This window comes from Streptomyces sp. NBRC 110028, from assembly GCF_001417735.1.
GTDB lineage: Bacteria > Actinomycetota > Actinomycetes > Streptomycetales > Streptomycetaceae > Streptomyces.
Genome location: NZ_BBUZ01000036.1, coordinates 55,915 through 111,697, shown reverse-complemented (window position 1 = coordinate 111,697; position 55,783 = coordinate 55,915). Strand labels below are relative to the sequence as shown.

The 55,783-nt window shown below is 71.3% G+C and carries 54 protein-coding genes (2 of these 54 running past the window's edge); 19 read left to right on the top strand and 35 right to left on the bottom strand.

Translation table 11 applies throughout. From position 1 onward, the window contains the following. The 3 genes in view from ASC60_RS28845 to ASC60_RS28835 are tightly spaced (each overlapping or abutting the next) and all read right to left on the bottom strand, a layout consistent with a single transcriptional unit that may run on beyond the window. Positions 1–69 carry the 5' end (the start) of an NADH-quinone oxidoreductase subunit C gene (locus ASC60_RS28845; protein ID WP_055556013.1) on the bottom strand. It extends 1,422 nt beyond the left edge of the window, so only the first 69 of its 1,491 coding nucleotides appear in the window; the start codon lies at positions 67–69; the stop codon falls past the left edge of the window. Continuing rightward, positions 66–671, bottom strand: coding sequence for an NADH-quinone oxidoreductase subunit B (locus tag ASC60_RS28840; RefSeq protein WP_055556011.1), 606 nt, complete (start codon positions 669–671; stop codon positions 66–68). Before ASC60_RS28840 ends, ASC60_RS28845 begins: the two co-directional genes overlap by 4 nt. Beyond that, complete coding sequence (locus tag ASC60_RS28835; protein WP_055556009.1) at positions 662–1,078, bottom strand: NADH-quinone oxidoreductase subunit A; 417 nt, start codon at positions 1,076–1,078, stop codon at positions 662–664. The genes ASC60_RS28840 and ASC60_RS28835 overlap by 10 nt, the downstream gene beginning before the upstream one ends. 205 nt (positions 1,079–1,283) lie before the next feature. On the opposite strand from ASC60_RS28835, the gene ASC60_RS28830 reads away from it, so the two are divergent. The 5 genes from ASC60_RS28830 (at position 1,284) to ASC60_RS28810 (ending at position 8,096) form a co-directional block, all read left to right on the top strand. After that, entirely contained in the window at positions 1,284–2,534 is a 1,251-nt protein-coding gene (locus ASC60_RS28830; RefSeq protein ID WP_055556007.1) for a sensor histidine kinase, read from the top strand. A 170-nt stretch (positions 2,535–2,704) separates the two neighbouring features. Beyond that, positions 2,705–4,042 (top strand): sensor histidine kinase, encoded by a 1,338-nt coding sequence (locus ASC60_RS28825; protein ID WP_055556179.1) that lies wholly within the window; start codon positions 2,705–2,707, stop codon positions 4,040–4,042. 105 nt (positions 4,043–4,147) lie between these two features. Beyond that, entirely contained in the window at positions 4,148–4,819 is a 672-nt protein-coding gene (locus ASC60_RS28820) for a response regulator transcription factor (protein ID WP_304956824.1), read from the top strand. 234 nt (positions 4,820–5,053) lie between these two features. Further along, entirely contained in the window at positions 5,054–7,006 is a 1,953-nt protein-coding gene (locus ASC60_RS28815) for a 2-oxoacid:acceptor oxidoreductase subunit alpha (RefSeq protein ID WP_055556003.1), read from the top strand. Continuing rightward, positions 6,999–8,096, top strand: coding sequence for a 2-oxoacid:ferredoxin oxidoreductase subunit beta (locus ASC60_RS28810; protein ID WP_055556001.1), 1,098 nt, complete (start codon positions 6,999–7,001; stop codon positions 8,094–8,096). The genes ASC60_RS28815 and ASC60_RS28810 overlap by 8 nt, the downstream gene beginning before the upstream one ends. A gap of 42 nt (positions 8,097–8,138) precedes the next feature. On the opposite strand, the gene ASC60_RS28805 is transcribed toward ASC60_RS28810, so the two are convergent. Further along, positions 8,139–8,450 (bottom strand): helix-turn-helix domain-containing protein, encoded by a 312-nt coding sequence (locus ASC60_RS28805; protein ID WP_234357191.1) that lies wholly within the window; start codon positions 8,448–8,450, stop codon positions 8,139–8,141. 202 nt (positions 8,451–8,652) lie between these two features. On the opposite strand from ASC60_RS28805, the gene ASC60_RS28800 reads away from it, so the two are divergent. The 4 genes from ASC60_RS28800 (at position 8,653) to ASC60_RS28785 (ending at position 13,036) form a co-directional block, all read left to right on the top strand. Beyond that, the gene (locus ASC60_RS28800; protein WP_055555999.1) at positions 8,653–9,510 is read left to right on the top strand and encodes an SDR family oxidoreductase; all 858 of its coding nucleotides are present in this window, start codon (positions 8,653–8,655) and stop codon (positions 9,508–9,510) included. 99 nt (positions 9,511–9,609) lie between these two features. Further along, positions 9,610–10,689 (top strand): methyltransferase, encoded by a 1,080-nt coding sequence (locus ASC60_RS28795; RefSeq protein ID WP_234357186.1) that lies wholly within the window; start codon positions 9,610–9,612, stop codon positions 10,687–10,689. Between the two features lie 141 nt (positions 10,690–10,830). Next, the gene (gene rarD, locus ASC60_RS28790; RefSeq protein ID WP_055555997.1) at positions 10,831–11,862 is read left to right on the top strand and encodes an EamA family transporter RarD; all 1,032 of its coding nucleotides are present in this window, start codon (positions 10,831–10,833) and stop codon (positions 11,860–11,862) included. A 169-nt stretch (positions 11,863–12,031) separates the two neighbouring features. Beyond that, a complete protein-coding gene (locus ASC60_RS28785) occupies positions 12,032–13,036 on the top strand; it encodes a M28 family metallopeptidase (protein WP_055555996.1) in 1,005 nt (334 codons plus the stop codon). Between the two features lie 49 nt (positions 13,037–13,085). Here the strand turns inward: ASC60_RS28785 and ASC60_RS28780 are convergent, their stop codons facing one another. The 4 genes from ASC60_RS28780 to ASC60_RS28765 all read right to left on the bottom strand — a co-directional run bounded on the left by ASC60_RS28780 (position 13,086) and on the right by ASC60_RS28765 (position 17,614). Beyond that, entirely contained in the window at positions 13,086–14,084 is a 999-nt protein-coding gene (locus tag ASC60_RS28780; RefSeq protein WP_079038695.1) for an ABC transporter permease, read from the bottom strand. After that, on the bottom strand, positions 14,071–15,024 hold the full coding sequence (locus ASC60_RS28775) for an ABC transporter ATP-binding protein (protein WP_055555994.1): 954 nt from the start codon (positions 15,022–15,024) through the stop codon (positions 14,071–14,073). Before ASC60_RS28775 ends, ASC60_RS28780 begins: the two co-directional genes overlap by 14 nt. Positions 15,025–15,091: 67 nt before the next feature. Next, complete coding sequence (locus tag ASC60_RS28770) at positions 15,092–16,369, bottom strand: outer membrane lipoprotein carrier protein LolA (protein WP_199831078.1); 1,278 nt, start codon at positions 16,367–16,369, stop codon at positions 15,092–15,094. Between the two features lie 237 nt (positions 16,370–16,606). Continuing rightward, positions 16,607–17,614: a polyprenyl synthetase family protein gene (locus tag ASC60_RS28765; protein WP_055555992.1), complete on the bottom strand. Its 1,008-nt coding sequence runs from the start codon at positions 17,612–17,614 to the stop codon at positions 16,607–16,609. Between the two features lie 392 nt (positions 17,615–18,006). On the opposite strand from ASC60_RS28765, the gene fahA reads away from it, so the two are divergent. Together fahA and ASC60_RS28755 are read left to right on the top strand one after the other, a co-directional pair. Next, positions 18,007–19,257, top strand: a complete 1,251-nt coding sequence (fahA, locus tag ASC60_RS28760) for a fumarylacetoacetase (protein WP_055555990.1) — start codon at positions 18,007–18,009, stop codon at positions 19,255–19,257. A 67-nt stretch (positions 19,258–19,324) separates the two neighbouring features. Then, complete coding sequence (locus ASC60_RS28755) at positions 19,325–19,828, top strand: hypothetical protein (RefSeq protein WP_063787228.1); 504 nt, start codon at positions 19,325–19,327, stop codon at positions 19,826–19,828. A gap of 88 nt (positions 19,829–19,916) precedes the next feature. On the opposite strand, the gene nuoN is transcribed toward ASC60_RS28755, so the two are convergent. From nuoN to ASC60_RS28685, 14 genes are read right to left on the bottom strand one after another with little or no spacing between them, the layout of a single operon-like run. After that, positions 19,917–21,569, bottom strand: coding sequence for an NADH-quinone oxidoreductase subunit NuoN (gene nuoN, locus ASC60_RS28750; protein WP_055555988.1), 1,653 nt, complete (start codon positions 21,567–21,569; stop codon positions 19,917–19,919). After that, positions 21,566–23,230 carry an NADH-quinone oxidoreductase subunit M gene (locus ASC60_RS28745; RefSeq protein WP_055555986.1) on the bottom strand — a complete coding sequence of 555 codons (1,665 nt, stop codon included), beginning with the start codon at positions 23,228–23,230 and terminating at the stop codon, positions 21,566–21,568. Before ASC60_RS28745 ends, nuoN begins: the two co-directional genes overlap by 4 nt. A gap of 3 nt (positions 23,231–23,233) precedes the next feature. Beyond that, complete coding sequence (gene nuoL, locus ASC60_RS28740) at positions 23,234–25,174, bottom strand: NADH-quinone oxidoreductase subunit L (protein WP_055555984.1); 1,941 nt, start codon at positions 25,172–25,174, stop codon at positions 23,234–23,236. Positions 25,175–25,190: 16 nt separating this feature from the next. Then, positions 25,191–25,490, bottom strand: a complete 300-nt coding sequence (nuoK, locus tag ASC60_RS28735) for an NADH-quinone oxidoreductase subunit NuoK (protein WP_009715954.1) — start codon at positions 25,488–25,490, stop codon at positions 25,191–25,193. Continuing rightward, positions 25,487–26,368 carry an NADH-quinone oxidoreductase subunit J gene (locus ASC60_RS28730; RefSeq protein WP_055555983.1) on the bottom strand — a complete coding sequence of 294 codons (882 nt, stop codon included), beginning with the start codon at positions 26,366–26,368 and terminating at the stop codon, positions 25,487–25,489. Before ASC60_RS28730 ends, nuoK begins: the two co-directional genes overlap by 4 nt. After that, complete coding sequence (nuoI, locus tag ASC60_RS28725) at positions 26,365–26,985, bottom strand: NADH-quinone oxidoreductase subunit NuoI (RefSeq protein ID WP_079038694.1); 621 nt, start codon at positions 26,983–26,985, stop codon at positions 26,365–26,367. Before nuoI ends, ASC60_RS28730 begins: the two co-directional genes overlap by 4 nt. After that, the gene (gene nuoH / locus ASC60_RS28720; protein ID WP_055555981.1) at positions 26,975–28,339 is read right to left on the bottom strand and encodes an NADH-quinone oxidoreductase subunit NuoH; all 1,365 of its coding nucleotides are present in this window, start codon (positions 28,337–28,339) and stop codon (positions 26,975–26,977) included. The genes nuoI and nuoH overlap by 11 nt, the downstream gene beginning before the upstream one ends. Further along, on the bottom strand, positions 28,336–30,831 hold the full coding sequence (locus ASC60_RS28715; protein WP_055555980.1) for an NADH-quinone oxidoreductase subunit G: 2,496 nt from the start codon (positions 30,829–30,831) through the stop codon (positions 28,336–28,338). Before ASC60_RS28715 ends, nuoH begins: the two co-directional genes overlap by 4 nt. Beyond that, entirely contained in the window at positions 30,828–32,207 is a 1,380-nt protein-coding gene (gene nuoF / locus ASC60_RS28710) for an NADH-quinone oxidoreductase subunit NuoF (RefSeq protein WP_055555979.1), read from the bottom strand. Before nuoF ends, ASC60_RS28715 begins: the two co-directional genes overlap by 4 nt. After that, on the bottom strand, positions 32,207–33,016 hold the full coding sequence (gene nuoE, locus ASC60_RS28705; RefSeq protein ID WP_055556166.1) for an NADH-quinone oxidoreductase subunit NuoE: 810 nt from the start codon (positions 33,014–33,016) through the stop codon (positions 32,207–32,209). The genes nuoF and nuoE overlap by 1 nt, the downstream gene beginning before the upstream one ends. Before the next feature lie 17 nt (positions 33,017–33,033). Then, a complete protein-coding gene (locus tag ASC60_RS28700; RefSeq protein ID WP_055555978.1) occupies positions 33,034–34,377 on the bottom strand; it encodes an NADH-quinone oxidoreductase subunit D in 1,344 nt (447 codons plus the stop codon). After that, positions 34,377–35,114 (bottom strand): NADH-quinone oxidoreductase subunit C, encoded by a 738-nt coding sequence (locus ASC60_RS28695; RefSeq protein WP_055555977.1) that lies wholly within the window; start codon positions 35,112–35,114, stop codon positions 34,377–34,379. Before ASC60_RS28695 ends, ASC60_RS28700 begins: the two co-directional genes overlap by 1 nt. Continuing rightward, a complete protein-coding gene (locus tag ASC60_RS28690; protein WP_055555975.1) occupies positions 35,111–35,665 on the bottom strand; it encodes an NADH-quinone oxidoreductase subunit B family protein in 555 nt (184 codons plus the stop codon). Before ASC60_RS28690 ends, ASC60_RS28695 begins: the two co-directional genes overlap by 4 nt. A gap of 32 nt (positions 35,666–35,697) precedes the next feature. Further along, on the bottom strand, positions 35,698–36,057 hold the full coding sequence (locus ASC60_RS28685) for an NADH-quinone oxidoreductase subunit A (protein ID WP_055555973.1): 360 nt from the start codon (positions 36,055–36,057) through the stop codon (positions 35,698–35,700). 732 nt (positions 36,058–36,789) lie between these two features. Here ASC60_RS28685 and ASC60_RS28680 point away from each other — a divergent pair. Beyond that, on the top strand, positions 36,790–37,599 hold the full coding sequence (locus ASC60_RS28680; protein WP_055555971.1) for a C40 family peptidase: 810 nt from the start codon (positions 36,790–36,792) through the stop codon (positions 37,597–37,599). Between the two features lie 87 nt (positions 37,600–37,686). On the opposite strand, the gene ASC60_RS28675 is transcribed toward ASC60_RS28680, so the two are convergent. Then, a complete protein-coding gene (locus ASC60_RS28675; protein WP_055555969.1) occupies positions 37,687–38,106 on the bottom strand; it encodes a CBS domain-containing protein in 420 nt (139 codons plus the stop codon). Between the two features lie 204 nt (positions 38,107–38,310). Between ASC60_RS28675 and ASC60_RS28670 the strand changes: the two genes are divergently transcribed. Beyond that, positions 38,311–39,096: a VOC family protein gene (locus ASC60_RS28670; RefSeq protein ID WP_055555967.1), complete on the top strand. Its 786-nt coding sequence runs from the start codon at positions 38,311–38,313 to the stop codon at positions 39,094–39,096. 13 nt (positions 39,097–39,109) lie between these two features. On the opposite strand, the gene ASC60_RS28665 is transcribed toward ASC60_RS28670, so the two are convergent. The 6 genes from ASC60_RS28665 to ASC60_RS28640 all read right to left on the bottom strand — a co-directional run bounded on the left by ASC60_RS28665 (position 39,110) and on the right by ASC60_RS28640 (position 46,038). Next, positions 39,110–40,432, bottom strand: coding sequence for a geranylgeranyl reductase family protein (locus ASC60_RS28665; RefSeq protein WP_370592975.1), 1,323 nt, complete (start codon positions 40,430–40,432; stop codon positions 39,110–39,112). Positions 40,433–40,589: 157 nt separating this feature from the next. Continuing rightward, on the bottom strand, positions 40,590–41,282 hold the full coding sequence (locus ASC60_RS28660; protein ID WP_055555964.1) for a demethylmenaquinone methyltransferase: 693 nt from the start codon (positions 41,280–41,282) through the stop codon (positions 40,590–40,592). A 204-nt stretch (positions 41,283–41,486) separates the two neighbouring features. Further along, complete coding sequence (locus tag ASC60_RS28655; RefSeq protein ID WP_055555963.1) at positions 41,487–41,942, bottom strand: hypothetical protein; 456 nt, start codon at positions 41,940–41,942, stop codon at positions 41,487–41,489. Further along, positions 41,942–43,141: a cyclic dehypoxanthinyl futalosine synthase gene (gene mqnC / locus ASC60_RS28650; RefSeq protein WP_055555961.1), complete on the bottom strand. Its 1,200-nt coding sequence runs from the start codon at positions 43,139–43,141 to the stop codon at positions 41,942–41,944. Before mqnC ends, ASC60_RS28655 begins: the two co-directional genes overlap by 1 nt. 57 nt (positions 43,142–43,198) lie before the next feature. After that, complete coding sequence (locus ASC60_RS28645) at positions 43,199–44,932, bottom strand: serine/threonine-protein kinase (protein WP_055555959.1); 1,734 nt, start codon at positions 44,930–44,932, stop codon at positions 43,199–43,201. A gap of 233 nt (positions 44,933–45,165) precedes the next feature. After that, entirely contained in the window at positions 45,166–46,038 is an 873-nt protein-coding gene (locus ASC60_RS28640) for a menaquinone biosynthetic enzyme MqnA/MqnD family protein (protein ID WP_055556162.1), read from the bottom strand. 362 nt (positions 46,039–46,400) lie between these two features. Here ASC60_RS28640 and ASC60_RS28635 point away from each other — a divergent pair, with 362 nt between their 5' ends. The 5 genes from ASC60_RS28635 to ASC60_RS28615 all read left to right on the top strand — a co-directional run bounded on the left by ASC60_RS28635 (position 46,401) and on the right by ASC60_RS28615 (position 50,428). Continuing rightward, positions 46,401–46,604: a cold-shock protein gene (locus ASC60_RS28635; RefSeq protein WP_009715975.1), complete on the top strand. Its 204-nt coding sequence runs from the start codon at positions 46,401–46,403 to the stop codon at positions 46,602–46,604. A 187-nt stretch (positions 46,605–46,791) separates the two neighbouring features. Beyond that, positions 46,792–47,880 carry an AraC family transcriptional regulator gene (locus tag ASC60_RS28630; RefSeq protein ID WP_055555958.1) on the top strand — a complete coding sequence of 363 codons (1,089 nt, stop codon included), beginning with the start codon at positions 46,792–46,794 and terminating at the stop codon, positions 47,878–47,880. A 104-nt stretch (positions 47,881–47,984) separates the two neighbouring features. After that, positions 47,985–49,163: a lipase family protein gene (locus ASC60_RS28625; RefSeq protein ID WP_055555956.1), complete on the top strand. Its 1,179-nt coding sequence runs from the start codon at positions 47,985–47,987 to the stop codon at positions 49,161–49,163. Between the two features lie 168 nt (positions 49,164–49,331). Continuing rightward, positions 49,332–49,832, top strand: coding sequence for a hypothetical protein (locus ASC60_RS28620; RefSeq protein WP_234357185.1), 501 nt, complete (start codon positions 49,332–49,334; stop codon positions 49,830–49,832). Beyond that, the gene (locus tag ASC60_RS28615; RefSeq protein WP_234357184.1) at positions 49,829–50,428 is read left to right on the top strand and encodes a hypothetical protein; all 600 of its coding nucleotides are present in this window, start codon (positions 49,829–49,831) and stop codon (positions 50,426–50,428) included. The genes ASC60_RS28620 and ASC60_RS28615 overlap by 4 nt, the downstream gene beginning before the upstream one ends. A gap of 266 nt (positions 50,429–50,694) precedes the next feature. Here ASC60_RS28615 and ASC60_RS28610 read toward each other — a convergent pair whose 3' ends face one another. Beyond that, positions 50,695–51,291: a TetR/AcrR family transcriptional regulator gene (locus ASC60_RS28610; protein WP_079038704.1), complete on the bottom strand. Its 597-nt coding sequence runs from the start codon at positions 51,289–51,291 to the stop codon at positions 50,695–50,697. A gap of 243 nt (positions 51,292–51,534) precedes the next feature. Here ASC60_RS28610 and ASC60_RS28605 point away from each other — a divergent pair, with 243 nt between their 5' ends. Next, positions 51,535–52,536: an alpha/beta hydrolase family protein gene (locus ASC60_RS28605; protein WP_055555951.1), complete on the top strand. Its 1,002-nt coding sequence runs from the start codon at positions 51,535–51,537 to the stop codon at positions 52,534–52,536. On the opposite strand, the gene ASC60_RS28600 is transcribed toward ASC60_RS28605, so the two are convergent. The 5 genes from ASC60_RS28600 to ASC60_RS28580 all read right to left on the bottom strand — a co-directional run. Further along, a complete protein-coding gene (locus ASC60_RS28600; protein WP_055555949.1) occupies positions 52,501–53,535 on the bottom strand; it encodes an ATP-binding protein in 1,035 nt (344 codons plus the stop codon). The two genes, ASC60_RS28605 and ASC60_RS28600, sit on opposite strands and share 36 nt — an antisense overlap. Before the next feature lie 25 nt (positions 53,536–53,560). Further along, on the bottom strand, positions 53,561–54,028 hold the full coding sequence (locus tag ASC60_RS28595) for a hypothetical protein (protein ID WP_159043335.1): 468 nt from the start codon (positions 54,026–54,028) through the stop codon (positions 53,561–53,563). Then, on the bottom strand, positions 54,025–54,450 hold the full coding sequence (locus ASC60_RS28590; RefSeq protein WP_159043334.1) for a hypothetical protein: 426 nt from the start codon (positions 54,448–54,450) through the stop codon (positions 54,025–54,027). The genes ASC60_RS28595 and ASC60_RS28590 overlap by 4 nt, the downstream gene beginning before the upstream one ends. Before the next feature lie 26 nt (positions 54,451–54,476). Next, positions 54,477–55,058: a hypothetical protein gene (locus tag ASC60_RS28585; protein WP_055555943.1), complete on the bottom strand. Its 582-nt coding sequence runs from the start codon at positions 55,056–55,058 to the stop codon at positions 54,477–54,479. A gap of 161 nt (positions 55,059–55,219) precedes the next feature. Next, on the bottom strand, positions 55,220–55,783 hold the end of the coding sequence (locus tag ASC60_RS28580) for a dicarboxylate/amino acid:cation symporter (protein ID WP_055555940.1). 780 nt of this gene lie beyond the right edge of the window; 564 of the gene's 1,344 nt are visible here — the last part of the coding sequence; its start codon lies off the right edge, out of view; the stop codon is at positions 55,220–55,222.

Below are 55,783 nucleotides of genomic sequence, written 5' to 3'. Positions count from 1 at the left end.
CAGTTCGGCGGCGGGACGCGGCAGCCAGCCCACCACGTCCGGCTCGGCGGCCTCGTTCGGCTCGGTCATGGCGTGTCCTCCCCGGCCGCCGGGGGCGTGACCAGGCCGCTGCGCAGCGCGGCCGTGGACGGGCGGCCGCCCGTCGCGTACCGCTCCCCCAGCGACTCGCGGGCGATCTTCTCCTGGAGCTTGAGGATGCCCTGGAGCAGCGCCTCGGGCCGGGGCGGGCAGCCGGGGACGTACACATCGACCGGGATGATCTGGTCGACGCCCTTGGTCACGGCGTACGAGTCCCAGTAGGGCCCGCCGCAGTTCGAGCAGGCGCCGAAGGAGATCACGTACTTCGGTTCCGGCATCTGCTCGTAGAGACGCTTGACCGCGGGCGCCATCTTGTCGGTGACGGTGCCGGAGACGACCATCAGGTCGGCCTGGCGCGGTCCGGGCGCGAAGGGGATCACGCCGAGCCGGATGAAGTCGTGGCGGGCCATCGAGGCGGCGATGAACTCGATGGCGCAGCAGGCGAGCCCGAAGTTGAAGACCCACAGGCTGTAGCGGCGGCCCCAGTTCAGGACCACCTTCATCGGTTCGGGCGCCAGCCGGGCGAGCGGGCCGAGGCGGCGCGGCTCCGGGAGATCCACGGGAGCCTGCGCGGGGGTCGGTGTCACGTCCATTCCAGGACGCCCTTCTTCCATGCGTACAGCAGACCTACGGCGAGGAACCCGAGGAAGATGAACATCTCCACCAGGGTGGCGGCGCCGAAACCGGGCGCGGCGAAGACCGTCGCCCACGGGAACAGGAAGATCGAATCCACCGCGAAAATCACGTACAAGAAAGCGTAGACGTAGTAGCGGACCTGGGTGTGTGCCCAGCTCTCGCCCACGGGGTCCACACCGCACTCGTATGTCAGCAGCTTCTCGGGCGTCGGCACCACCGGTCGCAGCAGCCGCCCGGCCCCGAAGGCCACGGCCACGAACATCACCCCGACCGCCGCGACCAGGCCCACCACCGTATAGGCGTGGAAGTAGTCGGCCGCGAGCGGGACGCCACTGGCCGCGCGCACGGTCGTCGCCTCCGGCACGTCCGCCCCTCGCTCCCTGTCCTGCCTGCTGCTCGTCGACCTCGTGTGTCCGACGATCCGTACGCACGGGAGTCTAGGCCCTACCGGCGGTGGGGCGATCCGCCCGTCCGGCATGCGGAGCCCGGGACGGGTGGGGTTAGCCCTACTCGGGCCCGGCGACGCACCCCATGGCGCCGCCTGCCGGGGCGCGGCAGTCTGTGGTGCCATGACCACCAGTTCCCCCGACGGCTCCCCCGACGGCTCCCCCCGCGAGGGCGGCGAGCGGCTGCCGCGCCCGCCCGCCTTCGCGTATCCCGCGCAGAAGTGGAAGGAGATCGCCCATCTCCTGATCAATCTGCCGATGGGCATCTTCGGCTTCGTCTACGCCCTGCTGTGGCTGACCGTGGGCGTGGGCATGGCGGTCACGATCGGGGGGCTGCCGGTGCTGGCCATGGGGCTGCTGGGCAGCCGGGCGTTCGCCCGGTTCGAGCGGCGCCGCGCCCGTGGGCTGCTGGCGCTCCACGTGGACGAGCCCAGCCGGATGCCGGGCGGGATCGACGACGGCTTCTTCAGCTGGCTGTGGCGGAGCCTGCGGGATCCGGTGGGCTGGCGGGCCACGCTTTACGCCGCCATCCGGCTGCCGTGGGGCATCCTGACCTTCGCGCTGACGCTGACCTCGTTGTTCGTCGCCTGGCCGGTGCTGCCCTGGATCGCCCGGGCGCTGACCAACGTGGACCGGGTGATGGTGCGCGGGCTGCTGTCGCCGTCGGACGAGCTGGAGCGGCGCGTGGCGGAGCTGGAGTCGGACCGGGGGACGGTGGTCGACACCGCCGCCGCCGACCTGCGCCGCATCGAACGCGACCTCCACGACGGAGCACAGGCCCGCCTCGTCGCCCTCGCCATGGACCTCGGCCTCGCCAAGGAAAAACTCGACGAAGACCCCCGAGCAGCCGCCCGCATGGTCGACGAAGCCCACGGCGAAGTGAAACTCGCCCTCCAAGAACTCCGCGACCTCGCCCGCGGCATCCACCCCGCCATCCTCACCGACCGCGGACTCGGACCCGCCCTCTCCGCACTCGCCGCCCGCTGCACCGTCCCCGTCACCGTCACCACCGACCTCCCCCAACGCCCCGCACCCGCCATCGAAGGCATCGCCTACTTCACCGTCTCCGAACTCCTCCAGAACATCAGCAAACACAGCGCCGCCAGGACCGCGTCGGTCGCGCTGTCCCGGTCGGGCGGCAGGCTGCTGATCCGGGTGCGGGACGACGGGCGCGGCGGCGCGTCGCCGGACGGCGGCAGCGGGCTGGCGGGCCTCGCGGAACGGCTCGGCTCGGTGGACGGCCGGTTCCGGGTGGACTCCCCACCCGGCGGCCCGACCTCGGTGGACGCCGAGCTGCCGTGGCGCGACCGCGACGGTACGAGCCGTACGGGCGGAGTCCCCCGCCACACGGCGGCGGCCCGCCGGACGCCGTAAGCCGTAGACCGTAGGCCGTACCGAAAGGGGTGGGGCCAGCCCCCGGATGAAGACACCGACCCGCTTCATGGCCCGGGCGGGCGGTGCCGGGGACGCTGGAGGACGACGACAGCGGGCAAGCCGGGCCCGGCTTCGGCTTCGGCTTCGGCTTCGGGAGGATGGACGACGAGATGGCCACCGCATACGGACCGTACGGGCCGGGGAGCGAACCCCGGCACCGCCTGGTGCCACCGGCGCTGCGCGCGCCGTTCGAGGCCCGCGTCTGGCGCGAGTTCCTGTACCTGGTGATCAGCTTGCCGGTGTCGATCCTGACCTTCACGTACGCGGTCGTCATGCTCTCCCTCGGCGCGGGGCTCCTGATCACCTTCCTCGGCGTTCCGGTGCTCGGCGCCGCCCTGGCGGGCTGCCGGGGCATCGGGGTCGTGGAGCGGGCCCGCGCCCGTGCGCTGCTGGGTCTTGAGGTGGCCGAGCCGGAGCCGGTCCGCGCGCCCGGCGGCAAGCGGGGGCCGGTGTCGTGGGTGGGCGCGCTGCTCAAGAGCGGCACCTCGTGGCGGCATGTGCTGTACGCGCTGCTGCACCTGCCGTGGGCGATCTTCGCCTTCGTCTTCGCGACGGTGTTCGCCTGCTACGGCTGGGGCTTCGCGACGTATCCGCTGTGGCGGTGGGTCTTCCCCGCCTACATCGATCAGCCGGGTCTGGAGCTGGTCGGGGACGACGGCCGGGACCGCCACTTCTACCTCGACACCCCGTTCGAGATCGCCGCGTCCTGTGTCCTCGGGGTGCTGGTCCTGCTGGCGACGCCGTGGGTGATGCGGGCGCTGACGTCCGTCGACCGGCTCCTGGTCACCGGGCTGCTGGGCCCGTCCCGGCTGGCGACCCGGGTGCGGGAGCTGGAGTCGGACCGGGGGACGGTGGTCGACACCGCCGCCGCCGACCTGCGCCGCATCGAACGCGACCTCCACGACGGAGCACAGGCCCGCCTCGTCGCCCTCGCCATGGACCTCGGCCTCGCCAAGGAAAAACTCGACGAAGACCCCCGAGCAGCCGCCCGCATGGTCGACGAAGCCCACGGCGAAGTGAAACTCGCCCTCCAAGAACTCCGCGACCTCGCCCGCGGCATCCACCCCGCCATCCTCACCGACCGCGGACTCGGACCCGCCCTCTCCGCACTCGCCGCCCGCTGCACCGTCCCCGTCACCGTCACCACCGACCTCCCCCAACGCCCCGCACCCGCCATCGAAGGCATCGCCTACTTCACCGTCTCCGAACTCCTCCAGAACATCAGCAAACACAGCACCGCCCGCAGGGCCGACGTCGACGTGTGGCGCGCCGACGGCCGGGTGATGCTGCGGGTCGCCGACGACGGGCGGGGCGGGGCCACCGTCTCGGCCCGGGGCAGCGGTCTCGCGGGGCTCGCGGAGCGTGTCGAGGCGGTCGACGGGATACTGATCGTCCACTCCCCGCCCGGCGGGCCGACCTCGGTGACCGTGGAGCTGCCCTGGCGCTGACGGCCGCCCGCACGGCGGGGGGCGCGATATGCGCGGCGGAGCGGTACGAACCCTGGAATGCTGGCCCCGACTGTGCGACAAAGCGACTGGGGGCCGGGCATCGTGGTGGAGGACAGAGTGCGGGTGGTCATCGCCGAGGATTCGGTGCTGCTGCGGGAGGGCCTGACCCGGCTGCTGACCGATCGCGGCCATGAGGTCGTCGCGGGGGTGGGCGACGCGGAGGCGCTGATCAAGGCGGTCCGCGAGCTGGCCGACGAGGACGCGCTGCCGGATGTGGTGGTCGCGGACGTACGGATGCCGCCCACCCACACCGACGAGGGGGTGCGGGCCGCGATCCAGCTGCGCCGTGACCATGCGGGGATCGGGGTGCTGGTGCTCTCGCAGTACGTGGAGGAGCAGTACGCGACCGAGCTGCTGGCCGGGAGCAGCCGCGGCATCGGCTATCTGCTCAAGGACCGGGTGGCCGACGTGCGCGAGTTCGTGGACGCGGTGGTGCGGGTGGCCCGCGGGGGGACGGCGCTGGATCCGGAGGTCGTCGCGCAGTTGCTGGGCCGCAGCCGTCAGCAGGATGTGCTGGCCGGGCTCACCCCGCGGGAGCGGGAGGTCCTGGGCCTGATGGCGGAGGGCCGGACGAACGGGGCGATCGCCCGGCAGCTGGTGGTGAGCGACGGGGCGGTGGAGAAGCACGTCAGCAACATCTTCCTGAAGCTGGGCCTGTCGCCGAGTGACGGAGATCACCGCCGGGTGCTCGCGGTGCTCACCTACCTCAACTCCTGACGGCCGTGGCCGCGAGGCCAAAGCGGGACCAAAGGCCCAGTGAGCGGATCACCGGATATGACACCACGGAGGGCGGGAAAGTCATATCACATCACGACATCGCGGACACATGGCGCGGAGTCCATCAGGTGGCCCGCCCAAGGAAGGCGAGCCTTACCGACGTACGATGGCCATGGGACAACCGGTCGGCACCGACGGTCCAGGTGCGCGCCGCCTCGAGGGAGGTCCGAAGCAGTGACCAGCCAGGTCAGCAGCCCGGCCGAGCAGGCCGAACCAGCCGATCAGCAAGGCGAGCGAGGGCTCGCCGGGGAACGGGGTACACCGGACGGCGGCAAGGAGGTCCGCCGTCTGGATCGCGTCATCATCCGATTCGCGGGTGACTCGGGTGACGGTATGCAGCTCACCGGAGACCGGTTCACCTCGGAGACGGCGTCGTTCGGGAACGACCTGTCGACCCTGCCGAACTTCCCGGCGGAGATCCGCGCCCCCGCCGGAACCCTGCCCGGCGTGTCGAGCTTCCAGCTCCACTTCGCCGATCACGACATCCTCACCCCCGGCGACGCGCCGGACGTCCTGGTGGCGATGAACCCGGCCGCGCTCAAGGCCAACCTGGGCGATGTGCCGCGCGGCGCCGACATCATCGTCAACACCGACGAGTTCACCAAGCGCCCGATGGCGAAGGTCGGCTACGACCGCAGCCCGCTCGAGGACGGCTCGCTGGACGCGTACCAGGTCCACCCGGTGCCGCTGACGACGCTGACCATCGAGGCCCTGAAGGAGTTCGGGCTGTCGAGGAAGGAGGCGGAGCGCAGCAAGAACATGTTCGCGCTCGGCCTGCTGTCGTGGATGTACCACCGGCCCACGGAGAACACCGAGACGTTCCTGCGCCAGAAGTTCGCCAAGAAGCCGCAGATCGCCGAGGCGAACGTGGCCGCCTTCCGGGCCGGGTGGAACTTCGGCGAGACGACCGAGGACTTCGCGGTCTCGTATGAGGTGGCGCCCGCCGCCACTGCCTTCCCTCCGGGTACGTACCGGAACATCTCCGGCAACCTGGCGCTGTCGTACGGGCTGATCGCCGCCTCCCAGCAGGCGGACCTGCCGCTCTTCCTGGGCTCGTACCCGATCACCCCGGCCTCCGACATCCTGCACGAGCTGAGCCGCCACAAGAACTTCGGCGTGCGCACCTTCCAGGCGGAGGACGAGATCGCGGGCATCGGCGCGGCGCTGGGCGCCGCGTTCGGCGGGGCGCTCGCGGTGACCACCACCTCCGGGCCCGGAGTGGCGCTGAAGTCGGAGACCATCGGGCTCGCGGTCAGCCTGGAGCTGCCGCTGCTGGTGATCGACATCCAGCGCGGCGGCCCGTCCACGGGGCTGCCGACCAAGACCGAGCAGGCGGATCTGCTGCAGGCGATGTACGGGCGCAACGGTGAGGCGCCGGTGCCGATCGTGGCGCCGAAGACCCCCGCCGACTGCTTCGACGCCACTCTGGACGCGGCGCGGATCGCGCTCACCTACCGCACCCCGGTCTTCGTGCTGTCCGACGGCTACCTGGCCAACGGGTCGGAGCCGTGGCGGGTGCCGGAGGTCGACGGCCTGCCGGACCTGCGGGTCCAGTTCGCGACCGGCCCCAACCACACCACCGCCGACGGCACCGAGGTCTTCTGGCCGTACAAGCGCGACCCGCTGACCCTGGCCCGCCCCTGGGCCGTGCCCGGCACCCCGGGGCTCGAACACCGCATCGGCGGCATCGAGAAGCAGGACGGCTCCGGCAACATCTCCTACGACCCGGCCAACCACGACCACATGGTCCGCGTCCGGCAGGCCAAGGTGGACGGCATCGAGGTCGAGGAGCTGGCGGTGGACGACCCCACCGGCGACGCCCGCACCCTGGTGCTGGGCTGGGGCTCGACGTACGGGCCGATCACCGCCGCGGTGCGCCGGGTGCGCCGCGCGGGCGACCGGATCGCCCAGGCCCATCTGCGCCACCTCAACCCCTTCCCGGCCAACCTCGGCGAGGTGCTGGCCCGCTACGACAAGGTCGTCGTGCCCGAGATGAACCTCGGCCAGCTCGCCACCCTCATCCGTGCCAAGTACCTCGTCGACGCCCGCTCCTTCACCCAGGTGCGGGGGCTGCCGTTCAAGGCCGAGCAGTTGGCGTCGGTCCTCAAGGAGGCCATCGATGACTGAGACCCTCTCGCAGCCGCCCCTCGCCCTGACCGAGGCGCTGTCCCTGGTGCCCAAGGCCGAGGGCAAGCAGTCCATGAAGGACTTCAAGTCCGACCAGGAGGTGCGCTGGTGCCCGGGCTGCGGTGACTACGCGATCCTCGCCGCCGTCCAGGGCTTCATGCCCGAGCTGGGGCTGGCGAAGGAGAACATCGTCTTCGTCTCCGGCATCGGCTGCTCCTCCCGCTTCCCGTACTACATGAACACCTACGGGATGCACTCGATCCACGGCCGCGCCCCCGCCATCGCCACCGGCCTCGCGGCCGCCAGACGCGATCTGTCGGTGTGGGTGGTCACCGGTGACGGCGACGCGCTGTCCATCGGCGGCAACCACCTCATCCACGCGCTGCGCCGCAATGTGAACCTGAAGATCCTGCTGTTCAACAACCGCATCTACGGCCTCACCAAGGGCCAGTACAGCCCGACCTCCGAGGTCGGCAAGATCACCAAGTCCACCCCGATGGGCTCCCTGGACGCCCCGTTCAACCCCATCTCGCTGGCGCTCGGCGCCGAGGCGGGCTTCGTCGCCCGCACCGTGGACTCCGACCGCAAGCACCTCACCCAGGTGCTGCGCGAGGCCGCCGCCCACCCGGGCACCGCGCTGGTGGAGATCTACCAGAACTGCAACATCTTCAACGACGGCGCCTTCGACGCGCTCAAGGACAAGGAGCAGGCCGAGGAGGCCGTGATCCGGCTGGAGCACGGCCGGCCGATCCGCTTCGGCACCCCCGGCGAGGACGGCCTGGGTACCAAGGGCGTCGTACGGAACCAGGCCACCGGCGATCTGGAGGTCGTCGCGGTCACCGCCGGGAACGAGGACCGGATCCTGGTCCACGACGCCCATTCGGCCTCCCCCACCACCGCGTTCGCGCTGTCCCGGCTGGCCCACCCGGACACCCTGCACCACACCCCCATCGGGGTGCTGCGGGACGTCCAGCGGCCGGTCTACGACGACCAGATGTCGAGCCAGATCGACGCCGCCGTCGAGCGCAAGGGCAAGGGCGACCTCGGCGCGCTGCTCGCGGGGAACGACACCTGGACGGTCGTCGGCTGAGCCGTACGGCCCTCTCCCACCACGACGCGGCCAGGCCGGGGTCTACGCACCCGGCCTGGCCGCGTCGTATGCCTCCCGGGCCGCCAGCACCCGCGGAGTGTGCTCCTCCGCCCAGACCGACAGCGCCCACACCTGGCGCGCCGCCTCCCGGCCCAGACCGGTCAGCGAGTAGTCCACACGCGGCGGGATGACGGGGTGCGCCTCGCGGTGGACGAAGCCGTCGCGCTCCAGGGTCTGGAGCGTCTGGGCGAGCATCTTCTCGCTCACCCCGCCGATCGTGCGCCGCAGCTCGCTGAAGCGGTGGGTGCCGTCCAGCAGGACGGCGAGGACCAGCACACCCCACCGGCTGGTCATGTGCTCCAGGATCAGCCGCGAGGGGCAGGCCGCGGGGCCGCCTTCGGCCCCGGTCCACAGACGCACCCGCTCGGCGTTCTCACTTACTCCCATGCCAGTACCTTACGTCAAAGTGGGTACTTTCGAATGGTTAGCGCTGCGCCTAGGGTGGAGAGCACATCGGACGCACGAGACCCCACGCGATCAGAAGAGAGATTCCCCCATGAGCATCGTCGTCACCGGAGCCACCGGGCAGCTCGGCCGCCTCGTCATCGAGGGTCTGCTGGAGAAGGTTCCGGCCGACCGGATCACCGCGGTCGTACGCGACGCCGACAAGGCCGCCCCGCTCGCCGCCCGCGGCGTCACCCTGAAGGTCGCCGACTACAGCCGCCCCGAGACGCTGCGCGGCGTCTTCGCCGCGGGCGACAAGGTGCTGCTGATCTCCGGCAGCGAGGTCGGGCAGCGCGTCCCGCAGCACCGGGCCGTCATCGACGCCGCCAAGGAGGCCGGGGTCGCGCTGCTCGCGTACACCAGCGTGCTGGGCGGCCCGGCCGCCGACTTCACCCTCGCCGACGAGCACCACGCCACCGAGCGGGCCCTCACCGAGTCCGGTCTGCCGTACGTCCTGCTGCGCAACGGCTGGTACAACGAGAACTACACCGAGCGGCTGGCCCCCGTGCTGGAGCACGGCGCCGTCGTCGCCGCCGCGGGCGAGGGCCGGGTCGCCTCCGCGTCGCGCGCCGACTACGCGGCGGCCGCCGTCGCCGTCCTCACCGGCGAGGGCCACGAGAACGCCACGTACGAGCTGTCCGGCGACACCGCCTGGAGCTTCGCCGAGTACGCCGCCGAGATCGCCCGGCAGACCGGCAAGGAGATCGTCTACCGCGCCGTCTCCGAGGAGGAGGTCCGGGGGATCCTCACCGGCGCGGGCCTGCCCGAGCCGCTGGCCGCCATCCTGGCCGACGTCGACACGGCGATCGGGCGCGGGCGCCTGGCCGCCACCCCCGGCGACCTGGCCCGGCTGATCGGCCGCCCGACCACGCCGATCGCGGACTCCGTCGCGGTGGCGCTCAAGGGCTGACCCGGTCCGTCCTGCCTCGTCCTCCACAGGTAAGCAACGCCCTCCGCATGACCGCTCATCGTCATGTGGAGGCGTTGTGTCAATTCAGGCTGCCTTCAGATGCGCGACCTCGCGTGCCCGTTCGGCGAGGATGCGCACAACCGGCAGCGACCCATACGGCTTGAGGCCGGCAGCTCGCCGAGCAACTCGCCGCCGCCGACTGGCTACGCTCCCCCGCCTGGCGGGCGGCCGTCGAGGCCGTCCCCCGGCACCGACGGCCACGAAATCGACTGGACCGACCCGAAGCCCATCAGCAACGCGCACCCGACTTCGTCCTCGACGCTTCCCGCCCTGGTCGTGCGGATGCTGGAAGACCTACAGGTCGAGGACGACCACACCGTGACCGAGTACGGAACGGGCACGGGCTACTCGACCGCGCTCATGTGTCACCGGCTCGGCGCCGAGCGCGTGCCCTCCGTCGAGACCGACGCACATGTCGCCGCACGCGCGCGCGAGGCGCTGACCCGTTGCGGCTACCGGCCCCGCCTGCACGTCGGCGACGGCCTGACCGGTGCCCCGGGCTCCTCGCAGGCGCACCGCACCATCGCCACGATGGGCGTGCGAAGCATCCCCCCGGCGTGGATCGAGCAGACCCGCCCCGGGGGACTGATCGTCGCCACACTGCGCGGCTGGATGCGCTCCCTCGGGCTCGTCCGGCTGACCGTCACGGACGAGAGCACCGCGAGCGGCCGGTTCCTCTCCAACGACCCAAGTTTCATGATCGCTCGACAGCAGGACGCGCCGGAAAGCCTCGGCATGCTCCCCGTACCCGACGAGGGCACCACTCGCGACACCCCGCACGGCCCCAAGCTGCTGACCATGCCCGACAGCGGGTTCGTAGCTCAGCTCGCCCTGCCGAACGCGCGCTACTTCTCCATGCCCGCCGACGACGGCACCGTGAGCACCTACGTACTCGACGCCACGAACGACGCGTTCGCCGTTCTCACACCCGACGGCGAAGGGTGGACCGTGCGGCAGGGCGGCCCGGCGCTGCTGTGGGACGACGTCGAGCAGGCGCTCGCCCTGTGGCACGCCGCCGGCTCCCCCGCCCCGACTGAGTTCGGGGTCTCCGTCACCCCGGACGCCCAACGTGTCCGGCTCGGCACCCCCGAGGGCCCAGGTTGGCTCCTCCCGGCGTGACGACGGGCTGTCCCACGGCCCGGCAGCCGGGCAGCCCGCCTGTCATGCCCGTATTGCGGATACGGGCATGACAGGCACGCCGCCCGGCGCTACCGTCGGACGGGCCCCGTCAGGGCCGACACGCCGCTGGGGAGGGCCTTCATGCAGACGCAGCCGCAGACGCAGACACAGCACCCGCAGGACCGCGCCGGTCTCCTCTACGGCTTCGCCGCGTACGGTCTGTGGGGCCTCGCCCCGCTCTACTGGCCACTGCTCCAGCCCGCCGGGGCGGTCGAGATCCTGGCCCACCGCATGGTCTGGTCGCTGCTGGTCGTCGGGCTCATCCTGCTGGCGCTGCGGCGCTGGTCCTGGATCGGCCCGCTGCTGCGGCAGCCCCGGCGGCTCGGTCTCGTCGCCCTCGCCGCGACCGCCATCTCCATCAACTGGGGCCTGTACATCTGGGGCGTCAACAGCGGGCACGTCGTCGAGACCGCGCTCGGCTACTTCATCAACCCCCTGGTCAGCATCGCCTTCGGCGTGTCGCTGCTGCGCGAGCGGCTGCGCCCGGCGCAGTGGACGGCCGTCGGCGTCGGCGTGGTGGCGGTGGTCGTCCTGTCCGTCGGCTACGGCAAGCCACCCTGGATCGCCCTCACCCTGGCCTTCTCCTTCGCCACCTACGGCCTGGTCAAGAAGCGGATCGGGCTGGACGGGCTGGAGTCGCTGGCCGCCGAGACGGCCGTCCAGTTCCTGCCCGCGCTCGGCTTCCTGCTGTTCCTCGGGGCGCGTGGCGACGGCACCTTCGGCAGCGGCGGCATCGGGCACTCGGCGCTGCTGGTGAGCTGCGGGCTGGTCACCGCGGTGCCGCTGATCTGCTTCGGGGCGTCGGCGGTACGGCTGCCGCTGTCGACGATCGGGATGCTCCAGTACCTCACGCCCACCTCCCAGTTCATCCTCGGGGTGGCCCTCTTCCACGAGTCGATGCCGCCCGAGCGGTGGGCGGGCTTCACCCTCGTCTGGCTCGCGCTCGCGCTGCTCACCTGGGACGCGCTGCGGACCGGACACCGGGCGCGGCGGGCGCTGGCGGACGCCGCGGCCCTGGCGGACGCCGCGGCCCTGGCGGAGACCGCGGCGCCGGCGGACGCCGCGCCGGTCAAGGCGGCGGAGGCGCGGCCGGGCCCGATATCCGGCGGGTGATGTCCGGTTCCCGCTCTTGACGCAGGGTCAGTCACACCCGGAGCATCAGCCTCGCGCCACTCAGAACCATCTTGTCGTACCGCTCCACCGCCCCCATGGGTACGTACGTCCGTGCATCACACAGCGTCACGTCATTCCGTGCAGTCCCCGTTCGGAATCGGAGCCCCCCATGTCGTCATGTGCTGACCCGCGCCACACCCCCCGAAGATCCGCGTCCCGCCGGGCGGCCGCCGCCGTCGCCACCGGAGCGGCGATCGCCGCGCTGGTCTCGGCCGCCCCCGCCACCTCGGCGGCCGCCGCGGCTCCCCCGGCGGCCGGCTCATCCCGGGCCGCCCTGGCCGTACCGGACGTCTCGCTCACGAACGTCAAGGCCCATCTGACCACGTTCCAGTCCATCGCCACCGCCAACGGCGGCAACCGCGCCCACGGCCGCCCCGGCTACAAGGCGTCGCTCGACTACATCAAGGGCGCGCTGGACGCGGCCGGGTTCACCACCACGGTCCAGCAGTTCACCTCCAGCGGTTCCACCGGCTACAACCTCATCGCCGACTGGCCCGGCGGCGACACCAACAAGGTGGTGTTCTCCGGCGCCCACCTGGACTCCGTCACCGCGGGTCCGGGCATCAACGACAACGGCTCGGGGTCCGCCGGCGTCCTGGAGACCGCGCTCACCGTCGCCCGCTCGGGGCTGAAGCCCACCAAGCATCTGCGGTTCGCCTGGTGGGGCGCCGAGGAACTGGGCCTGGTCGGGTCCCGGAACTACGTCAACGGCCTGTCGTCCGCCAACCGGGCGAAGATCGACAGCTATCTCAACTTCGACATGATCGGCTCGCCCAACCCGGGCTACTTCGTCTATGACGACGACGCCCGGCTCGAAGGGGTCTTCAAGGACTTCTTCGCCGCCAAGGGCGTGCCGACGGAGATAGAGACCGAGGGCGACGGGCGCTCCGACCACGCCCCGTTCAAGAGCGCGGGCGTCCCGGTGGGCGGCCTGTTCAGCGGCGCCGACTACATCAAGACCGCCGCCCAGGCCCAGAAGTGGGGCGGCACCTCCGGTCAGGCCTTCGACCGCTGCTACCACCGCTCGTGCGACACCACGTCCAACACCAACGACACCGCGCTGGACCGCAACACCGACGCCATCGCGTACGCCGTCTGGACGCTGTCCTCCTGACGCGCCGGCAGCACGGTCCGAGCGGTCCGTACGGCGGTACGCCGACCGCTCAGACCGTGATGTCCTTCGCGGTGAACCGGGCCCAGGCCGCCGAGCCGAACACGGCCAGATACAGCCCCTGCAGCTCGGCGTTCTTGATCAGCTGGTCCCAGTAGACCGGCTGGCGGAGCAGATCCGCGAAGCTGAGCCAGTAGTGCGGGAAGAGATACGGCTGGATCGCGTGCAACTGCGGGATCGTGTCCAGGATCTGCACCGTGACCACGAGCCCGACCGTGGTCGCCATGGCCGCGATGCCGCTGTTGGTGAGGGTGGAGACGAACAGGCCCACCGCGGCGATCCCCACCAGTGACAGCGCCACGACGCCCGCCACGCCCAGCGCCCGCACCAGCCCGTCGCCGAACGACACCGAGGTGCCGGAGATCAGCGTGACATCGCCGAGCGGGAACAGCGTCGCCCCGGTCGCCAGTCCGGCGGCGGCCACCGCCAGGGTCGCGGCCAGGCAGAACGCCAGGATGGTGACGAACTTGGCGAGCAGCAGCCGGGTGCGCCCGGCGGGGGCGACCAGCAGATAGCGCAGCGTCCCCGGGCCCGCCTCACCGGCGATGGAGTCCCCGGCGATCACACCGATGGCCATCGGCAGGAAGACGGGCAGCGTCGCCGCCAGCGCGGCGAAGACGAGGAAGAGCCCGTTGTTGGTGATCTGGGAGAAGAAGGCGGGCCCGTCGCCGCTCGCTCCGCCTCCCCCGCCGCGGCCGAAGCCGCCGCCGTCGCTGGTCTCGATCTTCACGGCGACGCCGATGAGGACCGGCACGGCCGCGAGCACCCCGAGCAGCGCCAGCGTCCGCCAGCGGCGGAAGGTGGTGGACAGCTCGCTGCGGAAGAGGGCCAGGGTCCACAGCGGACGCGGCCGGGGTGTCCCTGCCGCATCGGCCGGTCCAGCCGGTTCAGCCGATTCAGCCGGTCCAGCCGGTCCAGCCGGTCCAGCCGGTCCAGCCGATTCAGCCGGTTCGGCCGGTTCAGCGGCTTCGGTCGCTTCAGCCCGCGACATCGAATCCCTCCCCGGTCAGCGCGACGAAGGCGTCCTCCAGCGAGGCGCCCTCGGCGCCGAAGGCCCGCACCCGCACCCCGGCACGTACCAGGGCGGCATTCAGGTCGGCGGGCTCGGGCGCGGGCGAGGGCAGTTCGCCGGAGACCCGCTCCTCCAGGACCACCAGGTCCGTCACCCCGTGCTCCCCCAGGACGCGGACGGCCTCGGCGGGGTCGGGGGTGGTGACGGACAGCCTGCCGCGACTGCCCGCCGCCAGCTCGGCGACCGTGCCCTGGGCGATCAGCCGCCCCTGAGCCATGACCGCCGCATGGGTGCAGACCTGTTCGATCTCGTCGAGGAGATGCGAGGAGAGGAAGACCGTGACGCCCTCGCGGGCCAGCTCGCGCACCAGGGTGCGGATCTCGCGCATGCCCTGCGGGTCGAGCCCGTTGGTCGGTTCGTCGAGCACCAGCAGCTCACGCGGCTGGAGCAGGGCGGCGGCCAGGCCGAGGCGCTGTTTCATCCCCAGCGAGTACGCCCGGGCCTTCTTCCCCGCCGCGGCCCCGAGCCCGACCCGGTCCAGGGCCGCGGCGGCGCGGGCGGCACGGGTGCGGGGGTCGGCGGTCGGGTCGGCGGCGTCGTAGCGCAGCAGGTTGTCCCGACCGCTCAGATACGGGTAGAGGGCGGGCCCCTCGATGAGGGCGCCCACCCTCGGCAGCACGCTGCGGGCGGCGCGCGGCATCGGCCGCCCGAGCAGCCGGGCGCCGCCCGAGGTGGGCTCGATCAGCCCCATGAGCATGCGGATGGTCGTCGTCTTCCCCGAGCCGTTGGGCCCGAGGAAGCCGAAGACGCTGCCGCGCGGGACGGTCAGGTCGAGCCCGTCGACGGCGAGCTGCCCGCCCCGGTAGCGCTTGGTGAGCCCGCGGGTCTCCACCACGGGATCGGCGGACGGCTCGTCCACGGGCTCCCCTTTCCTCCGCCGCTTTCCTCCGCCGCTTTCCTCCGCGGTGACGCGGCGCCGCGCAGCCCTACTTGGCCTTGTTGGCGGCCGCGACCAGGGCATCCTTGTCGACCGCGCCGACGAAGACCTTGCCGTCGTCGGTCATCAGCGCATTCACCAGGCGGGTGCTGAACACCGTGCCGGAGCCGAAGTCGCCCTTGACCTTCTTGCCGAAGCTGCCGAGGAGGCCGGAGGCGGCTCCGCCGTCGCCGCCCGGGGCGGAGGAAGCGCCGCCGGACCCGCCGGCGCCCTGGCCGTCGAGGCGGGCGATGGTGTCCCAGCCCTTGCCGGTGACGTTCAGCCCGGACAGGGCGCCCGGACCGGACAGGGCGTCCTTCCCGGCCGACCGGTCCTTGAAGCCCTTCCCCTGCGGGAAGCCCTTCTCCCGGTGGTCGCGGGCGCTGCCCTCGGTGACCTTGGCGCCCTTGGGCGGCGTGAAGTCGAAGGTGCCCGCGGCGGGCTTGCCGAAGTCCACCTTGGTGAAGCCCACGTCGACGGCCGCCTTGCCGCCGCTCTTCGGGGTGAGGGTGAACTTCAGCGGCACCCCGTTGTCCGCGTCGACCGCGATACGGACCTCGCCGACCGTGGACGCGCTCTGCTTGGGCTTGATCAGCAGCTGGTAGGCGTCCCGCCCGGCGACCCGGGTGGTGCCGTCGACCGTCACCGAGGTGGTGTCGTCCACGGCGGAGAGCATCTGCTTGGCCAGCTGCTGCGGGGTGGCGTCCCCCACGTCGCGGGGCGCCGCGCCGCGGTGGTCGCGCTTGCCCTCGGCACCCTTCGGGCCGGTGGAGTGGTAGACGGAGTTGCTGCCGCTGTCGTACGCCCACAGCTGATCACCGTTGTGGATCATGCTGTACTCGGCGGCGTTCTCCACGATCGACACCCGCTGCTTGTCGGGGCCGTCGGCGGCCACCCGCAGGGTGTGCGTACCGGACACCAGCTCGGTGAGCTTGGCCTCCGGCGAGGCGGTCGCGCCGCCCTTCTCGCCGCCGAGGTCGCCCGCGAGACCGGCGAGGGAGCCGCCGCCCAGCAGCGTCGGGAGCCCCAGATCCGTGGTGATCTTCAGCGAGCCGGAGACCTGCTGCTGGTCCGAGGCGGCCATCTTGCCGATCAGCTGCTGTGCCGTGATCTTCGGCAGGTCCGGGGCGCCGCTGCTGGCCAGCGCCGGGACGAGCCCGATCGTGGCGGCCGCGATGCCCGCCACGGCGACCGGAGCCCCGTAACGGAGCGCCTTGGTGCGGCGTGTCGGTCGTTCCTCGTCCCAGAAGCCGTCGTCGGCGACCTGTATCGGTCGGATCCGTGCCATGTGTGCTCTACCTCCGTCGTCGGCGGCGGTTGTCAGCCTGCACTCGTCCACCTCTCGGGCCATTGTCTCCCGAGCCCGCCATGTGGTGGTGTTCTCATCCCACCAAATCGCACGGCCGGTTACGTCAGCCCGCAGGATCACGTCCGTGTACTGCTCGGGTATGACGGCCCGCGCCGCGGGTCGGATCCCCCTCGGGGTATCCCGTAGGGGGATCCGCTCCCCCAAGGGGGTGAGAGGTCACCCGGCCCGGTGGGCCACCGCGTCGCACAGGCCCTCCAGGGCCGCCTTGGCCGGGCCCGCCGGCAGGGGGGCCAGCATCGAACGGGCCTCCGCCGCGTAGCGCAGCGTGTCCTGGCGGGCCTGCTCCAGGGCGGGGTGGGCGCGCAGCCGCCGCAGAACCTCCGCGTGGCGGGCGTCATCGGTGAGGTCGCCCGCGAGCAGCTCGCACAGCTCCCGGTCCTCCGGCGCGCCGGTCGCCTCCGCCTGTGCCCTCAGGTGCAGGACGGGGAGGGTGGCGATGCCCTCGCGCAGATCGGTGCCGGGGGTCTTGCCGGACTCGTGGCTGTCGCTGGCGATGTCCAGCACATCGTCGGCCAGCTGGAAGGCCATCCCGAGCCGCTCCCCGTACTGGGTCAGGATGTTGACGATGGACTCGTCGGCGCCGGACATCATCGCGCCGAACCGCCCGGAGACGGCGATCAGCGAGCCCGTCTTGCCCGCGAGGACGTCCAGATAGTGCTCGATGGGGTCGCGGCCGCGCGGTCCCGCGGTCTCCAGGATCTGGCCCGTCACCAGCCGCTCGAACGCCTCGGCCTGGACCCGCACCGCCTCCGGGCCGAGATCGGCCAGGACGTGGGAGGCGCGGGCGAAGAGGAAGTCACCGGTGAGCACCGCGACCGAGTTGCCCCAGCGGGCGTTGGCACTGGGCACCCCGCGCCGCACCTCGGCCTCGTCCATCACGTCGTCGTGGTAGAGCGTGGCCAGGTGCGTCAGCTCGACGACGACCGCCGAGGGGACGACACCGGGGGCGTACGGATCGCCGAACTGCGCGGCCAGCAGCACCAGCAGTGGCCGGAAACGCTTGCCGCCCGCGCGCACCAGATGCTGGGCCGCCTCGGTGATGAACGGCACGTCGCTCTTGGTGGCCTCCAGCAGGCCCTCTTCGACAGCCGCCAGCCCGGCCTGGGTGTCGGCTTCCAGAGTCCGGTCCCGCACGCTCAGCCCGAAGGGCCCGATGACGCTCACGGGGTACTCCTGTCTGCCTACGTTCACGCGGAATGTCGATGTGTCGCCGCCTCCACCAAAAGGCAGCGTATCCGGTCGGGTATCGATCACTGTGGGCGCCTTCCCGCCTTGTACGCAGCACAAGGCCCTCTCCCGAATCGACCGGCTCACCCAGGCGATACCGCGATCACCAGCAGATCATTCATCAGGCGGCCCCCGAGCGTTCACCGATCGGGGACCGGAGCGGCCCCGGAGGTCCGCTCTTCCGTGTGCCGAGGCCACCGCGGTGGCCGGCCGGGGCGACGCGTGCTCCGTGCCGCGGACGCGCAGTCGCACCACCGGGGCGGAAACCTCGCGGGCCATAGGGTGTGGCTGGCCAACCGTGGCGACGAGGAGAAGGCGAGGCACCATCCATGGCGCAGCGAAGCCCGCTCGACCTGCCCGAAGGCGATCCCTTCGGCCCGGACAACCTCCCCTATGGCGTGTTCACCACCTCCGACGCCCCCCATCTGCGGAAAATCGGCGTGCGCTACGGCAGCCATGTGCTGGACGCGGGCGCCGCCGCGGCGGCCGCGGCCTCCCCGCACGCCGAACTGCTCGGCGCCTCCTCCCTCAACCCACTGATGGCCGCGGGCCGTCCGGTCTGGCAGGCCGTCCGCGCGGAGCTGCGCGACTGGCTGACCAACCCGGCGCACCGGCACGCCATCGAGCCCCTGATGCACCCCCTCGCCACCCTCGCGCTCCACCTCCCGATCGAGGTGGCGGACTATGTCGACTTCTTCGCCAGCGAGCATCACGCCTCCAACGCCGGGAAGATCTTCCGCCCGGACGGCGACGCCCTCACCCCCAACTGGAAGCACATGCCGGTCGGCTACCACGGCCGGGCCGGCACCGTGCTCGTCTCGGGCTCGCCCGTCGTCCGCCCCCACGGCCAGCACCTGCCCCCGGCTCCGCCCGCTCCCGCATCGCCCGCTCCTCCCCGGCCGGTCTTCGGCCCCTCGCTGCGCCTCGACTTCGAAGCCGAGGTCGCCTTCGTCGTCGGCGCGCCCTCACCTCTGAATACACCGCTGCCGCTCGCCGGGTTCCACGACCACGTCTTCGGCGTCTGCCTCCTCAACGACTGGTCCGCCCGCGACATCCAGGCCTGGGAGTCCCGCCCCCTGGGCCCCTTCCTCGGCAAGTGCTTCGCCACCTCCCTCGCCGCCTGGGTCACCCCGCTGGACGCCCTCGCCGCGGCCCGTACCGCCCCGCCCGCCCGCGACGTCCCGCCGCTCCCCTACCTCGACGACTCGGCCGCCGAGCCCGGCGGATTCGACCTGCGCATCGAGGTCGCCATCAACGGCCACACCGTCTCCCGGCCCCCGTTCTCCGCCATGTACTGGACGGCGGCCCAGCAGCTCGCCCATCTGACCGTGAACGGCGCCTCGCTGCGCACCGGCGACGTCTTCGCCTCCGGCACGGTCAGCGGCCCGCGCCCGGACGAACTGGGCTGCCTCCTGGAACTCACCTGGGGCGGCCGCGATCCGCTGCGCCTCCCCGACGGCACCCGGACCTTCCTGGAGGACGGCGACGAGGTGACCCTCACCGCCTGGGCACCCGGCCCGGACGGGGTCCGCATCGGCATGGGTGAGGTGACCGGCCACGTTGTCCCGGCGGCCTCATGAACGACTGCTAATTTGTCGTGCTCCTGCCCTGAGAGCCCTGACAGCCCTGACAACCAAGGAGAAGTGTGTGAAGAAGGCAGCGAGCATCGCCGGAACGGTGGCCGCGGCCGCCCTCCTGCTCACGGCGTGCGGCAGCGGCAGCGACGAGGGGACGAAGGACACGTCCAAGGACACCCCGTCGGCACAGGAGTCCAGCGCCCCGGCGGAGGGGGGCGCGAACTCCAAGATCACCGGCGCCTATCTGGCCAAGACCGGCGGGCAGACGATCATCCTGTCCATCGGCGGCGAGAAGGCCTCCCTGATCTCGGGCAAGCATCTGTGCAACGGTGAGTACACCGACACCGGCGAGAAGATGCTGATGCTCAAGTGCGCCGACGGCAACACCGACCGCACCATGGGCAAGGTGGCCCCGAGCGGGGACGGCAAGACGCTCACCGTCGACTGGGACGCGCTCTCCGAGAACGACACGTTCACCCGGACCACCTCCCCCAGCGACTTCCCCTCCGACATCCCGACCTCGCTGCCCTCCGGCATCCCCACCGACCTGCCGACGAACCTCCCGTCGAGCTGACCACTCCAGCTGGCCACTCCGGCTGCGCGGCGAGCCCCCGGCGATCCGCCGGGGGCTCGCCGCGCACAACGGGAAGCGGCTCGTGCGGCTACCGCACGAAGACGCCCGCTTGGCCCGCCAGGTCCAGGAAGTACTGCGGGGCCACGCCCAGGACCACCGTGACCGCCACGCCGATCGCGATCGCCGAGGAGGTCAGGGGGCTCGGGACGGCCACCGAGGGGCCGTCGGTGCGGGGTTCGCTGAAGAACATCAGCACGATGACCCGGATGTAGAAGAAGGCCGCGATCGCCGACGAGATCACACCGATCACGACCAGCGCACCCGCACCCCCGTCCGCCGCCGCCTTGAAGACCGCGAACTTCCCCGCGAACCCACTGGTCAGCGGGATACCGGCGAAGGCCAGCAGGAAGACCGCGAAGACCGCGGCCACCAGCGGCGAACGGCGGCCGAGACCGGCCCACTTCGACAGGTGGGTGGCCTCGCCGCCCGCGTCGCGGACGAGGGTGACCACCGCGAAGGCGCCGAGGGTTACGAAGGAGTACGCGGCGAGGTAGAAGAGGACGGAGGAGATGCCCTCGGGGGTGGTGGCGATGACACCGGCGAGGATGAACCCGGCGTGCGCGATGGAGGAGTACGCCAGCAGCCGCTTCACATCGGTCTGGGTGACGGCGACGATCGCGCCGCCCAGCATGGTGACGATGGCGACGCCCCACATCACCGGCCGCCAGTCCCAGCGCAGCCCCGGCAGGACGACGTACAGCAGCCGCAGCAGCGCGCCGAAGGCCGCCACCTTGGTGGCCGCGGCCATGAAGCCGGTGACCGGGGTGGGGGCGCCCTGGTAGACGTCCGGGGTCCACATGTGGAACGGAACCGCGCCGATCTTGAACAGCAGGCCCATCAGCACCATCGCCCCGCCGATGAGCAGCAGCGCGTCGTTGCCCATGGTCCCGGCGAGCGCCGGGGTGACGTTGCGGACCTGGCCGTTGACGACGTCCGCGAGACCGGCGTACGCCACGGTGCCCGCGTAGCCGTACAGCAGGGCGATCCCGAAGAGCAGGAACGCCGAGGAGAAGGCGCCGAGCAGGAAGTACTTGACGGCGGACTCCTGGGAGAGCATCCGGTGGCGCCGGGCGAGCGCGCACAGGACGTACAGCGGGAGGGAGAAGACCTCCAGTGCCACGAAGAGGGTCAGCAGATCGTTCGCGGCGGGGAAGACGAGCATGCCGCCCACCGCGAAGAGGACCAGCGGGAAGACCTCGGTGGTGGTGAACCCGGCCTTGACGGCGGCCTTCTCGGCGTCGCCGCCGGGGACGGCGGCGGCCTGGGCCGCGAAGTTGTCGACGCGGTTGCCATGGACGACCGGGTCGAGCCGCCGCTCGGCGAAGGTGAACACCGAGACCAGCGCGACCAGGAGAATGGTGCCCTGGAGGAAGAGGGCGGGCCCGTCGACGGCGACGGCGCCCATGGCCGCGACATGGGCCTTTCCGGTGCCGTAGTCGCTCGCGGCGAGGCCGATGACGGCCGCGAAGGCCGCGGCGAGGGAGACGACGGAGACGAACAGCTGCGCCGCGTACCGCTGGGCGCGCGGCAGGAACGCCTCGATCAGTACGCCGACGATCGCGGCGCCGAGCACGATCAGGGTGGGCGCCAGCTGCCCATACTCGATGTGCGGCGCGGGGATCTTGTCGGGCGCCGCCGCCGCTGTCGTCCACAGGCTGTGGACAGTGGCCGCGTGGGTCACTTGGCACCTCCGGAAGCACCGTCGTGGGACGCACCCTCGGGCTTGGGGCTGTAGTGGAACCAGCCCGCGTCAGTGACGGGGTGAGCGGGCTTGGGATCCTTCTCGTCCACCACGGACAGCGTGTGGTCCACGGCCGGGTTGACGATCGCGGTCAGCGGCTTGGGGTAGACGCCGAGGAAGAGCAGCAGGGCGATCAGCGGCGCGACGACGAGCAGTTCGCGCGGCCGCAGATCGGGCATGGACCGCACCTCCTCCTTCACCGGGCCGGTCATGGTGCGCTGGTAGAGGATGAGGACGTAGAGCGCGGCGAGCACGATGCCGACGGTGGCGATGACGCCGACCGCCGGATAGCGGCTGAACGCGCCGACGAGCACCAGGAATTCGCTGATGAAGGGCGCGAGCCCGGGCAGCGAGAGGGTGGCGAGACCGCCGATCAGGAAGGTGCCGGCGAGCACCGGGGCGACCTTCTGCACACCGCCGTAGTCGGCGATGAGCCGCGAGCCGCGCCGGGTGATGAGGAACCCGGCGACCAGCATCAGCGCGGCGGTCGAGATGCCGTGGTTGACCATGTAGAGGGTGGCGCCGCTCTGGCCCTGGGTGGTCATGGCGAAGATGCCGAGGATGATGAAGCCGAAGTGGGAGATCGACGCGTAGGCGATCAGCCGCTTGATGTCGCGCTGGCCGATCGCCAGCAGCGCGCCGTAGACGATGCTGATGAGCGCGAGGACCAGGATCACCGGGGTGGCCCACTTGCTGGCCTCGGGGAAGAGCTGGAGGCAGAAGCGGAGCATCGCGAAGGTGCCGACCTTGTCGACGACCGCGGTGATCAGCACGGCGACGGGCGAGGTGGACTCGCCCATCGCGTTGGGCAGCCAGGTGTGCAGCGGCCACAGCGGCGCCTTCACGGCGAAGGCGAAGAAGAAGCCGAGGAACAGCAGCCGCTCGATGCCGGTGCCGATGTCGAGCCGGCCGCTCGCCCGGGCGTCCACGATCTGCTGGAGCGAGAAGGTGCCGGTGCCCAGGTCGTCGGCGGTGACCGCGTAGAGCCCGACCACCGCGGCCAGCATGATCAGCCCGCCCGCCAGGTTGTACAGCAGGAACTTCACGGCGGCGTAACTGCGCTGGGTGGCCGTCTCCTCCTCGGACCGCTCCCCGGCCCGGTCCCCGAAGCCGCCGATGAGGAAGTACATCGGGATGAGCATGGCTTCGAAGAAGATGTAGAAGAGGAAGACGTCGGTGGCCTCGAAGGAGATCACCACCATCGCCTCGACCAGCAGGATCAGCGCGAAGAAGCCCTGGGTGGGCCGCCAGCGGCGGTTGGGCCGGGCGCCTTCCAGCGGGTCGGCGTCATGCCAGCCCGCCAGGATGATGAAGGGGATGAGCACGGCGGTGAGCGCGATCAGGGCGACCGCGATGCCGTCCACGCCCAGTTCGTAGCGGACCCCGAAGTCCTTGATCCAGGCGTGGGACTCGGTGAGCTGGAAGCGGGCGCCGCCCGGGTCGAAGCGGACCGCGACGACCGCCGCGAGGGCGAGGGTGACCAGGGAGAAGGCCAGCGCCACCCACTTGGCGGCGGCACGCTGGGCGGCGGGCACGGCGGCGGTGGCGACCGCGCCCAGGGCGGGCACCGCGGCCGTGACCGTCAGCAGGGGAAATGACATGACTCAGACCGCCCTCATCAGCAGGGTCGCGGCGATGAGAAGCGCCGCACCGCCGAACATCGAGACCGCGTACGTACGGGCGTAGCCGTTCTGGAGCTTGCGCAATCGGCCGGAGAGTCCGCCGACCCCGGCCGCCGTGCCGTTGACCACCCCGTCGACCAGCTTGTGGTCGACGTAGACCAGACCGCGGGTGAGGTAGCGGCCGGGCTGGACGAGCGCGACGTGGTTGAAGTCGTCCTGGAGCAGGTCGCGACGGGCGGCCCGGGTGAGGAGGGAGCCGCGCGGCGCGGTGCGCGGCACGGGCCGGCGCCCGTACTGCGCCCAGGCGAGGGCGACGCCGATGGCCAGGACGACCATCGTCCCGGCGGTGACGGCGGCGGCGCTGAGCGGGGAGTCGCCGTGGCTGTGGCCGGTGACCGGCTCCAGCCACTTCAGGAACGCGTCGTTCAGGCTGAACAGACCGCCGGCGAAGACCGATCCGAAGGCCAGGACGATCATGGGGATGGTCATGGACTTCGGCGACTCGTGCGGATGCGGCAGCTCGCCGGGGCGCACGTCGATACCGGGTTCGACGCTGGGCGCCTTGTCCGGGTCGGGCGCGGGCTCCCAGCGCTTCTCGCCGAAGAACGTCATCAGCATCACGCGCGTCATGTAGTACGCGGTGATGGCGGCGCCCAGCAGGGCCGCGCCGCCGAGGATCCAGCCCTCGGTGCCGCCCTTGGCGAAGGCCGCCTCGATGATCTTGTCCTTGGACCAGAAGCCGGAGAGCCCCGGGAAGCCGATGATGGCGAGGTAGCCGAGCCCGAAGGTGACGAAGGTGACCGGCATGTACTTTCTCAAGGCCCCGTACTTGCGCATGTCGACCTCGTCGTTCATGGCGTGCATGACCGACCCGGCGCCGAGGAACAGGCCCGCCTTGAAGAAGCCGTGGGTGACCAGGTGCATGATCGCGAAGACATAGCCGATCGGGCCGAGCCCGGCGGCCAGGATCATGTAGCCGATCTGCGACATGGTGGACCCGGCCAGGGCCTTCTTGATGTCGTCCTTCGCGCAACCGACGATCGCACCGAAGAGCAGCGTGACCGCGCCGACCGCGACCACCGCGGCCTGGGCGTCGGGCGCGGCGTTGAAGATCGCGCCGGAGCGGGTGATCAGGTAGACGCCCGCGGTCACCATGGTCGCCGCGTGGATCAGGGCCGAGACCGGGGTCGGGCCCTCCATCGCGTCGCCGAGCCAGGACTGCAGCGGCACCTGGGCCGACTTGCCGCACGCGGCGAGCAGCAGCATCAGCCCGATGGCCGTGAGCTTGCCCTCGCTCGCGTCGGTCGCGCTTCCCAGCACGGGGGCGAAGGCGAAGGATCCGAAGGTCGTGAACATCAGCATGATCGCGATGGACAGGCCCATGTCGCCGACGCGGTTGACGATGAACGCCTTCTTCGCCGCCGTCGCCGCGCTCGGCTTGTGCTGCCAGAAGCCGATGAGCAGGTACGAGGCGAGGCCGACGCCCTCCCAGCCGACGTACAGCAGCAGGTAGTTGTCGGCGAGGACGAGCAGCAGCATGGCCGCGAGGAAGAGATTGAGATAGCCGAAGAAGCGGCGGCGCCGCTCGTCGTGCGCCATGTAGCCGATCGAGTAGATGTGGATCAGCGTGCCCACACCAGAGATCAGCAGGACGAAGGTCATCGACAGCTGGTCGAGCTGGAAGGCGACGTCCGCGCGGAAGCCGCCCACCGGAATCCAGCTGAAGACCTGGCTGTGCAGGGCGCGGTCGTGCTCGCCACGGCCGAGCATGTCGGCGAAGAGCACGGCGCCGATCACGAAGGAGGCGCCCGCGAGCACCGTGCCCAGATAGTGGCCCGTGCGGTCCAGCCGCCGGCCCCCGCACAGCAGCAGGGCAGCGCCGAGCAGCGGGGCCGCGACGAGCAATCCGATGAGGTTCTCCACTTGAACGCGACCCCTTCTAGAGCTTCATCAGGCTGGCGTCGTCGACCGAGGCCGAGTGGCGGGAGCGGAAGACGGTCACGATGATCGCGAGGCCGACCACGACCTCCGCCGCCGCGACGACCATCGTGAAGAACGCGATGATCTGGCCGTCGAGGTTGCCGTGCAGCCGGGAGAAGGTGACGAACGCGAGGTTGCACGCGTTCAGCATCAGCTCGACGCACATGAAGAGGACGATCGCATTCCGCCGGATCACGACCCCGGCCGCACCGATGGTGAACAACAGGGCGGCCAGGTAGAGGTAGTTGACCGGATTCACTTGGCGACTCCCTTGTGGTGCTCGGCGTCCTCGGAGGCGCGGGCGTCCTCGGCCGTGCGCTCGGCCCCCTCGGGACTGCGCCGCCCCAGCCAGCGCTCCGAGCGCCGCTCCAGCGCCGCCAGCTCCGCCAGCGCCTCACCGGAGACATCCCGGACCTGGCCGCGGGCGCGCAGCGTCGCGTTGACCGTCAGCTCGGAGGTCGTGCCGTCGGGCAGCAGGCCGGGGATGTCCACCGCGTTGTGCCGGGCGTAGACACCGGGGGCGGGCAGCGGCGGGACGTGCTTGCCGGTGCGCACCCGCGCCTCGGACTGCTCGCGCTGGGTGCGCGCCCGCTCGGTGCGCTCGCGGTGGGTCAGCACCATCGCGCCGACCGCCGCGGTGATCAGCAGCGCGCCGGTGATCTCGAAGGCGAAGACGTACTTGGTGAAGACCAGGGCCGCCAGACCCTCCACATTGCCGCCGGAGTTGGCCTGCGCCAGCCCGTCGAACGTCTTCAGCGAGGCATTCCCGATGCCGGCGCACAGCAGGATGCCGAAGCCCAGCCCGCACAGGGCGGCGAGCCAGCGCTGCCCCTTCAGGGTCTCCTTCAGCGAATCCGCCGCGGTGACGCCGACCAGCATCACGACGAAGAGGAAGAGCATCATGATCGCGCCGGTGTAGACGACGATCTGGACGACGCCCAGGAAATACGCCCCGTTGGCGAGGTAGAAGATCGCCAGGACGATCATGGTGCCGGCCAGGCTCAGGGCGCTGTGCACGGCCTTGCGCATCAGGATCGTGCACAGCGCGCCGATCACGGCGACCGTGCCGAGCACCCAGAACTGGACGGCCTCCCCGGTGGAGGTGGTGGAGGCCGCCGCGGCCAGTGCGCCGCTCATGCCTCCACCCCCTGCTCGTTCTCCGCCTGCGTCTCCTCGTTCCCCGCGGCCTGGTCGGACAGGGTCTCGCCCTTGCTGACCGCGGTCTGACGGGTGGTGCCGGGCGCGGCCTCGGTCACCAGCCCGCGGTAGTAGTCCTGCTCGTCCATCCCGGGATAGATGGCGTGCGGGCTGTCGACCATGCCTTCGGTCAGCCCCGCGAGCAGCTCCTCCTTGGTGTAGATGAGCGATTCGCGGGTGCGGTCGGCCAGCTCGTACTCATTGGTCATGGTCAGCGCCCGGGTGGGGCACGCCTCGACGCACAGGCCGCACAGGATGCAGCGGAGATAGTTGATCTGGTAGACGCGGCCGTAGCGCTCGCCCGGGGAGTAGCGCTCCTCGTCGGTGTTGTCCGCGCCCTCCACATAGATCGCGTCCGCCGGGCAGGCCCAGGCGCACAGCTCGCATCCGATGCACTTCTCCAGCCCGTCCGGATGCCGGTTGAGCTGGTGACGTCCGTGGAAGCGGGGCGCGGTGGGCTTCTTCTCCTCGGGGTACTGCTCGGTCAGCCGCTTCTTGAACATGGCCTTGAAGGTCACGCCGAAGCCGGCCACCGGGTTCTGGAAGTCAGACACCATCGGCCTCCTTTCCGTCACTGACAGTGTCGGGGCCACCACTGACAATCAGCTCCCGGTCCTGTCGGGAGCGCCGTCGCGGTACGGGCGGCAGGGACTGGCCGGGCAGCGGCGGCACCGGGAATCCGCCCGCCATCGGGTCGAAGGCGGGCTCGGGGCCCTCCTCCGCCGGTTCGGCCTCGCCCTTCGCCGCCGCCCCGCGGTCGCGGAAGACGTCGACGACGAAGGACAGCAGCAGCAGCGCGATCACCGCGCCGCCGACGTACAGCACGATCGACTGGTTGTCGTAGTTCTCGTTGCGCAGCGCCCGCACGGTGGCGACCAGCATCAGCCAGACCATCGAGATCGGGATGAGGACCTTCCAGCCCAGCTTCATGAACTGGTCGTAGCGCACCCGGGGGACCGAGGCGCGGATCCAGATGAAGACGAACAGCGACGAGACGACCTTGCCGAGGAACCACAGCAGCGGCCACCAGCCGTGGTTGGCGCCCTCCCAGAAGGTGCTGATCGGCCAGGGCGCCCGCCAGCCGCCGAGGAAGAGGGTCACGGCGACCATCGAGACGGTGACCATGTTGATGTACTCGGCGAGCATGAACAGCGCGAACTTGATCGACGAGTACTCGGTGTTGAACCCGCCCACCAGGTCGCCCTCGGACTCCGGCATGTCGAACGGCGCCCGGTTGGTCTCCCCGACCATCGCCACGATGTAGATGAGGAACGAGACCGGCAGCAGCACCACGTACCAGCGGTCCTGCTGGGAGGCGACGATCTGCGAGGTCGACATCGATCCGGAGTAGAGGAACACCGCCGCGAAGGACAGGCCCATCGCGATCTCGTAGCTGATCATCTGGGCGCAGGAGCGCAGGCCGCCGAGGAGCGGATACGTCGACCCGGACGACCAGCCCGCCAGCACGATGCCGTAGATGCCGACCGAGGCGGTGGCGAGGATGTAGAGGACGGCGATCGGCAGGTCGGTCAGCTGCATGGCGGTGCGGTGCCCGAACACCGACACCTCCCCGCCGGCCGGGCCGAACGGGATCACCGCGACCGCCATGAAGGCGGGGATGGCCGCGACGATCGGCGCCAGGACGTAGACCACCTTGTCGGCGCCCTTGACGACCACGTCCTCCTTGAGCATCAGCTTCACGCCGTCCGCGAGGGACTGCAGCATGCCCCAGGGCCCGTGCCGGTTCGGGCCGATGCGCAGCTGCATCCAGCCCATCACCTTGCGCTCCATGACGATGGAGATCAGCACCGTCAGCATCAGGAACGCGAAGCAGAACACGACCTTGATCAGGATCAGCCACCACGGGTCGTGGCCGAACATCGACAGGTCCTCCGCGGCGAGATAGCTCATGAGGTCACCTCCGGCTCGGTCACAGGAGCGGTGATCGTGACGACGTCACCGGGGCCGGCGCCCAGATCGCGCCGCACGCCGCCGCCGGTGGAGTTCAGCGGCAGCCAGACGACCCGGTCGGGCATCGGCGTCACGCACAGGGGCAGCTGGACGGAACCGGCCGGGCCGGTGACCCGCAGCGGCTGGCCGTCACGCACCCCCGCCTCCTCGGCGGTCGCCGCCGAGAGCCGGGCCACCGCGGCGTGCCGGGTCGCCGCCAGCGCCGGATCGCCCTCCTGGAGCCGCCCCTGGTCGAGCAGCAGCCGGTGTCCTGCGAGCACCGCCTCGCCCTCGGCGGGCCGGGGCAGCGGGCCCCCGGTCTCCAGCGGGGCGGTGGCGCGCAGCCCCTGCCAGGTGCCGAGCCGGGTCAGCTCGGCGCGGGCGGCCGCCACGTCCGGCAGGCCCAGGTCCGTATCGAGCGCGTCGGCCAGCATGTGCAGCACCCGGGCGTCCGGGAGGGTGTGACGGCGGGTCATCTGGTCCGGCTTGAGCGCGGCCTCGAACGGCCTGGCCCGGCCTTCCCAGTTGAGGAACGTGCCGGACTTCTCGACGGCCGCCGCGACCGGGAGCACCACGTCCGCCCGCTCGGTGACCTCCGAGGGCCGCTGCTCCAGGCTGACCACGAACCCGACCGCGTCCAGGGCCGTCAGGGCCCGCTCCGGATCGGGCAGATCCGCCGGCTCGACCCCGCCGACCAGCAGCGCGCCGAGCCCGCCGCTCGCCGCGGCCTCCACGATCTGCCCGGTGTCGCGGCCCACCTGGTGCGGCAGATCGGAGATCCCCCACACCGCTGCGGTCTCCTCGCGGGCCCGCGGATCGTGCGCCGGGCGGCCGCCGGGCAGCAGCCCGGGCAGCGCGCCCGCCTCGATCGCGCCCCGCTCGCCCGCCCGGCGCGGGATCCACGCCAGCGTGGCACCGGTGGCGGCCGCGGCCCGTACGGCGGCGGTCAGTGCGCCCGCCACCGACGCCAGCCGCTCGCCGACGACGATGACCGCGCCCTCCTCCCGCAGCGCGTCGGCGGCCCGTTCACCGTCCTCGTCCAGGCCCGTACGGCCCGCGATCGCGTCCAGCCACTCGGTCTCGGTGCCGGGCGCGGCGGGCAGCAGGGTGCCGCCCGCCTTGTCCAGGCCCCGGGTGGCGTGGGTGGCGAGCGAGAAGGTGCGCTGGCCGTGCTTGCGGTACGCCTTGCGCAGCCGCAGGAAGACCCCGGGCGCCTCCTCCTCGGCCTCGAACCCGGCCAGCAGCACCGCGGGCGCCTTCTCCAGCGCGGCGTACGTCAGTCCGCCGCCGTCCAGGTCACGGCCGCGTCCCGCGATGTGGGCGGCCAGGAAGTCGGCCTCCTCGTCGCTGTGCGCCCGGGCCCGGAAGTCGATGTCGTTGGTCTCCAGGACGGTCCGCGCGAACTTGGTGTACGCGTACGCGTCCTCCACCGTCAGCCGGCCGCCGGTCAGCACCCCGGTGCGGCCGCGCGCCGCGGCCAGCCCCTCGGCCGCCGCCGCCAGGGCCTCCGGCCAGCTCGCGGGCTCCAGCTTCCCCGACTCGCGGTTCCGCACCAGCGGGGTGGTGAGCCGGTCCGGGAGTTGCGCGTAGCGGAAGCCGAAGCGGCCCTTGTCGCAGATCCACTCCTCGTTGACCTCGGGGTCGTCCTGGGCCAGCCGCCGCATGACCTTGCCGCGCCGGTGGTCGGTGCGGGTCGCGCAGCCGCCCGCGCAGTGCTCGCACACGCTGGGCGAGGACACCAGGTCGAAGGGGCGGGAGCGGAAGCGGTAGGCGGCCGAGGTGAGCGCGCCCACCGGGCAGATCTGGATGGTGTTGCCGGAGAAATACGATGCGAACGGCTCGCCCTCGCCGGTGCCGACCTGCTGCAGCGCGCCACGCTCCAGCAGCTCGATCATCGGGTCGCCCGCGATCTGGTTGGAGAAGCGGGTGCAGCGCGCGCACAGCACACAGCGCTCGCGGTCCAGCAGCACCTGGGCCGAGATCGGGACCGGCTTGGCGAACGTGCGCTTCTGGCCCTCGAAACGGCTGTCGGCCTGTCCGGCGCTCATCGCCTGGTTCTGCAGCGGGCATTCACCGCCCTTGTCGCAGACCGGGCAGTCCAGCGGATGGTTGATCAGCAGCAGCTCCATCACCCCGCGCTGCGCCTTCTCGGCGACCGGCGAGGTGAGCTGGGTCTTGACGACCATGCCGTCGGTGCAGGTGATGGTGCACGAGGCCATCGGCTTGCGCTGGCCCTCCACCTCGACGATGCACTGGCGGCAGGCGCCCGCGGGGTCGAGCAGCGGATGGTCGCAGAAGCGCGGGATCTCGATGCCGAGGAGTTCGGCGGCACGGATGACCAGCGTCCCCTTCGGGACGGAGATCTCGATCCCGTCGATGGTGACGGAGACCAGATCCTCTCGCGGCACCGCCGCCTCCCCGCCTCCCGAGGGTGCGTTGGTGGTCACGGTCATGCGGTCACCCCCACAGTGGTGCGCGGCTCGTCGGCCCAGACGGTGGACTTGGCCGGGTCGAAGGGACAGCCTCCGCCGGTGATGTGCTGCTCGTACTCCTCCCGGAAGTACTTCAGCGAGGAGAAGATGGGGCTGGCGGCACCGTCGCCCAGCGCGCAGAACGACTTGCCGTTGATGTTGTCGGCGATGTCGGCCAGCTTGTCGAGGTCGGCCATGCGGCCCTTGCCGGCCTCCAGGTCGCGCAACAGCTGCACCAGCCAGTACGTGCCCTCGCGGCAGGGTGTGCACTTGCCGCAGGATTCATGCGCGTAGAACTCGGTCCAGCGGGTCACCGCCCGCACCACGCAGGTGGTCTCGTCGAAGCACTGGAGCGCCTTGGTGCCCAGCATCGACCCGGCAGCGCCCACGCCCTCGTAGTCCAGGGGCACGTCGAGGTGCTCGTCGGTGAGCAGCGGGGTGGACGAGCCGCCGGGCGTCCAGAACTTCAGCCGGTGGCCGGGGCGCATGCCGCCGCTCATGTCGAGCAGCTGGCGCAGGGTGATGCCGAGCGGGCCCTCGAACTGGCCGGGGTTGGCCACATGGCCCGACAGCGAGTAGAGCGTGAAGCCCGGGGACTTCTCGCTGCCCATCGAACGGAACCATTCCTTGCCCTTGTTCAGGATCGAGGGAACCGAGGCGATGGATTCGACGTTGTTGACGACAGTGGGGCACGCGTACAGACCGGCCACCGCGGGGAAGGGAGGCCGCAGCCGGGGCTGGCCGCGGCGTCCCTCCAGCGAGTCCAGCAGCGCGGTCTCCTCACCGCAGATGTACGCGCCCGCGCCCGCGTGCACCGTGATGTCGAGGCCGGGCAGCCCGTCCACCCCGAGCTTCTGCCGGCGCCGTTCGGCGGTGCCCAGGTAACCCGCCTCGTATGCCTCGCGCACGGCCTCGTGCAGCCGCCGCAGCACCGGCACTGTCTCGCCGCGCAGATAGATGAAGGCGTGTTCGGAGCGGATGGCGTGGCAGGCGATGACCATGCCCTCGATCAGGGCGTGCGGATTGGCGTAGAGAAGGGGGATGTCCTTGCAGGTGCCGGGTTCCGACTCGTCGGCGTTGACGACGAGGTAGTGCGGCTTGCCGTCGCCCTGCGGAATGAACTGCCACTTCATTCCGGTGGGGAAGCCCGCGCCGCCGCGGCCGCGCAGTCCGGCGTCCTTCACCAGCGCGATCACGGCATCGGGGTCCATGGCGAGCGCCTTGGCGCTCCCCTGGTAGCCCTCGTGCCGCAGATAGGCGCGCAGCGTCCAGGACTTCGCCTCGTCCCAGTGCGCGGAGAGCACGGGAGCCAGCAGCTTCTCGGGGCTGTGCTCGGATCGCTCGGTCGTCACGGTCATCACTCCCCCTCCTCGGCGACCGGACCTGACGGGTGGTGCGGATCGGAGGCCGAGGTCCGCTGCGGCGCGTCGTGCGAACTGGGATGCGCCGGCGGCGTCTCGTCCTGCGGGGCTCCCCCGTGCCGCGGCGAGACGACCCGGCCGGGCGCCTCCTCGCCCTTGGCCAGCCGCAGCCCGGTGAGCGAGGCGGGACCGGCGGAGCCACCGGCCTCGACGGCTCCGGGGCGCGGGTCGGGGAAACCGGCGAGGATGCGCGCGGTCTCCTTGAACGTGCACAGCGGCGCGCCCCGGGTCGGGGTGACGGTGCGGCCCGCCCGGAGGTCGTCGACCAGCCGCTTGGCGGAGTCGACGGTCTGGTTGTCGAAGAACTCCCAGTTGACCATCACCACGGGGGCGAAGTCGCAGGCCGCGTTGCACTCGATGTGCTCCAGGGTGACCTTGCCGTCCTCGGTGGTCTCCCCGTTGCCCAGCTCCAGATGGCGCTGCAGCTCCTCGAAGATCGCGTCCCCGCCCATCACCGCGCACAGGGTGTTGGTGCACACCCCGACCTGGTAGTCGCCCGAGGCCTTGCGGCGGTACATGGTGTAGAAGGTGGCGACCGCGGTGACCTCGGCGGTGGTCAGGTCCAGCATCTCGGCGCAGAACCGCATGCCGGTGCGGGTGACATGGCCCTCCTCGGACTGCACCAGGTGCAGCAGCGGCAGCAGGGCGCTGCGGCTGTCCGGGTAGCGGGCGATCACCTCCGCGGCGTCCGCCTCGAGCCGGGACCGCACCTCGGCCGGGTAGTCGGGAGCCGGCAGCTGCGGCATCCCCAGGGAAACGTCGGTCACCGGTCGACACCTCCCATCACGGGGTCGATGGACGCGACGGCGACGATGACGTCGGCGACCTGGCCGCCCTCGCACATGGCCGCCACGGCCTGGAGATTGGTGAACGACGGATCGCGGAAGTGGACGCGGTACGGGCGGGTGCCGCCGTCGCTGGCCATGTGCACGCCCAGTTCGCCCTTGGGCGACTCGACGGCCATGTACGTCTGTCCGGGCGGGACCCGGAATCCCTCGGTCACCAGCTTGAAGTGGTGGATCAGGGCCTCCATCGAGGTGCCCATGATGTTCTTGATGTGGTCGAGGGAGTTGCCGAGCCCGTCCGCTCCGAGCGCGAGCTGCGCGGGCCAGGCGATCTTCTTGTCCGCGACCATCACCGGTCCGGGCTCCAGCCGGTCCAGGCACTGTTCGACGATCCGCAGCGACTGGCGCATCTCCTCCAGCCGGATCAGGAAGCGCCCGTACGCGTCGCAGGTGTCGGCGGTCGGCACCTCGAAGTCGTAGCTCTCGTAGCCGCAGTACGGCTGCGCCTTGCGCAGATCGTGCGGCAGGCCGGTCGAGCGCAGTATCGGGCCGGTCACGCCGAGCGCCATGCAGCCCGCGAGGTCGAGGTAACCGACGTCCTGGAGACGGGCCTTGAAGATGGGGTTCCCGGTCGCGAGCTTGTCGTACTCGACCATGTTCTTGCGCATCGTCTTCAGGAACGCGCGGATCTGGTCGACCGCGCCGGGCGGCAGATCCTGGGCGAGGCCGCCGGGCCGGATGTACGCGTGGTTCATCCGCAGGCCGGTGATCAGCTCGTAGAGGTCCAGGATCAGCTCCCGGTCCCGGAATCCGTAGATCATGACGGTGGTCGCGCCCAGCTCCATGCCGCCGGTGGCGATGCACACCAGATGGGAGGAGAGCCGGTTCAGCTCCATCATCAGCACCCGGATGACGGTGGCGCGGTCCGGGATCTGGTCCTCGATGCCGAGCAGCTTCTCGACGCCCAGGCAGTACGCCGCCTCGTTGGAGAAGGGCGTCAGATAGTCCATGCGCGTCACGAACGTGGTGCCCTGCGTCCAGTTCCGGAATTCGAGGTTCTTCTCGATCCCGGTGTGCAGATAACCGATTCCGCAGCGGGCCTCGGTGACCGTCTCGCCGTCGATCTCCAGGATCAGCCGGAGCACCCCGTGGGTGGAGGGGTGCTGCGGACCCATGTTGACGATGATCCGCTCGTCGTCGGCCTTCGCCGCAGCGGCCACGACCTCGTCCCAGTCGCCGCCGGTGACGGTGTAGACGGTGCCCTCGGTGGTCTCGCGCGCGGAGGCGGCGGAGGCTGAGGGGTTCGCGTGGGTGGCAGACATCAGCTGTACGACCTCCGCTGGTCCGGAGCCGGGATCTGGGCGCCCTTGTACTCGACGGGGATGCCGCCGAGGGGGTAGTCCTTGCGCTGCGGGAAGCCCTGCCAGTCGTCCGGCATCATGATCCGCGTGAGCGCGGGGTGACCGTCGAAGACGATGCCGAAGAAGTCGTAGGTCTCCCGCTCGTGCCAGTCGTTGGTCGGATAGACGTCGACGATCGACGGGATGTGCGGATCGCTGTCCGGGGCGGTCACCTCCAGCCGGATCACCCGGTTATGGGTGATCGACCGCAGGTGGTAGACGGCGTGCAGCTCACGGCCCTTGTCGCCGGGGAAGTGAACGCCGCTGACGCCCGTGCACAGCTCGAAGCGGAGCGCCGGGTCGTCGCGCAGGGTCCGGGCGACCCGCGGCAGGTGCTCGCGGGCGATGTGGAAGGTCAGCTCGTCGCGGTCCACGACGGTCTTCTCGATCGCGTTCTCCGGGAGCAGCGACTGCTCCTCCAGCGCGCCCTCGAGTTCGTCGGCGACCTCGTCGAACCAGCCCCCGTACGGGCGGGTGGCCTGGCCCGGCAGCCGTACGGGGCGCACCAGACCGCCGTAGCCGGTGGTGTCGCCGCCGTTGTTGGCGCCGAACATGCCGCGCTGGACGCGGATGGCCTCGCCCTGGTCACCGCGGCGGCCGGGGAGGTTCTCGGCGTTCAGGTCCTTGTCGGGATTGACCCCGTTACCGTTCGCTGTCACCTCAGCAGCCCCTTCATCTCGATCGTCGGGAGCGCCTTCATCGCCGCTTCCTCCGCCTCACGGGCCGCGCGCTCGCGGTTCACGCCGAGCTTCTCCTCGCGGATCTTCTGGTGCAGTTTGAGGATCGCGTCCATGAGCATCTCGGGCCGCGGCGGGCAGCCGGGCAGGTAGATGTCCACGGGGACGATGTGATCGACGCCCTGCACGATCGCGTAGTTGTTGAACATGCCGCCGCTGGAGGCGCACACGCCCATCGAGATGACCCATTTCGGGTTCGGCATCTGGTCGTAGACCTGGCGCAGCACCGGGGCCATCTTCTGGCTGACCCGCCCGGCGACGATCATCAGATCGGCCTGCCGGGGCGAGCCGCGGAAGACCTCCATGCCGAAGCGGGCGAGGTCGTACCGTCCGGCGCCCGTGGTCATCATTTCGATGGCGCAGCAGGCCAGGCCGAAGGTGGCCGGGAAGACGGAGGACTTACGGGCCAGCCCGGCGGCCTGTTCGACGGTGGTCAGCAGGAACCCGCTCGGAAGTTTCTCTTCGATACCCATGCGCTGTTTCCCCTATCTCCTCTTGAGCCCCTTTAGTCCCACTCCAGGCCGCCGCGCCGCCACACGTAGGCGTAGGCGACGAAGACGGTGAGCACGAAGAGGAGCATCTCCACGAGCCCGAACAACCCCAGGGCGTCGAAGGTGACGGCCCAGGGGTAGAGGAAGACGATCTCGATGTCGAAGACGATGAAGAGCATCGCCGTCAGGTAGTACTTGATGGGGAAGCGCCCACCGCCGGCCGGATGTGGAGTCGGCTCGATCCCGCACTCGTAGGCCTCGAGCTTGGCCCGGTTGTAGCGCTTGGGGCCGATGATCGCGGCCATGAACACCGAGAAGATCGCAAAAGCTGCCCCGAGGGCTCCCAGTACGAGGATGGGCGCGTATGCGTTCACCGTCCTCGCTCCCTTCAGTCGACGATGACTGGCTGGCGGACCGCACGGACGTGCCGTCGCCCCACGAAGATCGTGCTCATGTGAGGCAGTTCACAAGCCCGTTTCGCCTGCATCTTATGCCCGTCGGTCTGTGATCTGCGACACGGGGTGCGCCAACGTCTTTGTGATCTCCACCACCTGACGAAGGATCATGAAGTCGGATGAGCGGTGATCTTGTACGTGAAGCATCCATTCAGTCACGAGAGGTGACAATCGAAGACGTCATCACAGGTGAGCGCGTTGCGCCCCTACCAAGATATGGTACATACATGCAAATTTGAGTGGGGCCGCGTCAGCTGGTATTAGGTCGCCATCCGCGCGAGTGACCCTCTCCCTGGGCCCCCTCGACTCGTCACCCGAGTCCGATCCGAGCACCCTGTGACCACCGCTTCGCGCCTCGGTTCACGAGCGTCACAAAATGGACACGAGTGAGTGAGGTATCCCACCTCGCGAAGAGTTGTGGATCTCGATTTGACGGGAACCCTTGGTATGCGGGCCGCATTGGTGATAGGCCGCCCGCCGTTACCGCTGGGCGCCAAATGCCATGCGTACGCACATGATCGAGGAAGTCGGACATGGCCCCGGCGCCCGCGATGAAGATCATTCAGCCTGGATTTTGGGCATGAACACGCCCAATGTGGCGCAGCCCACTTTTGTTGATCCGGGCCTTTGGGCCCTGGTACCCAGTGACCTATGTCCCCGATCGCACACATACCCAGCCACCGGAAGCCCCGCCGCGCCGCCGCTTCCACGCGTGCACTCCGCGCCGGGATGACCGGTGGCTTCCTCACCCTCGCGGTGGCCGGCGCCGCGGTGCCCGCCTCCGCCGCCGAGCCCGCCCACGAGGCGACGGTCGAAATGCCGACCGTCAGCGACACCCTGGCGAACACGGCCGCCCAGACGGCCGCCGCCACCCAGCAGGCGGCCTCCGGCTACGAGCTCCAGGCCCAGCAGGACCAGGCGGCCGCCCAGGCGAAGACCGCCGCCAAGAAGGCCAAGGCGGAGGCCGACAAGAAGAAGCGCGAGGCCGAGGCGCGCCGCGCCGCCGCCAAGAAGGCCGCCGAGGCCCGGGCCGAGAAGGCGTCCCGCTCCGCCGAGCGCGCCACCCTCTCCACCTCCTCGGCCACCACCTCCGTCTCGAACGCCACCGGCAACGCCGCCGCGGTGATCAGCTTCCTCAAGGCACAGCTGGGCAAGGCGTATGTGCTCGGTTCCAGCGGTCCGTCCTCCTACGACTGCTCCAGCCTGACCCAGGCGGCGTTCAAGCAGGTCGGCATCGACCTGCCGCGGGTCTCCCAGGACCAGTCCACCGTCGGCACCCAGGTGTCGCTGGACAGCCTCCAGCCGGGCGACCTGCTCTACTGGGGCAGCTCGGGCAGCGCGTACCACGTCGGCGTCTACATCGGTGGCGGCAAGTTCATCGGCGCCCAGAACCCCAGCACGGGCATCGTCGAGCGTCCGCTGGACTACGACCAGCCGACCGGGGCCGTCCGCGTCCTCTGAGCCTCTGAGTCGTAGCAGACAGACTCCTTTCGGCCATGGGGCCGCCGTTCCTCGCCGCTCATAGCGGAACGGCGGCCTCACGACTGTCTACGAGGCGTACACCTTCTCCACGAACTCGCCGATCTGGTTATCGGAGAGGTGATGGGCGAGGTCCGCTTCGCTGATCATCCCGACCAGCCGCTTGTTCTTGTCGATCACCGGCAGCCTGCGGATCCGGTGGTCCTCCATCTCCCGCAGCACCTCGGAGACGTCGGCGTCCGCGCTGATCCAGCGCGGCGTGCCCTTCGCGAGATCCCCCGCCGTCGTCCGGGACGGATCGCGGCCCTGGGACACACAGCCGACGACGATGTCGCGGTCGGTGAGAATGCCGCACAGCCGCTCCTGGCTGTCGCTGATGGGCAGGGCGCCCACGTCCAGATCGCGCATCAACTGCGCGGCGCGCTCCAGGTTCTCCGTCGCCGGGATCCACTGGGCCCCCGGGTGCATGATGTCTGCGGCCTTCGTCATGGCGTACCTCCTGAAAGGCCCACCGGCGGAAGAACCGGCCCGTGGGCCCGATCGATCCGGCGTCGCCGCGGCGGACACGCACGGCGCCCCCTCACTTCATTGTCACCACCGTCGGCGGGCCCGCGCGACCGCCCGGTGCCAGACTGAGAACTGTCGTCAGAGCACCACATGAGCCCCTTGCGCACGATCGTTGAAGGAGCAGCCATGCTCACCACCGATTTCGTCCCCGGCGCGCCCAACTGGCTGGATCTCGGCGCCCCCGACACCGAGGCGGCCCGGGCCTTCTACGGCGGACTGCTGGGCTGGGCCTTCGAGTCGGCCGGTCCCGAAGCGGGCGGATACGGCTTCTTCACCCACGGCCGCAAGACCGTCGCCGCCCTCGGCCCGCTCACCGACGCCGGGGCCCGGTCCGCCTGGACCCCGTACTTCCAGACCGTGGACGCCGACGCCACCGCGCGCTCCGTCGAGCAGGCGGGCGGCCATGTGCGCACCGCGCCGTTCGACGTCTTCGACGAGGGGCGGATGGGGCAGTTCACCGACCCCGGCGGGGCCCGGTTCGCGGTCTGGCAGCCCGGCAAGACCCTGGGCCTCGAGGTGGTCACCGAGCCCGGCTCGCTGTGCTGGACCGAGCTGCACTCCCCCGACCCGGCCGCTGCCCGCGCCTTCTACCGCACCGTCTTCGGCTGGGAGACCGAGGAGATGTCCTTCCCCGGCGGGTCCTACACCGTGCTGTCGACGGGCGGCGGCGGCAAGGACGGCACCTTCGGCGGCGTCGCGCAGCTCCAGGAGGGGCATTCGACGCCGCCGCAGTGGCTGCCGTACTTCGAAGTGACGGACTGCGACCGGGTCGTCGCGAAGGGTCAGGAGCTGGGCGGGTCGGTGCTGATGCCCGCCGTGACGTCGGAGGGCATCGGGCGGATGGCGTGGCTGACGGACGTGGCGGGCGCCCCGTTCGGCGTGATCGCCAGTACGAGCCCCGACGCCGCCTGAGGGCGGGGGCCCGTCAGGCGCGCGGTGCCACCTTCGTCAGGGCGTTGATGATGCGGTCCATGGCGTCGCCGCCCGTCGGGTCGGTCAGGTTGGCCAGCAGCTTCAGCGTGAAGCGCATCAGCATCGGATGCGTGAGCCCGCGCTCCGTCGCCAGCTTCATCACCTTCGGGTTGCCGATCAGCTTCACGAACGCGCGGCCCAGCGTGTAGTAGCCGCCGTACACGTCCTTGAGGACCTGCGGATAGCGCCGCAGGGCCATCTCCCGCTGGGCGGGCGTGGCACGGGACTGGGCCTGGACGATCACGTCCGCGGCGATCTGACCGGATTCCATCGCATAGGCGATGCCCTCGCCGTTGAACGGGTTGACCATGCCGCCCGCGTCACCGACCAGCAGCAGCCCACGGGTGTAGTGCGGCTGCCGGTTGAAGGCCATGGGGAGGGCCGCGCCGCGGATCGGACCGGTCATGTTGTCCGGGGTGTAGCCCCACTCCTCCGGCATGGACGCGCACCACGCCTTGAGGATCTCGCGCCAGTCCAGCTCCTTGAAGGAGGACGAGGTGTTGAGCACGCCGAGCCCGACGTTGCTCGTGCCGTCGCCCATGCCGAAGATCCAGCCGTAGCCGGGCAGCAGCCGGTCCTCCGCGCCGCGCCGGTCCCACAACTCCAGCCAGGATTCGAGGTAGTCGTCCTCGTGCCGGGGCGAGGTGAAGTACGTGCGCACCGCCACGCCCATCGGGCGGTCCTCGCGCCGGTGCAGGCCCATGGCGAGGGAGAGCCGGGTGGAGTTGCCGTCGGCGGCGACGACCAGCGGCGCGTGGAAGGTGACGGGCGTCTTCTCCTCGCCCAGCTTCGCCTCGACGCCGGTGATGCGGCCGGTGCGGTCGTCGACGATCGGGGCGCCCACGTTGCAGCGCTCGTACAGCCGCGCCCCGGCCTTCTGGGCCTGCCGGGCCAGCTGGTCGTCGAAGTCGTCGCGCTTACGCACCAGGCCGTAGTTGGGATAGGCGGCCAGGTCCGGCCAGTCCAGCTCCAGCCGTAGGCCGCCGGCCATGATCCGCAGGCCCCGGTTGCGCAGCCAGCCCGCCTCCTCGGAGATGTCGATGCCCATCGCGACGAGCTGCTTGGTCGCGCGCGGGGTCAGCCCGTCGCCGCACACCTTCTCGCGCGGGAACGCCGTCTTCTCCAGCAGCAGGACGTCGAGTCCCGACTTGGCCAGGTGGTACGCCGTAGTGGAACCGGCCGGTCCGGCGCCGACGACGATCACATCGGCGCTGCGCTCCGAGATCCCGGAGGATGCGCTCTCGGTGGCGCTCGCGGTGGGTGCGGTCTCGCTCACGCAGGGTCTCCCGTGGCCTGGGTAACAGCGTGCCGGTCGCGCCGGGCACTGGACGTGTGCAGTCTATGGGGGCGTGCTCGGGTGCCCGCGAAGGGCGGCCCCCCTGACCGTGACTCAGCCTGTGATACGGCCGCCTGCGGCCGCGCGGCCGCAGGCGTCAGGGGCGGGTGGCGCGGTGCAGGGCCACGATGCCGCCGGTGAGGTTGCGCCAGGCCGGGCGGGCCCAGCCCGCCTCGCGGAGCCGGGCGGCGAGCCGAGGCTGGTCGGGCCAGGCGCGGATGGACTCGGCCAGGTACACGTACGCGTCCGGGCTGCTGCTGACCGCCGTCGCGATCGGCGGCAGGGCGCGCATCAGGTACTCGGTGTAGACCGTGCGGAACGGGGCCCAGGTGGGGTGGCTGAACTCGCAGACGACCAGCCGCCCGCCCGGCCGGGTCACCCGCAGCATCTCGCGCAGCGCGCCGTCGGTGTCCTGCACGTTGCGCAGCCCGAAGGAGATCGTGACGGCGTCGAAGACCCCGTCGGCGAAGGGCAGCCGGGTCGCGTCGCCCGCGGTCAGCGGCAGCCGCGGGTGGCGGCGCTTGCCCTCGCGGAGCATGCCGAGCGAGAAGTCGCACGGCACCACGTACGCACCGGCCTCCGCGTACGGCAGGGAGGACGTGCCCGTACCGGCGGCGAGGTCGAGCACCCGGTCCCCGGGGCGGGCGGCGACGGCGCCGGCGACCTCCTTGCGCCACAGCCGGGCCTGGCCGAGCGACAGCACGTCGTTGGTCAGGTCGTAGTTGGCCGCCACGTCGTCGAACATGGCGGCGACTTCATGCGGCTGCTTGTCCAGGGATGCTCGGGTCACCCGCCCATTGTTCACCTCGTCCCGCACCGCCCCGTGCCAGGGGGTGTCTTGCCGATCAGGCCGGATCAGCGAGCGGCGTCTGGTGCGGTAGATCGCAACCCGCGTGAGGAGAGCGCAGGGGCGCTGCGTGCGACGAGCGCGGGGCCGCGAGGTGCCGTGCCGGGCGCCGGGAGCCCGGCATGATCGGCACGACACCCCCCAGGGTCAGCGGCGGCGGTGCACCAGGCGCCCGGCGAGCACGGTGACCAGGCAGGCCCCGTCCGCGCCGAAGACCGCCAGATCGGCGCGTCCGGCCTCGGTCAGCGCTGCCGGGCGCGGCCGGGCCCCGTCGAGGACGGCGATCTCGTTGCGCTCGGCGGCGGCGCGCAGCCCGGGGTCGGCGACGTGCTCCGCCAGGACCGCCGTCGCGCCCAGCCGCAGCAGGGCGTGGATCCGCTCCCGGGGGGTCGGCGCGTCCGGCACCGGCCCGTCGTGGACGAGGGCGGGGCCGAGGGTGCCGGGCCACTGCCGCACCCGGGCCCGCGGATGCGCGGCCCGCAGCTCCTCCAGCGGGCCGACGGCGGCGACGCGGCCGCCGTCGACCAGGACCGCGCCGTCGTGCAGGACCGGGCCCTCACCGAGGGTGCACCGGACCACCGGCGCGGTGTGGAGCGTGCGCATCAGGAGGCGTCGATCAGCTTCAGCTCGGGGTGGGCCGTGCCGGATTCGATCGCCGTCGAGGACAGGTGCGAGACGACGTGGTCGTCGACCGGGTCGTGTCCCGGGTCGTCGTGCACCACCAGGTGCTCGTACGTGGTCGCGCGCTGCGCGGGCACCCGCCCGGCCGTGCGGATGAGGTGGAGCAGCTCCATCCGGTTGGAGCGGTGGCGGGCGCCGGCCGAGGAGACCACGTTCTCCTCCAGCATCACCGAGCCGAGGTCGTCCGCCCCGTAGTGCAGCGAGAGCTGTCCGGCCTCCTTGCCGACGGTCAGCCAGGAGCCCTGGATGTGGGCCACGTTGTCGAGGAAGAGCCGGGCGATCGCGATCATCCGCAGGTATTCGAAGACGGTGGCCTGCGTCTGGCCCTTCAGATGGTTGTTCTCGGGCTGGTAGGTGTACGGGATGAAGGCGCGGAAGCCGCCCGTCCGGTCCTGTACGTCGCGGATCATGCGGAGGTGCTCGATCCGCTCCGCGTTGGTCTCACCGGTGCCCATGAGCATCGTGGAGGTGGACTCGACCCCGAGGTTGTGGGCGATCTCCATGATCTCCAGCCACCGCTCGCCGGACTCCTTCAGCGGGGCGATGGCCTTGCGCGGCCGCTCGGGCAGCAGCTCGGCGCCCGCGCCCGCGAACGAGTCCAGGCCCGCGGCGTGGATCCGGCGGATCGCCTCCTCCGCCGATACGCCCGAGATGCGCGCCATGTGCTCGACCTCGGAGGCGCCCAGCGAGTGGATCACCAGCTGGGGGAACGCCTCCTTGATGGCCGCGAAGTGCTTCTCGTAGTACTCGACGCCGTAGTCCGGGTGGTGGCCGCCCTGGAACATGATCTGGGTGCCGCCCAGTTCGACGGTCTCGGCGCAGCGCCGCAGGATGTCGTCGAGGTCGCGGGTCCAGCCCTTGGCGGTGTCCTTGGGCGCGGCGTAGAAGGCGCAGAACCGGCAGGCCGTCACGCACACGTTGGTGTAGTTGATGTTCCGCTCGATGATGTACGTCGCGATGTGCTCGGTGCCCGCGTAGCGACGGCGTCGTACGGCGTCGGCGGCGGCCCCCAGGGCGTGCAGCGGCGCGGACCGGTAGAGGTCCAGCGCCTCCTCCGGGGTGATGCGCCCCCCGGCGGCGGCGCGGTCGAGGACTGCCTGCAGCGTGGGGTGTGCGGTCACCGGGGCGTCCCTTTCGGAGTTCTACGGGCGGACCGACCCAGCGTACGCCCCCGCCCGTCAGCGCAAGCGGCGCAGGGTGCCGGTCGGATCGCCCGCCTGCCGGTCCTTCGCCCGGTACTTCAGCGTGCCGTCGGAGGCGAGGGTGTACTGCTCGTCCGTCGAGCTGTCGCTGCACCCCGCCTGGGACTCGTCCCCCCGGAAGCGGGCGTCGAGGTGCAGCTCCTTGGACGTGGCGGAGACCAGCTTCCAGGTGAAGTCGCAGCGCACCACCGACAGCTTCACCCGGCCGCTCGCGACCTGCTCACCGGTGGAGCCGCGCTGGAAGGTGATGGTCATGGTGCCGACGGGGATGCCGTTCCGGGAGGTCAGATCGCCCTGCCAGGTGCCGAGGAACGCCTTGGGCACGTCCGATCCGCCGGGCGGGGCCGACGCCCCCGGGGCGGCCGGGCCGGTCTGGGCACCGCCGTCGGCCGCCGGGTCGCCGCCCGAGCCCCCGGACATGTTCTGGACGAGGACCACGGCGGTCGTGGCGACCGCGAGCGCGCCCGCGACGGACAGCACCAGGGAACAACTGAGGCCCTTGGGGCGCTTCTTGCCGCCGAGGGCGGCGGAGAGCGCGAAGCCGCGACCGCCCTCGGGCGGCCGGCCGGGGGGCGGGGTCGCGGGGTCGCCGGTCCGATGGCCCGGCTGGTTCGCGTACGACGGGTCCGGCGGGCCGAACGCGCCCAGCACGGGTGCGGGCGGGGCGGGGGCGCCGGGCACGGGCGTGCCGGGTATGGGCGTGCCGGGTATGGGCGTTCCGGACGCGGGTGTTACGGGTACGGGCGTGCCGGACGCGGGCGTGGCGGCCACGGCGGACGGGCTCGCGGACGGCGGCGGAGCGACCGTGTCCGCCTCCAGGTCGAGCAGTTCGACCGCCTGGCGGCTCACCCGCTCGATCAGCGCCGCCGGCAGCCAGCCGGACCGTACGAGCCCCGAGGCGCCGTCCGACGGGGCCAGGCGGCCCGTGATCTGTTCGGGGGTGGGGCGGTCGGCCGGGTCCTTGGCCAGGCACGCGGCGACCAGGTCGCGCAGCTCTTCGGTCAGCTCCGGGCCGAGCCGCGGCTCCTCGTGGACCACCTTGTAGAGCAGCGAGGCCGAGCTGTCGCCCGGGAAGGGCTGCTCGCCGGTGGCCGCGTACGTCAGCACGGCGCCCAGCGAGAAGATGTCGGCCGGACCGCTCACGGGCAGGCCGAGGATCTGCTCGGGCGACATATAGCCGGGCGAGCCGATGGAGGCGCCGGTGGAGGTCAGGGAGACGGTGCCCTCGGTGGCCCGGGCGATACCGAAGTCGATCAGCCGTGGGCCGTCGAGGGCGAGCAGCACATTGGACGGCTTGACGTCGCGGTGGACCAGGCCCAGCCCGTGGACGGCTCCCAGCGCCTCCGCCAGCCCCGCGCCCAGGGCCCGTACCGAGGACTCGGGCAGCGGGCCCTCGTCGTTGACGGCCTGGCTGAGCGAAGGGCCCGCCACATACCCGGTGGCCACCCACGGAACACGCGCCTCCGGGTCGGCGTCGAGGACCGGGGCGGTCCAGGAGCCGCCGACCCGGCGCGCGGCGTCGACCTCGCGCCGGAAACGCGCGCGGAACTCCTCGTCGAGCGCGAAGTGCGCGTGCACCACCTTCACCGCGACCGTGCGCCCGCCCGCGCTGCGGCCCAGGTACACCACGCCCATGCCGCCGGAGCCGAGCCGTCCGAGCAGCCGGTACGCCCCGATGACCTGCGGGTCCTCCGCTCCCAGCGGCTGCATGTGCCTCCCCCATCGCCTGCGCCGGACCAGCTTAGGCCCTGCCCAGCGGATCTTCGCGGGGCCGCGACGCCCGGCACCGCACCTCGCTGCGCTGTCGGAGTCGTCCGAGTACGCCCAGCACGAGGACGATCCTCCGCCTTGCGATGCACGGCACCAGACGCCGCGGCCTGATCCACGAAGATCCGCCGGGCAGGACCTGGGCGGGCATGACAGCGGCGGCCCAGCCCGGTCGGCTAACCGTTCGCGGCGGGGGTGTCCAGCAGATCGACCCGGACGTCCGCCGGGAAGCCGGTCGTCGGGCCGGTCAGGCGGGCGAACTCGGCGATGCCCGCCAGCTGCTTCGCGCCCAGGGAGAAGTCGAGGGTGGTGAAGTAGCGCTCCAGCACCGCACCGTCCAGGTCCTCCCAGCGCGCGGCGTGCTCGGCGACCTTGCCCGCCTCCTCCAGGGACAGGTTCCGGGACTCCAGGAACGCCCGGTGCACCTCGCGCACGATCTCCGGCTCGCGCTCCAGGTATTCGCGGCGCGCGGCCCAGACCGCGAAGACGAAGGGCAGCCCGGTCCACTCCTTCCACATCTGCCCCAGGTCATGGACCTGGAGGCCCAGCTTCGGGGCGTGGTGGAGGTTGGCCCGCAGCGCGGCATCGCCGATCAGCACCCCCGCGTCGGCCTCCTGCATCATCAGGCTGAGGTCGGGCGGGCAGGTGTAGTAGTCCGGCTCGATCCCGTACCGCTCGGTGAGCAGCAGCTGGGCCAGGCGTACGGAGGTGCGCGAGGCCGAGCCAAGCGCGACGCGCGCCCCGTCCAGCCGCTCCAGCGGCACCTTGGAGACGATCACGCACGACATGACGGGCCCGTCACAGCCCACCGCGATGTCGGGCAGCGCCACCAGGTCGTCGGCGTTGCGCAGGTACTCGACGAGGCTGATCGGGCCGATGTCGAGACCGCCCTCGACCAGCAGGTCGTTGAGCGTGTCGGGGGAGGCCTTGGTCAGCTCGAAGTCGAGCAGCGAGCCGGTCCTGGCAAGACCCCAATACAGCGGTACGCAATTGAGGTACTGGATGTGGCCGACCCTCGGTCTGTCACGGCGGCCCAGGGAGCTGGGGATGACGCTTTCGGCGGCGTCCGGTGTACTCCGCGAGGGGGAACTCGGTGAATTGTCCACAACCGGAGGCTAGCGCCGCTCTTCGGGGAGAGCGGGGGCGGGGTGGCGCCCGTTTGGCCCGTCATTACCGGCCGACACGAGCTCGACCTGCAGTCCTATCCATCGCGCGCGCCCTGGAAACCCCTCGTTTCCGTGATCTTCGGCTCTTTCCTCGTGCACACAGAGCGTGCTAAGCTCACCGCAAGTTGCAGTTTGGTTTCCCTTGCAGTACAGAGCCTGCGGAGCATGTGACCGCGGGCTTTTGTAGTTTTCAGACTTCTTGCAGGTTCTGGAGCAGGGCAACCCTTTGGCCCAAGGAGGGCTTTATGGCTACCGGAACCGTCAAGTGGTTCAACGCCGAGAAGGGCTTCGGCTTCATCGCCCAGGACGGCGGCGGCCCCGATGTCTTCGTTCACTACTCCGCGATCAACGCGTCTGGCTTCCGCTCCCTGGAGGAGAACCAGGCCGTGACCTTCGACGTCACGCAGGGCCCGAAGGGCCCGCAGGCCGAGAACGTCAGCGCGGTCTGATCTAGCAGTACCCAAGGAGCCCTGCTCCCCCGCACCGGCGGGGAAGCGGGGCTCCTGCCTTTTCCGGAATGCTTTATTCACGGACCGTTCATTCTCTTTCGAAAGCGAAACCCCGCGCCTGACGCTGCGTAAGGCCGCCACGACGCACCGTCGACATCGCGCGCCCGGCCGGGCTACCGTTTCGACCATGGGGAGGACCAGGGGCCGGGGGCGGCGAACGGTCACCGTGCACCACGTACGAGCCGCGGTGCACGGCGCGCAGCGGCTCGGCGTCGACACCGCACCGCTGCTCCAGCGGGCCCGGATCCCGCCGCTGCTGCTCGGCGACGACCGCGCGCGCTTCTCCCCCGAGCAGTTCACCCGGCTGGTGCGCGCCCTGCACCGGGCCACCGGGGACGAGTTCCTGGGGCTCGGATCCGCGCGCAGCAGACCCGGCACGTTCGCCATGATGTGCTACGCCTCGCTCGGCTGCCCCGACCTCGGCACCGCCCTGGAGCGCGGCGCGCGCTTCTACCGGCTCTTCCCCGGCGGGCCGCACCTGACCCTGGAGCACGGCGGGGACGGGGAGGCGGTATTCGGCATTCACGGGCGGTTACGCACCCACCAGGAGAGCCAGATCGTCGCCGAGTGGCTGATGCTCATCTGGCACCGGTTCGCGGGCTGGCTGATCGGACGCCGCATCCCGCTGCTGTGGACCCGGTTCGCCCACCCGGCGCCCCCGCACGCGGACGAGTACGAGCAACTGTTCGACTGCACCCCGTACTTCGGCGGGGACCGCACGGCGGCCGGATTCGATCCCCGCTGGCTGTCCGCGCCCCTGATCCAGGACGAGGCGTCCCTCCAGGCGCTGCTGCGCCGCGCGCCCGCCGGGCTCCTCGGCCGCTCCGAGTACGGCACGACCGTCGCCCAGCAGGTGCGCCACACGCTCGCCGGGGGCCTGCGGACCGGTGGCGGGCCGGGCGGGCGCCGCCCCGGGCGGCTGCCGGACCTGCGGGAGGTCGCGGCCCGGCTCGCGGTCAGCCCCGCGACGCTGCGCCGGCGGCTGGACGAGGACGGCACCTCCTTCCAGCGGCTCAAGGACCAGGTGCGGCGGGACGCGGCGATCGGCGGCCTGCGCGCCACCGGTGAGCCGATCGAGGAGCTGGCGGTGCGGCTGGGCTTCTCCGAGGGCGCCGCGTTCCACCGGGCGTTCCGGCGCTGGACGGGGATGACACCGGGCGCCTACCGGCTGGCGTACGGGCACACCGGCGCACGAAATATGCCGGGTGAGACATAAGGCCAGCGAATCTGAGCGCTCCGGTCAGCAACAGACAATCCACACGTCTCTACGGTCCCCCACACACAGCACCGCAGCACCATCCGCACCGTTGGGAGAGCCGTATGCGCACCCGCACCACCGTGCTCGCCACCCTCACCGCCCTGACCCTGGCGGCCGCGCTGCCCACCGCACCACCGGCCATGGCCACGACCGGCACCGACCGGACCGCCGCCACCCAGGGCAGGCCCGGCGACATCGTCACCCTGTCCCCCACCTCGTTCCGCGCCGTGCCCGGCGCGCCGGTCACCACCCGCTCCTGGCACATCACCTACCGCTCGACCACCGCCCGGGGCGAGGGCAACGTCGTCTCCGGCACCGTCATCGTCCCCGACGACGGCAAGACCGGCCCCCGTCCGCTCGTCACCTGGGGCATGGGCGCCGTCGGCCTCGCCGACGACTGCGCCGCCTCCGTCCGCTTCCCGCAGGGCACCAGCTCCGAGGGCCGGCTGATCGACCTCGCGCTGCGCCGCGGCTGGGCCGTCGCCGTCTCCGACTACGAGGGCCTGGGCACCCCGGAGGAACACACCTACACGGTCGGCCGGTCCGAGGGGCACGCCCTGCTGGACGCGGCGCGCGCAGCGCAGCGGCTCCCCGAGGCGGGCCTCTCACCGGACGGCCCGGTCGGGATCATGGGGTACTCGCAAGGCGGCCAGGCGGCCGGCTGGGCCGCCCAGCTGCGCTCCTCGTACGCGCCCGAGCTGCGCGTGAAGGGCACGGTCGCCGGGGGCGTGCCCGCCGATCTGCCCGCCACCTTGGAGTACAACGACGGCGGCGTGGGCGCCGGGCTGGCCCTGATGGCGCTCGCCGGGCAGGACGCCGCCTTCCCCGAACTGGCGCTCGACTCCTACCTCAACCAGAGAGGCAAGGACGATGTCGCCTTCATGCGGAACAACTGCGTCTCGATCAGCACCATCGCCGGGCTCTTCCAGCACCTGTCCGACGTGACCGTCCGCGATCCGCTGGCCTCACCGCTCTGGCGGCTCGCGCTGCGCACCTCCGAGCTGGGCGACGACGCCCCCGACCATCCCGTCTACCTCTACCACGGCCTCACGGACGAGCTGATCCCGTACCAGGTCGGCGCGGACCTGCGCACCCGGTGGTGCGAGCGGGGCACGCCGGTGGAGTGGAAGAGCTATCCGACCGACCATGTGACGACCGCGATCAGCGGGATCCCCCCGGCCCTGGCCTGGCTCGCCGCACGGCTCACCGACGAGCCGGCCGGCGGCAACCGCGGCACCTGAGCCACCGGCGCCCCGGGGCCTTCCGGTTCCCCCAGGAGGCCCCGTGCGCATGCGGCGCCCCGCGGCCCCTCGTACGTTGAAGCTCTCGGGCCTCACACGAACGAGGGGTTTGCGGACGTGGGTCGATGTCATGGCGCCCGTTTCGCCCGGCGGTGTATACGCGTCGCGGTGAGCGCGTCCCTGACCGCCGGGCTGTTCGCGGGGCTGCCCGCGCCACCGGCGCTCGCCGCCGCCTGCCCGGACGACCCGAACACGATCGGATCGGTGGACGGTTCGGAGCTGACGTACAGCCTGCACACCAAGTACACCGCGGAGTGGACGCGGGCCCGGGAGAGCTGGAACGCCCTGGGCAAGGTCGACATCAAGCCACACACCGGAGCGGCCTACGCGGACGTCGACGCGACCGACGTCGACCGCGCCGACATCGGCTGGTCGGGGCTGTGGGAATCCCATGAGCTGGGCTCCGACGACATCGTCCTCAACGACCACTTCCTCGGCTCGTACCCGGCCGACGTCAAGCGCGGCATCGTCACCCATGAGCTGGGCCACGCCCTGCGGCTGGGCCACCGCTCGGCCCGCGGCGCGGTCATGTACTGCAGCGACACCCGCACCGCCTTCGCCCCCGCCGCCGCCGACATCGCCGCGTACCGGGCCGTGTGGGGCTCATGAGCCTCCGTACCGGGACGATCGCGCTGGCCACGGCCCTGGCGGCGGTGGGCGGCGGCGCACTGGCCTGGTTCGAGGTCCCCTACGGCAGTACGCACTACCACCCCACCTACGCCGTCCGGCTGGACACGCCGGGGCTCGCCGCGGGCTGGGCCGACGACGTCTTCGTCGGCAAGGTCACCGCCCGCGAGGGGGTGCGGCACACCGACGGCGACCGGCTGCTGTGGACGACGTACCGGGTCGAGGTCCGGTCCACCCTCAAGGGGAAGGTGTCCGGAAACGTACGGGTCGCCCAGGAGGGCGGCGACGACCCGCTGCGGCGGCAACGGGTCGTCGTGGGCGACGCCCCGGCGCTGCTGCCCGGGCGGACGTACCTGCTGGCCACCCGGGTGGCGCCGGACGGCTGGCACACCGCCCCGTCCAACTTCCTGCCGCTGGACCTGGCGCCGGACAAGGCGGGCTCGGACAGCGGAACGGACCCGTCCGCGGCCTGGCGTGAGGGCGTCCGGCATCCGGCGTCCCAGCGGGATCTGCACCCCTCGGCGGTGTCCCGCGCGGCAAACCCGGCGGCGCTGTACGAGCGGGCGCAGATCGGCTGATCCGCGCGGGGCCGTCACAGCCGCCAGTGCCCCGTCAGCCAAGGTTCACCCCGCTCGCCGCCCTGGCACGGCCGCCCCCAGCTACCGCTGGGAGGTGTCCCCGGCGGCGTTGCCGCATCGACCGAGTAGGCCCCACCACGAGGCCGATCCGGCGACTTGCATCCGACCGCACCAGGACGCCTCGCTACCGGGCAACCTTGACTGACGCGGCATCAGGGTCTGTCCGGGCGATCATGTGCGGAGCCAGATGACCGCCCGGACAGCCCCTAGGCGGGCGACCAGCCCTGACCCCGCAGCAGGTTCCCGAGCCCGGCCCAGGCGAAGTTCATGAGGGTGGCCGCCGCCTCCTGGGCCGAGGGACCGTCCCGGTCCGCCGCCTCGCCCGCCCAGTCCGCCAGCGACTCGGCCGCCCCGACCAGCGCGTGCGCGAGCCCGGACACCTCGGCGGCCACCAGCCGCCGCTCCCGGGCGCCCCTCCGCGCCGCCGCCGCGATCAGCTGGGTCACGAACGCCACGATCTCCGCCCGCATCGCCGCCACTTCGTGCGCGTAGGGGTGCCCGTGCGTCCGCGCCTGGACGTGCAGCAGCGCCCATCCGTCGGGGTGGCGGGCGGTGTGCGCGAAGAAGCCGCTCAGCCCGCTCCACAGCTGACGGTCCGCCGGGGCGCCCCGCTCGACCGCGCCCCGCACCGCGGCCACCAGCGCCGCAGCCTCGCGCCGGACACACGCGGCGAACAGCTCTTCCTTGGAGTTGAGGTACAGATAGACCAGCGGTTTCGACACCCCGGCCAGCTCGGCGATGTCGTCCATCGAGGCGTGGCTGTAACCGCGCCGCGCGAAGGCCCGCACCGCCGCGTCCAGCATCTGCTGCTCCCGCACCACCCGTGGTACGCGCTTGCTCCTCGTCGCTCCGCCCACGCGGACCGCCCCCTTACGACAGTGCCCCCGCACACTCTTACGACCATCAGCCTACGGCGGACCGGGACGAAGATCACGTGGTCGGCGCCCCACTCTTGTCACGGCACGCCGGCCCCTTCACAGTGTCAACAACACCCGCGCAACGCCCCGTTCAGCTCCGCACGCACCGAAGCGAAGGAGATACGGACGATGCCCTCCCGCCGCCGCGCCGCCGCCGCTCTCGCCGCACTGGCCGCCGCGCCCCTGCTCCCCACCCCCGCAGAGGCCCGCTCCCGGCCCCGGCCCGCCGACCGCGCCCGTGGCACCGCCGCCGGCCGCGCGCGCATCACCGCCGCCGAGCGCGTCAGCGAACGCGTCCTCGACCTGACGATCGACTCCCCCGCCCTCGCCCGCGACGGCCACGCCCGCGTCCTGCTGCCCCGCGACTACGACCGCAGGCCGCACCACCGCTGGCCGGTCCTGTACCTCCTGCACGGCTGCTGCGACCCCGGCCCGGGCTGGCAGGCCTGGACCCTCAACACCGACGTCGAGGGGCTGACCGCGGCCCTCCCCGCCCTGGTGGTGTCCCCGGAGGGCGGCCCCGCCGGGTTCTACTCGAACTGGTGGAACGACGGCTTCTTCGGCCCGCCCGCCTGGGAGACCTTCCACCTCGCCGAGCTGCGCCCGCTGCTGGAGCGCGCGCTGCGCGGCAACGGCCGCCGGGCGATCGCGGGCCTGTCCATGGGCGGCTTCGGCGCCCTGTCCTACGCGGCCCGCCACCCCCGCCTCTTCCGCGCCGCCGCGTCGTTCAGCGGCGTCGTCCACCCGCTGCGGGACCCGGCCGGCGTCCAGGGCATCGTCCAGCGGTACGGGGCCGACCCCACCGACCTGTGGGGCGACCCCACCGCCCAGTCCGCCCTGTGGACGGCCCACGACCCGTACACCCAGCTCACCCGGCTCCCCCGCGGCTACCCGGTGTACATCTCCTGCGGCGACGGCACCCCCGGGCCGCTGGACCCCGCGGACCGTCCCGCCGACACCCTCGAACAGGGCCTCGGGCTGATGGCCCAGGACTACGTACGCCGCGCCCGGGCCCACGGCCTGGCCCTCACCGCCCGCCTCTACGGCCCCGGCACCCACACCTGGCCGTACTGGGAGCGCGAACTGGGCCGTGCGCTACCCCTTCTGGCCACCGCCCTCGCCCGCCCCTGAGCCGGACCGGGGCGCGTCCTCCCAGGCCACCAGGCGCGGCGACGCGGGCGGGTTCCCGACCTCGCGCCGCGCCTGGGCCGTGGCGGCCAGTTCGCCGCGCAGATCGGCGAGTTCGACCACGCGCCGCTCTCCGCGCCGGGCGACGGCCGCCGCGGCGGCGCCCATGACGACGTTGACGATGTCGCCGCCGGCCATGCCCTCCGATTCCGCCGCCAGGATGTCGGCGGTGACCTCGGGATGCAGCGGGAGTTCCTTCGGGAGGAGTCTCGTCCACAGATCGCGCCGTGCGGCGAGGTCGGGGAGTTCCAGCCGGATATGCGCCAGGATCCGCCGGACGAACGCCGCATCGTAGTTTTCCGGGAAGTTCGTCGTGAAGACGACGACACCGTCGAAATGGTCCAGTTCGGTGAGCATCACCGAGCGGGACACATTGACGCTGTGGTCGGCGCTCTGGGTGACCCGGCTCAGCCGCCGCCCGAGAATGGAGTCCGCCTCGTCGAAGATGAGCACGGCATCGCTCCGGCGGGCCTCGGCGAAACAGCGCACGATGTTCTTCGGCGTCTCCCCGACGTACCGGGATTCGATCTGCGCATAACCGACCCGCAGATACGGACGGCCGAGCCGGTGCGCGATGGCCTCCGCGCACGCGGGCTTCCCCGTACCGGGCGGGCCGTACAGGCTCACCACCGCACCGCCCCGGTGCGGGGAGATCGCGGCCAGATTCCATTCCCCGAACAGCACGTCCCGGTGCGCGACCAGGTTCAGCGCGGTGTCGACGCGCCGGCGCACCACCTCGGCGAGAACGAGATCGCCGAAGGTCCGCACGGGCTGTTCCACCCGGAAGCCGACCGCCTCCGGCGACCCCGGCTCCGGCGATTCCCCGCCGCGTTCGGCGGGTCCGGCTTCCGCGGTCACCGTCGCAGCCGTCGTCCTGGCCGCGCCGCCACGCACATCGGTGAACGTCCAGCGCGGCGGCACCGAATTGCGTCCCTCGTCCATTCACTGCCCCCCGTATCAGTGGATGTCAGCCCGCCATGGTCCAGCGGCGGCTGACCTCGTCGACTTCCTGGCGGATGAACTCCGCGCGGACATCGTCGGGAATGTCGTCCCAGCCGGTGACGGTCTCGGTCACCAGGGCGCTATGGGGATTGCCGAAGGCGCAGCGGACGATGGTATGCGCGTCCGCCCGCCCGGTCGCGGGCCTGATGAACACGACCTCCACCCCGCGCACTTCCGATACGAGCCGGGCGTACAGCCCGGCGAATCCGGAGCCGAGAACGGCGGCCCGGATGTCATCGGGGCGCGCGTCCATGCGCGCCGCCCACTCCTCGGCCAGGGCGTCCAGCACGACGGCGGTGAGCCGGCCGCCCCGCGCCCGCCCGGCGGGCCGCGGCCACCGCCGCGACACGACCAGGGCCGCGGCCACCACCACGACGCCGACGCCCGTCCACCACCACAGCGACATCTGCCTGTTTCTTTCTGTGCGGATCATTCTTCGAGTTCCTGGTCGCGCATCCTGGTCACGTCCATGCGATAACCCCGCCCGTCGCCCGCCAGCAGCGACTGACGGTATTTCTCGGGAAGGTCGTCCCAGGCGACGTCCTCCTCGACCACGATCCGCTTGACCGGCGCGTCACCGCGCAGCTGGTTCTTCATCAGCGCGGTCATGCGCCGGACATAGGTATTCGGGGCCATCCCCTTCTCGAACTCGATGACCTGTTCGAGCAGATAGGACCGCAGCTGTTTCCAGGCCGCCTTCACATTTCCGCGGATCGCGGTGGCGTACTTGTCCAGCGCGGTGAACGCGAGCTTCACCGTGTCGGACATCCAGGGAATGTGCTCGGCCACCCAGGGGAAAAGCTGATCCCGGGCCCAGACCATGATCCGGTTCCACATGGCCAGCCCGATGGCCATGATGATCAGCGGAATGAAGAAGGCCATCAGGCGCTCCCCAGCGGAAGGCTCAGGGTGACGCCCTCGTCGCCGTCACGAATGATCCGCGCGCGCACTTCCTCGGGAATGTCGCCCCAGTCGATCTCCTGCTTGATGCGCTTGCGCCGCACCTTCCGCCGGTCGGCGCCGTACAGCATCTCGATGATCCGTACCCCCGTGCCCCCGGGCCGGGCCCGGTATTCGACGGTCACCGCGACGATCTCCCGGCGGATCGTCTCGATCACCGACCGCTTCGCCCGGGGCAGCTCCGGCCGGATGATCGCCCCGTGCGGCTCGCCGCACAGCTCCACCAGCGCGCCGAAGACATCGCTCGACGGCAGCCCCAGAACGGGCTCGCACTCCTCGGCGAGGATCCCGTACACGACGATCGAGTCGGACTCCGGCGGGGCCTCCAGGGCCGCGATCACGACATCGATCATCTTCAGGATGTGGCGGAGCGCGATTTTGCCGACCACGCCCCGATCGGTACCCGGTTTCGACAGGACGGCCTTGTCCGCCATCTCCCGGATCGCTTTTTCGATCAAGTCGCGCGCGGAGCGCAGGGATTTCCCCGCCGTGGTGTCAGGCATGCGTGTTCCCCCGTTACGACCGCATGTACACGAAGCACATATTAGCGCCGTAACACTCAATAACACATACCCTGAAAGGAACTGACAGTGATGCAGCAATCTCTGATCAAAAAAGTGCCCCCGTGACCTCATTGAGGTCACGGGGGCACAGACGTGAACAACTACGCGGTGGCCAGCTGACGCTCCGGCTCAGCGGCCGTCTCGTCGCGGTCGTCCAGGGGCGAGGAGGTGGCGTGGGTGTAGGCGTCGCGGTCGAGGATCTTCTCGCGGGCCGAGACCACGACCGGCACCAGGGCCTGTCCGGCGACATTGGTGGCCGTCCGCATCATGTCCAGGACCGGGTCGATCGCCATCAGCAGGCCGACGCCCTCCAGCGGGAGGCCGAGGGTGGAGAGGGTCAGGGTGAGCATGACCGTCGCACCCGTGAGACCGGCCGTGGCGGCGGAGCCGATGACCGAGACGAAGGCGATCAGCAGGTAGTCACCGACGCCGAGGTGCACACCGAAGATCTCGGCGATGAAGATCGCCGCGAGCGCGGGGTAGATGGAGGCGCAGCCGTCCATCTTGGTGGTCGAGCCGAAGGGCACCGCGAAGGACGCGTACTCCTTGGGCACGCCCAGGCGTTCGGTGACCTTCTGGGTGAGCGGCATGGTGCCGACCGAGGAACGGGAGACGAAGGCCAGCTGGATCGCGGGCCAGGCACCCTTGAAGAAGCTCAGCGGGCT

What these genes read in the sequence shown, in the direction of transcription:
- ASC60_RS28730 (WP_055555983.1), bottom strand. Translation starts at nt 26,368, where the DNA reads ATGAGCGGCGCACTGGCCGCGGCGGCCTCCACCACCTCCACCGGGGAG.
- ASC60_RS28690 (WP_055555975.1), bottom strand. Translation starts at nt 35,665, where the DNA reads ATGGGTATCGAAGAGAAACTTCCGAGCGGGTTCCTGCTGACCACCGTC.
- ASC60_RS28615 (WP_234357184.1), top strand. Translation starts at nt 49,829, where the DNA reads ATGAGCCTCCGTACCGGGACGATCGCGCTGGCCACGGCCCTGGCGGCG.
- ASC60_RS28715 (WP_055555980.1), bottom strand. Translation starts at nt 30,831, where the DNA reads ATGACCGTGACCACCAACGCACCCTCGGGAGGCGGGGAGGCGGCGGTG.
- ASC60_RS28630 (WP_055555958.1), top strand. Translation starts at nt 46,792, where the DNA reads ATGGGGAGGACCAGGGGCCGGGGGCGGCGAACGGTCACCGTGCACCAC.
- ASC60_RS28625 (WP_055555956.1), top strand. Translation starts at nt 47,985, where the DNA reads ATGCGCACCCGCACCACCGTGCTCGCCACCCTCACCGCCCTGACCCTG.
- ASC60_RS28795 (WP_234357186.1), top strand. Translation starts at nt 9,610, where the DNA reads ATGCGCGACCTCGCGTGCCCGTTCGGCGAGGATGCGCACAACCGGCAG.
- fahA (WP_055555990.1), top strand. Translation starts at nt 18,007, where the DNA reads ATGGCGCAGCGAAGCCCGCTCGACCTGCCCGAAGGCGATCCCTTCGGC.
- ASC60_RS28700 (WP_055555978.1), bottom strand. Translation starts at nt 34,377, where the DNA reads ATGTCTGCCACCCACGCGAACCCCTCAGCCTCCGCCGCCTCCGCGCGC.
- rarD (WP_055555997.1), top strand. Translation starts at nt 10,831, where the DNA reads ATGCAGACGCAGCCGCAGACGCAGACACAGCACCCGCAGGACCGCGCC.
- ASC60_RS28655 (WP_055555963.1), bottom strand. Translation starts at nt 41,942, where the DNA reads ATGCGCACGCTCCACACCGCGCCGGTGGTCCGGTGCACCCTCGGTGAG.
- ASC60_RS28605 (WP_055555951.1), top strand. Translation starts at nt 51,535, where the DNA reads ATGCCCTCCCGCCGCCGCGCCGCCGCCGCTCTCGCCGCACTGGCCGCC.
- ASC60_RS28840 (WP_055556011.1), bottom strand. Translation starts at nt 671, where the DNA reads ATGGACGTGACACCGACCCCCGCGCAGGCTCCCGTGGATCTCCCGGAG.
- ASC60_RS28805 (WP_234357191.1), bottom strand. Translation starts at nt 8,450, where the DNA reads ATGACCAGCCGGTGGGGTGTGCTGGTCCTCGCCGTCCTGCTGGACGGC.
- ASC60_RS28745 (WP_055555986.1), bottom strand. Translation starts at nt 23,230, where the DNA reads ATGTCATTTCCCCTGCTGACGGTCACGGCCGCGGTGCCCGCCCTGGGC.
- ASC60_RS28770 (WP_199831078.1), bottom strand. Translation starts at nt 16,369, where the DNA reads ATGGCACGGATCCGACCGATACAGGTCGCCGACGACGGCTTCTGGGAC.
- ASC60_RS28595 (WP_159043335.1), bottom strand. Translation starts at nt 54,028, where the DNA reads ATGATCCGCACAGAAAGAAACAGGCAGATGTCGCTGTGGTGGTGGACG.
- ASC60_RS28780 (WP_079038695.1), bottom strand. Translation starts at nt 14,084, where the DNA reads ATGTCGCGGGCTGAAGCGACCGAAGCCGCTGAACCGGCCGAACCGGCT.
- ASC60_RS28590 (WP_159043334.1), bottom strand. Translation starts at nt 54,450, where the DNA reads ATGGCCATCGGGCTGGCCATGTGGAACCGGATCATGGTCTGGGCCCGG.
- ASC60_RS28635 (WP_009715975.1), top strand. Translation starts at nt 46,401, where the DNA reads ATGGCTACCGGAACCGTCAAGTGGTTCAACGCCGAGAAGGGCTTCGGC.
- nuoE (WP_055556166.1), bottom strand. Translation starts at nt 33,016, where the DNA reads ATGCCGCAGCTGCCGGCTCCCGACTACCCGGCCGAGGTGCGGTCCCGG.
- ASC60_RS28675 (WP_055555969.1), bottom strand. Translation starts at nt 38,106, where the DNA reads ATGACGAAGGCCGCAGACATCATGCACCCGGGGGCCCAGTGGATCCCG.
- ASC60_RS28810 (WP_055556001.1), top strand. Translation starts at nt 6,999, where the DNA reads ATGACTGAGACCCTCTCGCAGCCGCCCCTCGCCCTGACCGAGGCGCTG.
- nuoH (WP_055555981.1), bottom strand. Translation starts at nt 28,339, where the DNA reads ATGAGCTATCTCGCCGCGGAGGACCTGTCGATGTTCGGCCACGACCCG.
- nuoI (WP_079038694.1), bottom strand. Translation starts at nt 26,985, where the DNA reads ATGGTGTCTGACTTCCAGAACCCGGTGGCCGGCTTCGGCGTGACCTTC.
- ASC60_RS28600 (WP_055555949.1), bottom strand. Translation starts at nt 53,535, where the DNA reads ATGGACGAGGGACGCAATTCGGTGCCGCCGCGCTGGACGTTCACCGAT.
- ASC60_RS28585 (WP_055555943.1), bottom strand. Translation starts at nt 55,058, where the DNA reads ATGCCTGACACCACGGCGGGGAAATCCCTGCGCTCCGCGCGCGACTTG.
- ASC60_RS28785 (WP_055555996.1), top strand. Translation starts at nt 12,032, where the DNA reads ATGTCGTCATGTGCTGACCCGCGCCACACCCCCCGAAGATCCGCGTCC.
- ASC60_RS28830 (WP_055556007.1), top strand. Translation starts at nt 1,284, where the DNA reads ATGACCACCAGTTCCCCCGACGGCTCCCCCGACGGCTCCCCCCGCGAG.
- ASC60_RS28825 (WP_055556179.1), top strand. Translation starts at nt 2,705, where the DNA reads ATGGCCACCGCATACGGACCGTACGGGCCGGGGAGCGAACCCCGGCAC.
- ASC60_RS28800 (WP_055555999.1), top strand. Translation starts at nt 8,653, where the DNA reads ATGAGCATCGTCGTCACCGGAGCCACCGGGCAGCTCGGCCGCCTCGTC.
- ASC60_RS28645 (WP_055555959.1), bottom strand. Translation starts at nt 44,932, where the DNA reads ATGCAGCCGCTGGGAGCGGAGGACCCGCAGGTCATCGGGGCGTACCGG.
- ASC60_RS28610 (WP_079038704.1), bottom strand. Translation starts at nt 51,291, where the DNA reads ATGCTGGACGCGGCGGTGCGGGCCTTCGCGCGGCGCGGTTACAGCCAC.
- ASC60_RS28680 (WP_055555971.1), top strand. Translation starts at nt 36,790, where the DNA reads ATGTCCCCGATCGCACACATACCCAGCCACCGGAAGCCCCGCCGCGCC.
- ASC60_RS28670 (WP_055555967.1), top strand. Translation starts at nt 38,311, where the DNA reads ATGCTCACCACCGATTTCGTCCCCGGCGCGCCCAACTGGCTGGATCTC.
- nuoF (WP_055555979.1), bottom strand. Translation starts at nt 32,207, where the DNA reads ATGACCGTGACGACCGAGCGATCCGAGCACAGCCCCGAGAAGCTGCTG.